The sequence below is a fragment of the Pseudomonas fluorescens genome, from assembly GCF_902497775.2.
GTDB classification, from domain to species: domain Bacteria; phylum Pseudomonadota; class Gammaproteobacteria; order Pseudomonadales; family Pseudomonadaceae; genus Aquipseudomonas; species Aquipseudomonas putida_F.
The window spans coordinates 4631129-4688799 of the sequence record NZ_OZ024668.1 but is presented as its reverse complement, the minus strand read 5'-3'; the positions used below and the strand labels follow the sequence as shown (position 1 = coordinate 4688799).

Annotated in this window: 44 protein-coding genes, 2 tRNA genes, 3 rRNA genes and 1 pseudogene (1 of these 50 cut by a window edge); 30 read left to right on the top strand and 20 right to left on the bottom strand. The window is 62.8% G+C overall.

Features of this window, described 5'->3' with window-relative positions; all coding sequences use genetic code 11:
• Positions 1 to 278 precede the first annotated feature (278 nt).
• The 11 genes from F8N82_RS21650 (at position 279) to F8N82_RS21600 (ending at position 17262) form a co-directional block, all read left to right on the top strand.
• Positions 279 to 1815: ribosomal RNA gene (locus F8N82_RS21650) — 16S ribosomal RNA — on the top strand.
• Positions 1816 to 1900: 85 nt separating this feature from the next.
• A tRNA-Ile gene (locus F8N82_RS21645) sits at positions 1901 to 1977 on the top strand.
• Between the two features lie 10 nt (positions 1978 to 1987).
• Positions 1988 to 2063: transfer RNA gene (locus tag F8N82_RS21640), tRNA-Ala, on the top strand.
• 222 nt (positions 2064 to 2285) lie between these two features.
• A 23S ribosomal RNA gene (locus F8N82_RS21635) occupies positions 2286 to 5176 on the top strand.
• A 138-nt stretch (positions 5177 to 5314) separates the two neighbouring features.
• Positions 5315 to 5430, top strand: a 5S ribosomal RNA gene (rrf, locus tag F8N82_RS21630).
• Together the 16S, 23S and 5S rRNA genes with 2 tRNA genes alongside form the textbook arrangement of a ribosomal RNA operon.
• A 127-nt stretch (positions 5431 to 5557) precedes the next feature.
• Entirely contained in the window at positions 5558 to 9037 is a 3480-nt protein-coding gene (gene recC / locus F8N82_RS21625; RefSeq protein ID WP_038997311.1) for an exodeoxyribonuclease V subunit gamma, read from the top strand.
• A complete protein-coding gene (recB, locus tag F8N82_RS21620) occupies positions 9034 to 12723 on the top strand; it encodes an exodeoxyribonuclease V subunit beta (protein ID WP_095162311.1) in 3690 nt (1229 codons plus the stop codon). Before recC ends, recB begins: the two co-directional genes overlap by 4 nt.
• Entirely contained in the window at positions 12720 to 14801 is a 2082-nt protein-coding gene (recD, locus tag F8N82_RS21615) for an exodeoxyribonuclease V subunit alpha (protein ID WP_038997309.1), read from the top strand. Before recB ends, recD begins: the two co-directional genes overlap by 4 nt.
• A 113-nt stretch (positions 14802 to 14914) precedes the next feature.
• Positions 14915 to 15490, top strand: a complete 576-nt coding sequence (locus tag F8N82_RS21610) for a YfiR family protein (protein WP_038997308.1) — start codon at positions 14915 to 14917, stop codon at positions 15488 to 15490.
• Entirely contained in the window at positions 15487 to 16758 is a 1272-nt protein-coding gene (locus F8N82_RS21605; RefSeq protein ID WP_038997307.1) for a diguanylate cyclase domain-containing protein, read from the top strand. The genes F8N82_RS21610 and F8N82_RS21605 overlap by 4 nt, the downstream gene beginning before the upstream one ends.
• A gap of 3 nt (positions 16759 to 16761) precedes the next feature.
• A complete protein-coding gene (locus F8N82_RS21600) occupies positions 16762 to 17262 on the top strand; it encodes an OmpA family protein (RefSeq protein ID WP_038997306.1) in 501 nt (166 codons plus the stop codon).
• Here F8N82_RS21600 and F8N82_RS21595 read toward each other — a convergent pair whose 3' ends face one another.
• Entirely contained in the window at positions 17263 to 18210 is a 948-nt protein-coding gene (locus F8N82_RS21595; protein WP_038997304.1) for a LysR family transcriptional regulator, read from the bottom strand. It abuts the gene before it with no gap.
• 136 nt (positions 18211 to 18346) lie between these two features.
• On the opposite strand from F8N82_RS21595, the gene F8N82_RS21590 reads away from it, so the two are divergent.
• Both F8N82_RS21590 and mmsB read left to right on the top strand, forming a co-directional pair.
• Positions 18347 to 19873, top strand: coding sequence for a CoA-acylating methylmalonate-semialdehyde dehydrogenase (locus F8N82_RS21590; protein WP_038997303.1), 1527 nt, complete (start codon positions 18347 to 18349; stop codon positions 19871 to 19873).
• A gap of 10 nt (positions 19874 to 19883) precedes the next feature.
• Positions 19884 to 20771, top strand: coding sequence for a 3-hydroxyisobutyrate dehydrogenase (gene mmsB, locus F8N82_RS21585; protein WP_038997302.1), 888 nt, complete (start codon positions 19884 to 19886; stop codon positions 20769 to 20771).
• Between the two features lie 75 nt (positions 20772 to 20846).
• Here mmsB and F8N82_RS21580 read toward each other — a convergent pair whose 3' ends face one another.
• Complete coding sequence (locus F8N82_RS21580) at positions 20847 to 21191, bottom strand: cupin domain-containing protein (protein ID WP_010226921.1); 345 nt, start codon at positions 21189 to 21191, stop codon at positions 20847 to 20849.
• A 105-nt stretch (positions 21192 to 21296) separates the two neighbouring features.
• Positions 21297 to 22205, bottom strand: coding sequence for a LysR family transcriptional regulator (locus F8N82_RS21575; protein WP_038997300.1), 909 nt, complete (start codon positions 22203 to 22205; stop codon positions 21297 to 21299).
• 101 nt (positions 22206 to 22306) lie between these two features.
• Between F8N82_RS21575 and F8N82_RS21570 the strand changes: the two genes are divergently transcribed.
• Entirely contained in the window at positions 22307 to 23065 is a 759-nt protein-coding gene (locus tag F8N82_RS21570; RefSeq protein ID WP_038997297.1) for a sulfite exporter TauE/SafE family protein, read from the top strand.
• Here the strand turns inward: F8N82_RS21570 and F8N82_RS21565 are convergent, their stop codons facing one another.
• The 7 genes from F8N82_RS21565 to F8N82_RS21535 are packed head-to-tail and all read right to left on the bottom strand — an operon-like array spanning position 23066 to position 29778.
• The gene (locus F8N82_RS21565; protein ID WP_038997296.1) at positions 23066 to 23998 is read right to left on the bottom strand and encodes a phosphatidate cytidylyltransferase; all 933 of its coding nucleotides are present in this window, start codon (positions 23996 to 23998) and stop codon (positions 23066 to 23068) included. It abuts the gene before it with no gap.
• A 1-nt stretch (position 23999) separates the two neighbouring features.
• A complete protein-coding gene (locus F8N82_RS21560; protein ID WP_038997295.1) occupies positions 24000 to 24623 on the bottom strand; it encodes a lysophospholipid acyltransferase family protein in 624 nt (207 codons plus the stop codon).
• Between the two features lie 11 nt (positions 24624 to 24634).
• Positions 24635 to 25093 (bottom strand): hypothetical protein, encoded by a 459-nt coding sequence (locus F8N82_RS21555; RefSeq protein WP_080764808.1) that lies wholly within the window; start codon positions 25091 to 25093, stop codon positions 24635 to 24637.
• The gene (locus tag F8N82_RS21550; protein WP_038997293.1) at positions 25090 to 26409 is read right to left on the bottom strand and encodes a phosphatase PAP2/dual specificity phosphatase family protein; all 1320 of its coding nucleotides are present in this window, start codon (positions 26407 to 26409) and stop codon (positions 25090 to 25092) included. The genes F8N82_RS21555 and F8N82_RS21550 overlap by 4 nt, the downstream gene beginning before the upstream one ends.
• Positions 26409 to 28163, bottom strand: coding sequence for a bifunctional alpha/beta hydrolase/class I SAM-dependent methyltransferase (locus tag F8N82_RS21545; protein WP_038997292.1), 1755 nt, complete (start codon positions 28161 to 28163; stop codon positions 26409 to 26411). The genes F8N82_RS21550 and F8N82_RS21545 overlap by 1 nt, the downstream gene beginning before the upstream one ends.
• A 30-nt stretch (positions 28164 to 28193) precedes the next feature.
• The gene (locus F8N82_RS21540) at positions 28194 to 28799 is read right to left on the bottom strand and encodes a CDP-alcohol phosphatidyltransferase family protein (RefSeq protein ID WP_038997291.1); all 606 of its coding nucleotides are present in this window, start codon (positions 28797 to 28799) and stop codon (positions 28194 to 28196) included.
• Positions 28800 to 28845: 46 nt separating this feature from the next.
• Complete coding sequence (locus F8N82_RS21535; RefSeq protein ID WP_038997290.1) at positions 28846 to 29778, bottom strand: LysR family transcriptional regulator; 933 nt, start codon at positions 29776 to 29778, stop codon at positions 28846 to 28848.
• 77 nt (positions 29779 to 29855) lie between these two features.
• On the opposite strand from F8N82_RS21535, the gene F8N82_RS21530 reads away from it, so the two are divergent.
• Positions 29856 to 30620 (top strand): sulfite exporter TauE/SafE family protein, encoded by a 765-nt coding sequence (locus F8N82_RS21530; protein WP_038997288.1) that lies wholly within the window; start codon positions 29856 to 29858, stop codon positions 30618 to 30620.
• Here F8N82_RS21530 and F8N82_RS21525 read toward each other — a convergent pair.
• Complete coding sequence (locus F8N82_RS21525; RefSeq protein WP_038997287.1) at positions 30610 to 30924, bottom strand: putative quinol monooxygenase; 315 nt, start codon at positions 30922 to 30924, stop codon at positions 30610 to 30612. The genes F8N82_RS21530 and F8N82_RS21525 overlap by 11 nt on opposite strands.
• Positions 30925 to 31114: 190 nt before the next feature.
• On the opposite strand from F8N82_RS21525, the gene F8N82_RS21520 reads away from it, so the two are divergent.
• The 3 genes from F8N82_RS21520 (at position 31115) to ggt (ending at position 34454) form a co-directional block, all read left to right on the top strand.
• On the top strand, positions 31115 to 31705 hold the full coding sequence (locus F8N82_RS21520) for an NAD(P)H-dependent oxidoreductase (RefSeq protein WP_038997285.1): 591 nt from the start codon (positions 31115 to 31117) through the stop codon (positions 31703 to 31705).
• A 67-nt stretch (positions 31706 to 31772) separates the two neighbouring features.
• The gene (locus F8N82_RS21515; RefSeq protein ID WP_038997284.1) at positions 31773 to 32669 is read left to right on the top strand and encodes a LysR family transcriptional regulator; all 897 of its coding nucleotides are present in this window, start codon (positions 31773 to 31775) and stop codon (positions 32667 to 32669) included.
• A gap of 117 nt (positions 32670 to 32786) precedes the next feature.
• A complete protein-coding gene (gene ggt / locus F8N82_RS21510; protein WP_038997282.1) occupies positions 32787 to 34454 on the top strand; it encodes a gamma-glutamyltransferase in 1668 nt (555 codons plus the stop codon).
• Positions 34455 to 34523: 69 nt separating this feature from the next.
• Here the strand turns inward: ggt and F8N82_RS27710 are convergent, their stop codons facing one another.
• From F8N82_RS27710 to ypfJ, 3 genes and pseudogenes are all read right to left on the bottom strand, one after another.
• On the bottom strand, positions 34524 to 35228 hold the full coding sequence (locus F8N82_RS27710; protein WP_414602500.1) for a methyl-accepting chemotaxis protein: 705 nt from the start codon (positions 35226 to 35228) through the stop codon (positions 34524 to 34526).
• Positions 35229 to 35426: 198 nt separating this feature from the next.
• Positions 35427 to 36308 (bottom strand): annotated as a pseudogene (locus F8N82_RS27705) (methyl-accepting chemotaxis protein); the annotation flags it as partial.
• A gap of 345 nt (positions 36309 to 36653) precedes the next feature.
• On the bottom strand, positions 36654 to 37538 hold the full coding sequence (ypfJ, locus tag F8N82_RS21500) for a KPN_02809 family neutral zinc metallopeptidase (protein WP_038997279.1): 885 nt from the start codon (positions 37536 to 37538) through the stop codon (positions 36654 to 36656).
• Positions 37539 to 37738: 200 nt separating this feature from the next.
• On the opposite strand from ypfJ, the gene pcaH reads away from it, so the two are divergent.
• Positions 37739 to 38458, top strand: a complete 720-nt coding sequence (pcaH, locus tag F8N82_RS21495) for a protocatechuate 3,4-dioxygenase subunit beta (protein WP_038997278.1) — start codon at positions 37739 to 37741, stop codon at positions 38456 to 38458.
• Between the two features lie 12 nt (positions 38459 to 38470).
• Positions 38471 to 39076 (top strand): protocatechuate 3,4-dioxygenase subunit alpha, encoded by a 606-nt coding sequence (pcaG, locus tag F8N82_RS21490; RefSeq protein ID WP_038997276.1) that lies wholly within the window; start codon positions 38471 to 38473, stop codon positions 39074 to 39076.
• Positions 39077 to 39143: 67 nt separating this feature from the next.
• Here pcaG and F8N82_RS21485 read toward each other — a convergent pair whose 3' ends face one another.
• Complete coding sequence (locus F8N82_RS21485) at positions 39144 to 40856, bottom strand: FAD-dependent oxidoreductase (RefSeq protein WP_338918865.1); 1713 nt, start codon at positions 40854 to 40856, stop codon at positions 39144 to 39146.
• Positions 40857 to 41028: 172 nt separating this feature from the next.
• Here F8N82_RS21485 and F8N82_RS21480 point away from each other — a divergent pair, with 172 nt between their 5' ends.
• From F8N82_RS21480 to F8N82_RS21470, 3 genes are all read left to right on the top strand, one after another.
• The gene (locus F8N82_RS21480) at positions 41029 to 41805 is read left to right on the top strand and encodes an IclR family transcriptional regulator (protein WP_038997275.1); all 777 of its coding nucleotides are present in this window, start codon (positions 41029 to 41031) and stop codon (positions 41803 to 41805) included.
• A 111-nt stretch (positions 41806 to 41916) separates the two neighbouring features.
• Positions 41917 to 42723, top strand: coding sequence for a sugar phosphate isomerase/epimerase family protein (locus F8N82_RS21475; RefSeq protein ID WP_038997274.1), 807 nt, complete (start codon positions 41917 to 41919; stop codon positions 42721 to 42723).
• A gap of 18 nt (positions 42724 to 42741) precedes the next feature.
• On the top strand, positions 42742 to 43620 hold the full coding sequence (locus tag F8N82_RS21470; RefSeq protein ID WP_038997272.1) for a DMT family transporter: 879 nt from the start codon (positions 42742 to 42744) through the stop codon (positions 43618 to 43620).
• Here F8N82_RS21470 and F8N82_RS21465 read toward each other — a convergent pair.
• On the bottom strand, positions 43617 to 44873 hold the full coding sequence (locus F8N82_RS21465; protein WP_224793823.1) for an MFS transporter: 1257 nt from the start codon (positions 44871 to 44873) through the stop codon (positions 43617 to 43619). The two genes, F8N82_RS21470 and F8N82_RS21465, sit on opposite strands and share 4 nt — an antisense overlap.
• Positions 44874 to 45166: 293 nt before the next feature.
• Between F8N82_RS21465 and quiC the strand changes: the two genes are divergently transcribed.
• Both quiC and F8N82_RS21455 read left to right on the top strand, forming a co-directional pair.
• Entirely contained in the window at positions 45167 to 47077 is a 1911-nt protein-coding gene (gene quiC / locus F8N82_RS21460) for a 3-dehydroshikimate dehydratase QuiC (RefSeq protein ID WP_038997270.1), read from the top strand.
• A 77-nt stretch (positions 47078 to 47154) separates the two neighbouring features.
• On the top strand, positions 47155 to 47823 hold the full coding sequence (locus F8N82_RS21455; RefSeq protein WP_038997269.1) for a TetR/AcrR family transcriptional regulator: 669 nt from the start codon (positions 47155 to 47157) through the stop codon (positions 47821 to 47823).
• A gap of 54 nt (positions 47824 to 47877) precedes the next feature.
• On the opposite strand, the gene F8N82_RS21450 is transcribed toward F8N82_RS21455, so the two are convergent.
• Entirely contained in the window at positions 47878 to 48738 is an 861-nt protein-coding gene (locus F8N82_RS21450) for a shikimate dehydrogenase (RefSeq protein ID WP_038997268.1), read from the bottom strand.
• 171 nt (positions 48739 to 48909) lie between these two features.
• Between F8N82_RS21450 and F8N82_RS21445 the strand changes: the two genes are divergently transcribed.
• Positions 48910 to 50082, top strand: a complete 1173-nt coding sequence (locus F8N82_RS21445; RefSeq protein ID WP_038997267.1) for an alkaline phosphatase family protein — start codon at positions 48910 to 48912, stop codon at positions 50080 to 50082.
• A 41-nt stretch (positions 50083 to 50123) separates the two neighbouring features.
• Here F8N82_RS21445 and trmA read toward each other — a convergent pair whose 3' ends face one another.
• Entirely contained in the window at positions 50124 to 51209 is a 1086-nt protein-coding gene (trmA, locus tag F8N82_RS21440) for a tRNA (uridine(54)-C5)-methyltransferase TrmA (RefSeq protein WP_038997266.1), read from the bottom strand.
• Positions 51206 to 52501 (bottom strand): NCS2 family permease, encoded by a 1296-nt coding sequence (locus F8N82_RS21435; RefSeq protein WP_038997265.1) that lies wholly within the window; start codon positions 52499 to 52501, stop codon positions 51206 to 51208. The genes trmA and F8N82_RS21435 overlap by 4 nt, the downstream gene beginning before the upstream one ends.
• A gap of 208 nt (positions 52502 to 52709) precedes the next feature.
• On the opposite strand from F8N82_RS21435, the gene F8N82_RS21430 reads away from it, so the two are divergent.
• Both F8N82_RS21430 and F8N82_RS21425 read left to right on the top strand, forming a co-directional pair.
• Complete coding sequence (locus F8N82_RS21430; protein WP_038997264.1) at positions 52710 to 53189, top strand: GNAT family N-acetyltransferase; 480 nt, start codon at positions 52710 to 52712, stop codon at positions 53187 to 53189.
• A 39-nt stretch (positions 53190 to 53228) separates the two neighbouring features.
• A complete protein-coding gene (locus tag F8N82_RS21425; protein WP_038997262.1) occupies positions 53229 to 53777 on the top strand; it encodes a DJ-1 family glyoxalase III in 549 nt (182 codons plus the stop codon).
• A 32-nt stretch (positions 53778 to 53809) separates the two neighbouring features.
• Here F8N82_RS21425 and F8N82_RS21420 read toward each other — a convergent pair whose 3' ends face one another.
• Positions 53810 to 55033, bottom strand: coding sequence for an MFS transporter (locus F8N82_RS21420; RefSeq protein ID WP_038997261.1), 1224 nt, complete (start codon positions 55031 to 55033; stop codon positions 53810 to 53812).
• A gap of 361 nt (positions 55034 to 55394) precedes the next feature.
• Between F8N82_RS21420 and F8N82_RS21415 the strand changes: the two genes are divergently transcribed.
• Both F8N82_RS21415 and cydB read left to right on the top strand, forming a co-directional pair.
• Positions 55395 to 56834 carry a cytochrome ubiquinol oxidase subunit I gene (locus F8N82_RS21415; RefSeq protein ID WP_038997259.1) on the top strand — a complete coding sequence of 480 codons (1440 nt, stop codon included), beginning with the start codon at positions 55395 to 55397 and terminating at the stop codon, positions 56832 to 56834.
• Between the two features lie 3 nt (positions 56835 to 56837).
• On the top strand, positions 56838 to 57671 hold the 5' portion of the coding sequence (gene cydB, locus F8N82_RS21410) for a cytochrome d ubiquinol oxidase subunit II (RefSeq protein WP_038997258.1). The gene runs 174 nt beyond the window's last position; the window shows 834 of its 1008 coding nt (coding positions 1-834); the start codon lies at positions 56838 to 56840; the stop codon falls past the right edge of the window.

Sequence of the window (57671 nt, the reverse complement as noted above, 5' to 3'; positions counted from 1 at the left end):
AAGTTGAAAGAGAAATTCTGAAAAACTTCAAAATAAACGCTTGACAGGCTCTGAGGAAAGCGTAGAATGCGCGCCTCGGTTGAGACGAAAAGCTCTTAACCAACCGCTCTTTAACAACTGAATCAAGCAATTCGTGTGGGTGCTTGTGAGCTCAGACTGATAGTCAAAAAGATTATCAGCATCACAAGTGGCTACACGAAAAATCGAAAGATTTTGAAAGTAAGTCATTTGAGATTGCTGAGCCAAGTTTAGGGTTTTCTCAAAACCCAAGCAGTATTGAACTGAAGAGTTTGATCATGGCTCAGATTGAACGCTGGCGGCAGGCCTAACACATGCAAGTCGAGCGGATGAGAAGAGCTTGCTCTTCGATTCAGCGGCGGACGGGTGAGTAATACCTAGGAATCTGCCTGGTAGTGGGGGACAACGTTTCGAAAGGAACGCTAATACCGCATACGTCCTACGGGAGAAAGCAGGGGACCTTCGGGCCTTGCGCTATCAGATGAGCCTAGGTCGGATTAGCTAGTTGGTGAGGTAATGGCTCACCAAGGCGACGATCCGTAACTGGTCTGAGAGGATGATCAGTCACACTGGAACTGAGACACGGTCCAGACTCCTACGGGAGGCAGCAGTGGGGAATATTGGACAATGGGCGAAAGCCTGATCCAGCCATGCCGCGTGTGTGAAGAAGGTCTTCGGATTGTAAAGCACTTTAAGTTGGGAGGAAGGGTACTTACCTAATACGTGAGTATTTTGACGTTACCGACAGAATAAGCACCGGCTAACTCTGTGCCAGCAGCCGCGGTAATACAGAGGGTGCAAGCGTTAATCGGAATTACTGGGCGTAAAGCGCGCGTAGGTGGTTTGTTAAGTTGAATGTGAAATCCCCGGGCTCAACCTGGGAACTGCATCCAAAACTGGCAAGCTAGAGTAGGGCAGAGGGTGGTGGAATTTCCTGTGTAGCGGTGAAATGCGTAGATATAGGAAGGAACACCAGTGGCGAAGGCGACCACCTGGGCTCATACTGACACTGAGGTGCGAAAGCGTGGGGAGCAAACAGGATTAGATACCCTGGTAGTCCACGCCGTAAACGATGTCAACTAGCCGTTGGAATCCTTGAGATTTTAGTGGCGCAGCTAACGCATTAAGTTGACCGCCTGGGGAGTACGGCCGCAAGGTTAAAACTCAAATGAATTGACGGGGGCCCGCACAAGCGGTGGAGCATGTGGTTTAATTCGAAGCAACGCGAAGAACCTTACCAGGCCTTGACATGCAGAGAACTTTCCAGAGATGGATTGGTGCCTTCGGGAACTCTGACACAGGTGCTGCATGGCTGTCGTCAGCTCGTGTCGTGAGATGTTGGGTTAAGTCCCGTAACGAGCGCAACCCTTGTCCTTAGTTACCAGCACGTTATGGTGGGCACTCTAAGGAGACTGCCGGTGACAAACCGGAGGAAGGTGGGGATGACGTCAAGTCATCATGGCCCTTACGGCCTGGGCTACACACGTGCTACAATGGTCGGTACAGAGGGTTGCCAAGCCGCGAGGTGGAGCTAATCTCACAAAACCGATCGTAGTCCGGATCGCAGTCTGCAACTCGACTGCGTGAAGTCGGAATCGCTAGTAATCGCGAATCAGAATGTCGCGGTGAATACGTTCCCGGGCCTTGTACACACCGCCCGTCACACCATGGGAGTGGGTTGCACCAGAAGTAGCTAGTCTAACCTTCGGGAGGACGGTTACCACGGTGTGATTCATGACTGGGGTGAAGTCGTAACAAGGTAGCCGTAGGGGAACCTGCGGCTGGATCACCTCCTTAATCGACAGACATCAGCTGTCTTATGAGCTCCCACACGAATTGCTTGATTCATTGAAGAAGACGATATCGGTAACAGCTCTTAACTGGGTCTGTAGCTCAGTTGGTTAGAGCGCACCCCTGATAAGGGTGAGGTCGGCAGTTCGAATCTGCCCAGACCCACCAGTTTCTTGTTGGGGCCATAGCTCAGCTGGGAGAGCGCCTGCCTTGCACGCAGGAGGTCAGCGGTTCGATCCCGCTTGGCTCCACCACCCCTTGCTACCGTGTCAAAGCTTAGAAATGAATATTCGCATCGAATATTGATTTCTGAACTTTTTCAGAATCGTTCTTTAAAAATTTGGGTATGTGATAGAAAGATAGACTGGACAGCACTTTCACTGGTGTATGTTCAGGCTAAGGTAAAATTTGTGAATCATTACAAATTTTCGGCGAATGTTGTCTTCACAGTATAACCAGATTGCTTGGGGTTATATGGTCAAGTGAAGAAGCGCATACGGTGGATGCCTTGGCAGTCAGAGGCGATGAAAGACGTGGTAGCCTGCGATAAGCTTCGGGGAGTCGGCAAACAGACTTTGATCCGGAGATCTCTGAATGGGGGAACCCACTCAGCATAAGCTGAGTATCTTGTACTGAATACATAGGTGCAAGAGGCGAACCAGGGGAACTGAAACATCTAAGTACCCTGAGGAAAAGAAATCAACCGAGATTCCCTTAGTAGTGGCGAGCGAACGGGGACTAGCCCTTAAGTGGCTTTGAGATTAGCGGAACGCTCTGGAAAGTGCGGCCATAGTGGGTGATAGCCCTGTACGCGAAAATCTCTTAGTCATGAAATCGAGTAGGACGGAGCACGAGAAACTTTGTCTGAATATGGGGGGACCATCCTCCAAGGCTAAATACTACTGACTGACCGATAGTGAACCAGTACCGTGAGGGAAAGGCGAAAAGAACCCCGGAGAGGGGAGTGAAATAGATCCTGAAACCGTATGCGTACAAGCAGTGGGAGCCTACTTTGTTAGGTGACTGCGTACCTTTTGTATAATGGGTCAGCGACTTATATTCAGTGGCGAGCTTAACCGAATAGGGGAGGCGTAGCGAAAGCGAGTGTTAATAGCGCGTTTAGTCGCTGGGTATAGACCCGAAACCGGGCGATCTATCCATGGGCAGGTTGAAGGTTAGGTAACACTGACTGGAGGACCGAACCGACTACCGTTGAAAAGTTAGCGGATGACCTGTGGATCGGAGTGAAAGGCTAATCAAGCTCGGAGATAGCTGGTTCTCCTCGAAAGCTATTTAGGTAGCGCCTCATGTATCACTGTAGGGGGTAGAGCACTGTTTCGGCTAGGGGGTCATCCCGACTTACCAAACCGATGCAAACTCCGAATACCTACAAGTGCCGAGCATGGGAGACACACGGCGGGTGCTAACGTCCGTCGTGAAAAGGGAAACAACCCAGACCGTCAGCTAAGGTCCCAAAGTTATGGTTAAGTGGGAAACGATGTGGGAAGGCTTAGACAGCTAGGAGGTTGGCTTAGAAGCAGCCACCCTTTAAAGAAAGCGTAATAGCTCACTAGTCGAGTCGGCCTGCGCGGAAGATGTAACGGGGCTCAAACCATACACCGAAGCTACGGGTGTCACTTAGGTGACGCGGTAGAGGAGCGTTCTGTAAGCCTGTGAAGGTGAGTTGAGAAGCTTGCTGGAGGTATCAGAAGTGCGAATGCTGACATGAGTAACGACAATGGGAGTGAAAAACTCCCACGCCGAAAGACCAAGGTTTCCTGCGCAACGTTAATCGACGCAGGGTTAGTCGGTCCCTAAGGCGAGGCTGAAAAGCGTAGTCGATGGAAAACAGGTTAATATTCCTGTACTTCTGGTTATTGCGATGGAGGGACGGAGAAGGCTAGGCCAGCTTGGCGTTGGTTGTCCAAGTTTAAGGTGGTAGGCTGAGATCTTAGGTAAATCCGGGATCTTAAGGCCGAGAGCTGATGACGAGTTGCCATTAGGCGACGAAGTGGTTGATGCCATGCTTCCAAGAAAAGCTTCTAAGCTTCAGGTAACCAGGAACCGTACCCCAAACCGACACAGGTGGTTGGGTAGAGAATACCAAGGCGCTTGAGAGAACTCGGGTGAAGGAACTAGGCAAAATGGCACCGTAACTTCGGGAGAAGGTGCGCCGGTGAGGGTGAAGGACTTGCTCCGTAAGCTCATGCCGGTCGAAGATACCAGGCCGCTGCGACTGTTTATTAAAAACACAGCACTCTGCAAACACGAAAGTGGACGTATAGGGTGTGACGCCTGCCCGGTGCCGGAAGGTTAATTGATGGGGTTAGCTAACGCGAAGCTCTTGATCGAAGCCCCGGTAAACGGCGGCCGTAACTATAACGGTCCTAAGGTAGCGAAATTCCTTGTCGGGTAAGTTCCGACCTGCACGAATGGCGTAACGATGGCGGCGCTGTCTCCACCCGAGACTCAGTGAAATTGAAATCGCTGTGAAGATGCAGTGTATCCGCGGCTAGACGGAAAGACCCCGTGAACCTTTACTATAGCTTTGCACTGGACTTTGAATTTGCTTGTGTAGGATAGGTGGGAGGCTTTGAAGCGTGGACGCCAGTTCGCGTGGAGCCATCCTTGAAATACCACCCTGGCAACTTTGAGGTTCTAACTCAGGTCCGTTATCCGGATCGAGGACAGTGTATGGTGGGTAGTTTGACTGGGGCGGTCTCCTCCTAAAGAGTAACGGAGGAGTACGAAGGTGCGCTCAGACCGGTCGGAAATCGGTCGTAGAGTATAAAGGCAAAAGCGCGCTTGACTGCGAGACAGACACGTCGAGCAGGTACGAAAGTAGGTCTTAGTGATCCGGTGGTTCTGTATGGAAGGGCCATCGCTCAACGGATAAAAGGTACTCCGGGGATAACAGGCTGATACCGCCCAAGAGTTCATATCGACGGCGGTGTTTGGCACCTCGATGTCGGCTCATCACATCCTGGGGCTGAAGCCGGTCCCAAGGGTATGGCTGTTCGCCATTTAAAGTGGTACGCGAGCTGGGTTTAGAACGTCGTGAGACAGTTCGGTCCCTATCTGCCGTGGACGTTTGAGATTTGAGAGGGGCTGCTCCTAGTACGAGAGGACCGGAGTGGACGAACCTCTGGTGTTCCGGTTGTCACGCCAGTGGCATTGCCGGGTAGCTATGTTCGGAAGAGATAACCGCTGAAAGCATCTAAGCGGGAAACTTGCCTCAAGATGAGATCTCACTGGAGCCTTGAGCTCCCTGAAGGGCCGTCGAAGACTACGACGTTGATAGGTTGGGTGTGTAAGCGCTGTGAGGCGTTGAGCTAACCAATACTAATTGCCCGTGAGGCTTGACCATATAACACCCAAGCAATTTGCGTCGAAAGGCCAGATTGCGGTGTTGTGAAGACTGCACAGCCGAGAATTTGTAACTCACAAACATCACATACCCGATTCGCTGGAGTGTCTTAAACAAGACCTTCTGGCAACAGAATTTCTTGACGACCATAGAGCATTGGAACCACCTGATCCCATCCCGAACTCAGCAGTGAAACGATGCATCGCCGATGGTAGTGTGGGGTTTCCCCATGTGAGAGTAGGTCATCGTCAAGATTAAATTCCGAAACCCCTATCTGCGTATGCAGGTAGGGGTTTTGTCTTTCTGGCTGTTGCACAACACAGTCAGGCTCCCCGAGCATGATAAGGTTTCCCTCTGCCCGCACAGCCTCAAGGATGCCCAATGTCGCACACAAGCCCACTCATACCAGGTTTCATGGTGGTTCACGGCAACCGCCTGGATGAACTGCGTAGCCTGGTGGTGAGCTGGATGCGGCGTTACCCGCTGGCACCCTTGGAGAACGAAATCGCCCTGGTGCAGAGCAACGGCATCGCCCAGTGGCTGAAGCTGGCCCTTGCCGAAGACCCTCAAGACGACGATCAAGGCGGCTGCGGCATCGCCGCTGCAGTCGAGGTGCAGCTGCCCGGCAGTTTCATGTGGCAGCTGTACCGCAAAGTGCTCGGCCGCGAAGAAATCCCCGAGGTGTCGCTGCTCGACAAGGCGCCGCTGACCTGGCGTTTGATGCGCCTGTTGCCGGAAGTCATCGACAAACCGCACTTCGAGCCCTTGCAGCGCTTTCTCACCGATGACAGCGACCTGCGCAAGCGCTACCAGTTGGCCGAGCGCCTGGCTGATCTGTTCGACCAGTATCAGGTGTATCGCGCCGACTGGCTCAAGGACTGGGCCGCCGGCCGGCATGTGCTCAATAGCGCCCGTGGTGAGTCAAAGCCGCTGCCGCCCGCCAACTGCTGGCAGGCCGAGCTGTGGCGCGCCTTGTTGCTGGATGTCGGCGAGGAGGGCATGGCCCAGAGCCGCGCCGGTGTGCACCAGCGCTTTATCGAACGGATCAACAGCCTGGAGCAGGCACCCCCTGGCTTGCCGTCCCGGGTAATCGTCTTCGGTATTTCGTCACTGCCTGCCCAGGCGCTGGAAGCCCTCGCCGGCCTGGCTCGTTTCAGTCAGGTACTGCTCTGCGTGCACAACCCCTGCCGTCACCATTGGGCCGACATCGTTGCCGACAAGGACCTGCTGCGCCATCAATACAAGCGCCAGCAACGCAAGCAGGGCATGCCCAGCCTGATCGACGCCGAGACCCTGCACCAGCACGCTCATCCCTTGTTGGCCGCCTGGGGCAAGCAGGGCCGTGACTACATCAACCTGCTCGACAGCTACGACGATCCGGGCAGTTACCGCGCCGCCTTCAGTGACGGGCGCATCGACCTGTTCAGTGACAGCGAACCCAAGACCCTGCTCAACCAGTTGCAGGACGACATTCTTGAGTTGCGTCCGCTGGCCGAGACCCGTGAGCTGTGGCCTGACGTCGACCCTGGCAAAGATCGCTCGGTACGTTTCCATATCGGCCACAGCCCGCAACGTGAAGTGGAAATTCTCCATGACCAGTTGCTCGCCCGCTTCAGTGCCGACCCGGCCCTGCGCCCTCGGGACATCATCGTCATGCTCCCGGACATCAACACCTATGCGCCGCACATCCGCGCCGTGTTCGGCCAGCTCGATCGCAACGACCCGCGTTTCATCCCCTTTACCCTGACCGACCAGGGCCAGCGTGGTCGCGACCCGTTGCTGATTGCCCTGGAACACCTGCTGAAGTTGCCCGACAGCCGTTTCGCGGTCAGCGAGATCCTCGACCTGCTCGACGTGCCCGCCTTGCGTGCGCGCTTCGCCATCAAGGAAAGCGACCTGCCGACCCTGCACCGCTGGATCGAAGGCGCCGGCATTCGCTGGGGTTTGAACGCCGAGCAACGTGCCGGCCTCGGCTTGCCGACGGACCTTGAACAGAACAGCTGGCGATTCGGCTTGCGGCGCATGCTGCTGGGTTACGCCGTCGGTGTCGGCGAAGGCTGCGACGGTATCGAGCCATTCGATGAAATCGGTGGCCTCGATGCGGCCTTGATCGGCCCGTTGGTGGCCCTGCTCGACGCGCTGGAAATCGCCCACGAGCAGCTCTCCCAACCGGCAACCGCTGCCGAGTGGGGCGAGCACCTGCATGCCTTGCTACAAGTGTTCTTCCTCGCCGAAACCGAACATGACGACTATCTGCTGGTACAACTGCAGACCCTGCGTGAAACCTGGCTGCAGACCTGCGAGTCGGTCGGCCTGCAAGACCTGCTGCCACTCACTGTGGTCCGTGAAGCCTGGCTGGCCGGGCTCGACCAGGGCCGCTTGTCGCAGCGCTTTCTCGCCGGCTCCGTGAACTTCTGCACCCTGATGCCCATGCGCGCGATCCCGTTCAAAGTGGTCTGCCTGCTGGGCATGAACGATGGCGACTATCCGCGCGCGCAGCCGCCGCTGGACTTCGACCTGATGGGCAGCGACTACCGTCCGGGTGATCGCTCGCGGCGCGAGGATGACCGTTATCTGTTGCTTGAGGCGCTGCTCTCGGCCCGTGACCAGCTGTACGTCAGTTGGGTCGGGCGCAGCATCCGCGACAACAGTGAGCGCCCGGCTTCGGTGCTGATCGGCCAGTTGCGCGACCATCTGGCGGCGGGTTGGCGTCTGGCCGGTGCCGAAGAGGGTGGCAAGCTCAATGCGGGTGAACAGTTGCTGCATGCGCTGAGCGTGGAGCATCCCTTGCAGCCGTTCAGCGCCCGCTACTTCCACAAGGGCAGCAGCCTGTTCAGCTACGCCCGTGAATGGCGCACCCTGCATCTGCCTGGCGAACAACAACGCAAGCCAGAGGATGAGCTGCCGCCCTACAGCAGCGATGAACCACTGAGCCTGACCCTGCTGCAGGACTTTCTCCGTCATCCGCTACGGCACTTCTTCAGCCAGCGGCTGAAAGTGTTCTTCGAGTCGGCAGAAGCGCCCTTGGCCGATGAAGAGCCGTTCGTGCTCGATGCCCTGCAGCGCTATAGCCTGAGCGAAAGCCTGCTGGCCGCAGCGCTGGCCGACCCGCAAGACAGCGAGCGGGCATTGACCACCCAGGCCCGGCGCTTGCAGGGTTACGGGCTGTTGCCGCTGGCAGGTTTCGGTGAATGCCTGCAGGCCGAACTGATCGAGCCATTGCCCGACCTGCTGCAGCGTTATCAACAGCTGCTGCAGCAATGGCCGTTGCCTGTGGATAACGCCGTGCCGATCCGCTTCGAGTACCGCCAGCTCAAGCTTGAAGGCTGGTTGGGCCGGGTCTACCAGCGCGAAGATGAGTCGCTGCTGAGTATCACCACCTTGCCCAATGGCATCAGCAGTGGCCGTACCCTCAAATGGCACCGTCTGACGCCGACCTGGGTCATGCACCTGGCTGCCTGCGCGGTCGGCCTGCAACTGCACAGCGCAGTGGTTGCCACCGACGTGACCCTGTTGCTTGCGCCGCTGGAGCCGGGCCGCGCCGCCGAGTTGCTGGGCGACCTGTTGCTGGCCCGCCAGGCGGGCATGAACGCGCCACTGCCGGTGGCGGTGAAAACGGCCTTTGCCTGGCTGGCCCAGAGCGATGCAGACAAGGCCCTGGCCGCGGCGGCCAAGGCCTACGACGGCGATGGCCAGAATACCTTTGGCGAGCGCAGCGAAAGCACCGCGCTGGCCCGGCAGTTCAGTGATTTCGCGGCACTCAGTGCCAGTGAAGAATTCGAAGGCTGGTGCGAGGCCCTGTACCGCCCGATGTTCGAAGCGCCCTGGCAGACGCTGGGCAAAGAGGAGAGTGCTCGATGAGCCTTGGTGTTGCCCCTGCCCCCCTGGCCTTGTCTTTTCCCCTGCACGGCAGCCAGTTGATCGAAGCCAGCGCCGGTACCGGCAAGACCTTCACCATCTCGGCGCTGTACCTGCGCCTGGTGCTCGGCCATGGTGGCGAGCAGGGCTTTGGCCGCGAGCTGCTGCCGCCACAGATCCTGGTGGTGACCTTCACCGACGCTGCTACCAAGGAGCTGCGCGAACGCATCCGTACCCGTCTTGCAGAAGCCGCGCGCTTTTTCCGTGGCGAGTTGAGCGAGGCGGATCCTTTGCTTCAGCAATTGCGCGATGACTACGAGCCATCGCTGTGGGCAGCTTGCGCCAACCGCCTGGACGTGGCCGCGCAGTGGATGGACGAAGCCGCAGTGTCGACCATCCACAGCTGGTGCCAACGCATGCTGCGCGAGCACGCTTTCGACAGCGGCAGCTTGTTTACCCAGACCCTGGAAACCGACCATAGCGACTTGCTTGGCCAGGTCATGCGCGACTACTGGCGGCGCTTCTGCTACAGCATGCGGGGCGATGCGCTGGCCTGGGTTCGCGCCCATTGGGTCAGCCCCGAGGCCCTGTTGCCACGGGTGCGCGCACTGTTCGGCCGCCAACGCATCGAGAGCGATGAAGAAGAACCCCAGGCACTGATCGAAGCGGTGCTGCAGCAACGTACTGAACTGCTGCGCACGCTCAAGGCGCCCTGGGCACAATGGTCCGGCGAGTTGCTGCAGGTCTGCCGGGACGGCCTGGCCGCCAAGCAGGTCGACGGGCGCAAGATGCAGGCCCGCTACTTCGAGCCCTGGTGCGAAAAACTCAAGGCCTGGGCCGAGGACGACCAGGCACTGGAGCTGGACCTGGGCACCGGCTTCAGCCGCTTTACCCGCGCCGGCATGGCCGAAGCCTGGAAGGGCGAGCCGCCGGTGCACCCGGCATTGCAGGCGATGGAAGGTCTGCGCGACCAGCTTCAGGGCTTGCCTACGCCTGATGCCTGTCTGCTCGAGCATGCTGCGGCCTGGGTTGGCGCCCGCTTTGAACAGGAAAAGCGCCGCCGCGCCGAGATGGGGTTCGACGACATGCTCCTGCGCCTCGACCATGCGCTGCACGGTGATGCCGGCGAGCGTCTCGCCGGGCTGATCCGTGAGCAGTTCCCGGTGGCGCTGATCGATGAGTTCCAGGACACCGACCCGGTGCAGTACCGGATCTTCCAGCGCATCTACCGGATTGAAGAGAACGTCCGCGAGACCGGCCTGTTCCTGATCGGCGACCCCAAGCAGGCGATCTATGCCTTCCGCGGCGCCGACATCTTTACTTACCTGGGCGCACGCCGGGCCACCGCCGGGCGCCTGCACAGCCTCGATACCAACTACCGCTCGAGCCAGGCCATGGTCACGGCGGTCAACCATGTGTTCATGCAGGCCGAAGTGCGCGAGCAGGGCCGTGGCGCCTTCCTGTTCCGCGACGGCAGCGACAACCCGGTGCCGTTTCTCGAGGTAAAGGCCAAGGGCCGCAGCGAGCAGTTGCAGGTCGATGGCGTGCCGGTGCCAGCGTTAAATCTCTGGCAACTGAGCAGTGAAGAGCCGGTTTCCGGCGCCGTTTATCGTCAGCAACTGGCCGCCAGCTGTGCCAGCCAGATCGTCGCCTTGCTCAATGGCGGGCAGCAGGGGCGCAGCGGTTTTGTGCACGCCGACCAGTCGCTGCGCGGCTGCCAACCTTCGGACATCGCCATTCTGGTACGCGATGGCCGTGAGGCGCAGCTGATTCGTGCTGAGCTGGCGGCCCGCGATGTGCGCAGTGTGTACCTGTCCGACAAGGACTCGGTGTTCGCCGCCCAGGAAGCCCATGACCTGCTGGCCTGGCTCAAGGCCTGCGCCGAGCCGGACGCCGAGCGCCTGCTCAAGGCTGCCCTGGCGAGCATCACCCTCAACCTGCCGCTCAGCGCCCTGGCGCAGTTGAACCAGGATGAGCGGGTGTGGGAACGCTGGGTCATGCAGTTCCGCCAGTACCGGCTGATCTGGCGCAGCCAGGGTGTACTGCCGATGCTGCGGCGCCTGCTGCATGACTTCGATCTGCCCCAGGTCTTGATGGCCCGCAGTGATGGCGAGCGGGTGCTGACCAACCTGCTGCACCTGGCCGAACTGTTGCAGCAGGCGGCTACCGAGCTGGACGGCGAGCAGGCGTTGATTCGCCACCTCGGCGAGCACCTGGCCAGTTCCGGCCAGGCCGGCGAAGAGCAGATCCTGCGCCTGGAAAGCGACGAACAGCTGGTCAAGGTAGTGACCATCCACAAGTCCAAGGGCCTGGAATATCCCTTGGTGTTCCTGCCCTTCATCTGTACCAGCAAACCGGTTGATGGCTCGCGCTTGCCACTGGCCTGGCACGACAGCGAAGGCCAGGCGCACCTGACCCTGACCCCGGATGCCGAACAGATCGCCCTGGCCGACGATGAGCGCCTGGCCGAAGACTTGCGCCTGCTGTACGTGGCCCTGACCCGTGCCCAGCACGCCTGCTGGCTCGGCGTGGCCGACCTCAAGCGCGGCACCGGCAAGACTTCCACCTTGCATCGCTCGGCCCTGGGTTACCTGTTGGGCGGCGGCAGCCCCTTGGCCGCGTCGACGCAACTGGTCGATTGGCTGCAGACGTTGCAGACAGGTTGCCCGGCCATCGCCAGCGTCGAGGTGCCAGCGCCTGATGAGCAGAGCTACAGCGCCCCGCGCAACCAGGCCGAACTGCTGCCTGCGCGCCAGCCCAAGCGCCGCGCTGCGGAAAACTGGTGGATCGCTTCCTATAGCGCCTTGCGCATCGGCGAAGAGGCCATGACCCTGGCGGCCGACAGCTCTCAGGCGCAACAGCTGCTCGATGATGAACGGCCGGATTTGCAGCAACTGCGTGAGGTGATGCCCGGCAGTGGCGACATTCACCGCTTCCCACGCGGGCCGAACCCCGGCACCTTCCTCCACGGCCTGCTCGAATGGGCCGGGCACGAAGGTTTTGCCCAGGTCAGCGCCGCCCCCGAGCAATTGACCCGCACCGTTGGCCAGCGCTGCAATCGCCGTGACTGGACCGGCTGGATCCCGACCCTCAGCCAGTGGTTGCAGCAATTGCTCGCGCAACCCATGGCCCTGGCGCCCGACAGTTCGCCGTTGTCCTTGAGCCAGATAGGCCAGTACCAGATCGAAATGGAATTCTGGTTCGCCAGCCACAAGGTCGATGTCGGCCGGCTCGATCAACTGGTGTGCGAATACACCCATCAGGGCGTTGCGCGCCTTGCTGCGCAACCGGCGCAGCTCAATGGCATGTTCAAGGGTTTTATCGACCTGGCGTTCGAGCACGACGGCCGCTACTACGTGGCGGACTACAAATCCAACTGGCTGGGTCCTGATGATCAGGCCTACAGCGAACTGGCCATGGAAGGGGCGATCCTCGGCCATCGCTATGACCTGCAGTACGTGCTCTACCTGCTGGCCCTGCACCGCCAGCTACGTGCGCGCCTGCCCTACTACGACTATGACCAGCATGTGGGCGGGGCGTTGTTCATCTTCATGCGCGGGGTGCATTCGGCTTCCCGCGGCTTGTATTTCGTCAAGCCACCGCGTGAACTGATCGAGCAGCTCGATGCGCTGTTCCGTGGCCTCAGTACCCCGCAACAACATGACCTGTTCCTCGGAGACGCCCCATGAGCCGTAGCCTCGACGACCTCCTGCCGACCCCGCTGGATGCCCGCCATCTGGCGGCGCTGGAGCCGCTGAGCAATGGCGCGGATCTGCTCGCGTTGCTGGACCGCTGGGTTGAGCGCGGCTGGCTGCGGGCTCTGGACCGGGCCTTTGTCAGCTTTCTCGGCGAGCGTGACCCGGATGGCGAGCCCTTGGTGCTGCTGGCCGCGGCCCTGGCCAGCCATCAACTGGGTCACGGCCATGTCTGCCTGGACCTGGGGGAAACCCTGGCCGAGCCGGATTTCGCCCTGTCGCTGCCGCCGGAGGGTGATGCCCTGGCCGGGCCATTGCTGTTGCCCTCGCAACTGCTGGAGCGCCTGACGCTCGACACCTGGCTGCAGCAACTGAGCCGTAGCCGGCTGGTGGCCCACGGCAGCACCGGCGAAGACAGCGCGCGCCCGCTGGTACTCAATGGCCAGCGCCTGTACCTGCGCCGTTACTGGGCCTACGAGCGGCGTATCGACAATGCCTTGCGCGAGCGCCTGCAGCAGGTCGAACCGACCCCGGCAGACCTCACGACGCGGCTGGCGCAACTGTTCGAGGGTGGCGCTCCCAGCGGTCAGGTGGATTGGCAAAAGCTTGCCTGCGCCCTGGCCACCCGCAGTGCCTTCAGCATCATTACCGGTGGCCCGGGTACCGGCAAAACCACCACGGTGGTGCGTTTGCTGGCCTTGCTGCAAGCGCCGGCCGTCGAGGCGGGCCGGCCACTGCGTATCCGCCTGGCAGCGCCCACCGGCAAGGCCGCAGCGCGCCTGACCGAGTCCATCGGTCAGCAGGTCGAGCGCCTGGCCGTGGCCGCAGAGGTCCGGCAGAACATTCCTACCGATGTTTCCACCGTCCACCGCCTGCTCGGCAGTCGCCCGGGCTCACGGCATTTCCGTCACCATGCCGGTAACCCGTTACCGCTGGATGTGCTGGTGGTCGATGAAGCTTCGATGATCGACCTGGAGATGATGGCCAACCTGCTTGGCGCCTTGCCGCCCCATGCGCGTCTGGTGCTGCTGGGTGACAAGGACCAACTCGCTTCGGTGGAGGCCGGTGCGGTCCTCGGTGACCTGTGCCGCGATGCCGAAGCCGGGCGCTATAGCCCCGAGACGCAGGCCTGGCTGGAGCAGGTCAGTGGGGAAACCCTGGCCGGCAGCGAGCTGTTGCCTGGTAGCGCGGCGCAATATCCCCTGGCGCAGCAAGTGGTGATGCTGCGCTATTCGCGGCGCTTCGGCGAAGGCAGCGGCATCGGCCAGCTGGCACGCCTGGTCAACCGTCAGCAGGCCGAGCAGGCGCGGGCCCTGCTCAACCAGAAACAGGACGATGTGTTTGCCCTGAGCCTGCGCGGTGAACAGGATCGCAACTTCGATCGCTTGCTGCTCGACGGCCTGGGCCGCGGCAGAGAGGGCCCCCAGGGTTATCGCAGCTACTTGCAGACCATCCGCCAGCAACGTCCGCCGCTCGGCACGCCAGTGGATGATCCGCGCTGGGAAACCTGGGCCATGCAGGTGCTGCAGGGCTTCGAGACCTTCCAGTTGCTGTGCGCCGTGCGCAAGGGCCCCTGGGGTGTCGAGGGCCTCAACCAGCGGGTCAGCCGGGTACTCGGCGCCGCCGGTCTGATCGACAGCGACCAGCCCTGGTATGAGGGCCGCCCGGTGCTGATGACCCGCAACGACTATGGCCTGGGTCTGATGAACGGCGATATCGGCATCGCCCTGCGCCTGCCCGATGAACAGCATGAAGGGCAGCAGGTGCTGCGCGTGGCCTTCGCCCGCAACGACGGGCACGGCGGCGTGCGTTTCGTCCTGCCGAGCCGGCTCAACGACGTTGAAACCGTGTTCGCCATGACCGTGCACAAGTCCCAGGGCTCGGAGTTCACCCATACTGCGCTGGTGCTGCCGGACGCCCTGAACCCGGTTTTGACCAAGGAATTGATCTACACCGGTATCACCCGGGCCAAGACCTGCTTTAGTTTGATCGAGCCGCGCCAGGGTGTGTTTGAGGAGGCGGTGCGGCGCAAGGTCAAGCGCATCTCGGGGCTGATGCTGGAGCAGGTATAAGCACGGCGATTCGGCCTTTTACCGGATCGCCGGCGGGCTGCTCCCTCGCTGGAAAATCGGGCTCTGTGCTATCGTTGCGGCATCATCCTGCGTGGTTTTAAGAGATTTCCTTCATGAATGTGGCCGCCCCGACATCGGGACGTGTGACGAGCCTGACGCGTTCGCTGCTGGCCGCGATGCTGTTGCTGTTCGCCGCGCAGGCCGGTGCCGAGGCTGAGGTCACCTCGAACCTGGCTGAGCAGCGGGCCAAGGCGGTCACCCAGGTCGTGCTGGGGATCCTCAGCTATGCACGCTGGCCGGTAGAGCCGGCGCAACTTCGCCTGTGCCTGATCGGCCCGACCGAATACGCCGACGACCTGGTCAAGGGCACCACCCAAGCCACCGGCCGACCGGTGCAGGTGCGCCGCTTGCTGGCCGACGACCCGCGCATTGCCAATGAATGCGATGCGATCTATATCGGCAAGCTCAGCCAGGACGAACGCAGCCGGCTGTTCACCGCGTTGAGCGGTCACCCGGTGCTGAGCATGAGCGAGGCCGACGACCCGTGCACGGTCGGCAGCCTGTTCTGCCTGCGGGTCAGCGACCGCCAGGTGGCTTTTGACGTCAACCTCGACTCGGTGGCGCGCAGCGGCGTGCGCATTCACCCCAGCGTGCTGCAGCTATCGCGGCGGCGGGCGGCTCAACCATGATCGGCTTTGGCAAGGGGCGCGAGCGCCCGACCCTGCGTGCCGTGCTTGGCCGTCGCCACCTGAGCGTCGCTCTGCTGGCTGTCGGCCTTGCCGGGGTCTCGCTGACCCTGCTCGGCGTATTGGCCCTGCGCGTGTATGCCAACCACAACCTGCACCTGATTGCCCGTTCGATCAATTACACCGTGGAAGCGGCGGTGGTGTTCAACGATGCCGGCGCGGCCAATGAGGCGCTGGCGCTGATCGCCGCCGCTGAAGAGGTGGCCGACGTCAAGGTGTTCGACGACAACGGTGAACTGCTGGCCCGCTGGCAGCGCAACAACAGCGGCTTGCTGGCACAGACCGAGCAACTGATCGCTCGCAGCCTGCTGGAAGAGCCGATCATTCTGCCGGTGCTGCACCAGGGCCAGCAGGTCGGGCGCATCGAGCTGGTGGGGCAGGGCGGCAGCCTGGTGCGCTTCCTGCTCAGCGGCCTGGCCGGGATCCTGCTGTGCACGGCGCTCAGTGCCTTCAGCGCGTTGTACCTGTCGCGGCGCATGTTTGGCGACATCGTCGGGCCGCTGCGCAGCCTGGCCAGTGTCGCCCATGCCGCGCGCCGCGAGCGCAGCTTCGACCGCCGCGTACCGTCGGCGCAGATCGCCGAGCTCAACGAGTTGGGCAACGACTTCAATGCCTTGCTCGACGAACTGGAGTCCTGGCAGAGCCACCTGCAGAGCGAGAACGAAAGCCTGGCCCACCAGGCCAGCCATGACAGCCTCACCGGCCTACCGAACCGGGCATTTTTCGAAGGCCGCCTAAGCCGCACCCTGCGCAATGCGCAAAAGTACAACGAGCACCTGGCGTTGCTGTTTCTCGACAGCGACAACTTCAAGGAGGTCAACGACAGTTTTGGCCACGCCGCTGGCGATGAAGTGCTGATCAGCGTGGCGGCGCGGGTGCGTGCGCAGCTTCGCGAAAATGACTTGGTGGCGCGGCTCGGCGGTGACGAGTTCGCCGTGCTGCTGGCGCCGCTGCACGCGCGCGAAGACGCCCTGCGGATCGCCGAAAAAATTGCCACCAGCATGAAACTGCCGATCCGCCTGAGCGAAGGACAGATCATCGTCACGTCGCTGAGCATCGGCATCGCCTATTTCCCCGATGACGGCCTGACGCCGTCCGACCTGCTCAACGCCGCCGACGCGGCGATGTATCAGGCCAAGCGCAATCTGCGCGGCCAGGGGCAAATGGCAGAGACGGAGCGCTCTGCCCATCCAGTAAAAAACAGGAGCTGAACCGTGATTCACCTGAGCCAACGTCTACGTTTTCATTTTCTCTGCCTGGCCTTGGCATTGTTCGCCCTGGGCGGCTGCCAGAGCGTACCGCCCAAAGGGCTGACTGCCGAGCAGATTGCCCTGCTCAAGCAAGAGGGCTTCCAGCTCACCGATGAAGGCTGGGAGTTCGGCCTGTCGAGCAAAGTGCTGTTCGGCAGCGATGTCGACACCCTCAACCCGCAGAGCCGGACGATCGTCGAGCGCATCGGCAAGTCGCTGCTGTCGGTGAACATCCAGCGCGTGCGGGTTGATGGTCACACCGATGCCTCGGGCAAGGCCGCCTACAACGAGCAATTGTCCAAGCGCCGGGCGCAGAGCGTTGCCAATGTCCTGATTGCCTCCGGCATGCGCGCCGAGAACGTCGAAACCCGCGGCCTGGGCAGCCGCGAGCCAGTGGCCAGCAACGACACCCGCGCCGGACGCCTGGAAAACCGCCGGGTGTCGATCGTGGTCGCCTCCGACTGATCAGTCGGCAAAGCTCATCGTGCGTGACGCGCCCATCAGCAGCGGGGTGTTGCGCTCGGTGACATCGCGGATGTAGTCCCACAACAGGGTGATTCGCTTCAACTTGCGCAAGTCCTCCCGGCAGTACATCCAGAACTGCCGGGTAATCTCCACTTCCTCCGGCAGAATCGCCACCAGGCGCGGATCCTGTGCCGCCAGAAAACACGGCAGGATCGCCAGGCCACGTCCCTGCTGGGCCGCCACGTATTGAGCGATCACGCTGGTGCTGCGCAGGTTGGCGCTGGCGGCCGGGATCAGGTTGGCCAGGTACAGCAGCTCGGAGCTGAAGGCCAGGTCGTCGACATAGCTGATGAACTGATGGCGAGCCAGGTCGCTGCTGCGGGTGATCGGCTCGTGGCTGTCCAGGTACGCCTGGGTGGCGTACAGGCGCAGGCGGTAGTCGCACAGCTTGCAGCACACGTAGGGCCCGTGTTCCGGGCGCTCCAGGGCGATGACGATGTCGGCCTCGCGCTTGGACAGGCTGATGAAGTGCGGCAGCGGCAGGATGTCCACCGAGATCGCCGGGTAGGCGTCGACGAAATGGCTCAGCTGCGGGGTGACGAAGAAGCTGCCAAAACCTTCGGTGCAGCCCATGCGCACATGCCCCGACAGCGCCACGCCGGAGCCTGAGACCTGCTCGCAGGCCATGTGCAGGGTGCTTTCGATGGATTCGGCATAGCTGAGCAGACGCTGGCCTTCGGCAGTGAGGACAAAGCCGTTGGTCCGCGACTTTTCGAACAGCAGGGTGCCCAGCGCCACTTCCAGCGAACTGATTCGCCGCGACACCGTGGTGTAGTCGACGCCCAGGCGTTTGGCCGCGCTGCTGGCCTTGCGGGTACGCGCCACTTCGAGAAAGAACTTCAGGTCATCCCAGTTCAACGAACCCAGGGAGGTGATGTTTTTTTGCATGTTGGTCCGGCTTTTATGTGCGTTCTTATTAGATGTTTGCACATCTATACTCCAAAAAAGCCCTGGACCCAAGCGCCCGCCGTGGCTGACCCGGTGGCGTCGATCTCTCCCTAACAACAATTTCAGGAGAACGCACATGAACGCATCCCTCACTCCCGGCCAGACCAAGGTCGAGCAGGTCAAGTTGCTGATCGACGGCCAATGGGTCGAATCGAAAACCAGCGAATGGCGCGACGTGGTCAATCCGGCCACCCAGCAAGTGCTGGCTCGCGTGCCCTTCGCCACCGCCGAGGAAGTCGATGCCGCCATCGCCGCCGGCCAGCGTGCGTTCAAGACCTGGCGCGACACCCCGATCGGCGCGCGCATGCGCATCATGCTCAAGCTGCAGGCGCTGATTCGCGAACATTCCAAGCGCATCGCCGTGGTTCTCAGCGCTGAACAGGGCAAGACCATTGCCGACGCCGAAGGCGATATCTTCCGCGGCCTGGAAGTGGTCGAGCATGCCTGCAGCATCGGCAACCTGCAGATGGGCGAGTTCGCCGAGAACGTTGCCGGTGGCGTCGACACCTACACCCTGCGCCAGCCGATCGGCGTCTGCGCGGGTATTACCCCATTCAACTTCCCGGCGATGATTCCGCTGTGGATGTTCCCGATGGCCATCGTCTGCGGCAATACCTTCGTGCTCAAGCCATCCGAGCAGGACCCGCTGTCGACCATGATGCTGGTGGAGCTGGCAGTCGAAGCCGGTGTACCAGCCGGCGTGCTCAACGTCGTGCACGGTGGCAAGCAGGTGGTCGATGCGCTGTGCACCCATACCGATATCAAGGCGATCTCCTTCGTCGGTTCCACCGAAGTCGGCACTCACGTGTACAACCTGGCCGGCCAGCACGGCAAGCGTGTGCAGTCGATGATGGGCGCCAAGAACCACGCCGTGGTGCTGCCGGATGCCAACCGCACGCAAACCCTCAATGCCCTGGTCGGTGCCGGTTTCGGCGCGGCGGGTCAGCGCTGCATGGCCACCTCGGTGGCGGTGCTGGTGGGCAAGGCCCGCGAGTGGCTGCCCGAGCTCAAGGAGCTGGCGTCCAAGCTTAAGGTCAACGCTGGCAGCGAGTCGGGCACCGATGTCGGCCCGCTGATTTCCAAACGCGCCAAGGAGCGGGTGCTCGGCCTGATCGAAAGCGGCATCAAGGAAGGTGCCAAGCTTGAGCTCGATGGCCGCGAGGTCAGCGTGCCGGGCTACGAGCAGGGCAACTTCGTCGGCCCGACCCTGTTCTCCGGGGTGACCACCGACATGCAGATCTACACCCAGGAAATCTTCGGCCCGGTGCTGGTGGTGCTGGAAGTCGACACCCTCGACGAAGCCATCGCCCTGGTCAACCGCAACCCCTTCGGCAACGGCACCGGCCTGTTCACCCAGAGCGGCGCGGCAGCGCGCAAGTTCCAGAACGAGATCGACGTCGGCCAGGTCGGCATCAACATCCCTATTCCGGTACCGGTGCCGTTCTTCAGCTTCACCGGCTCGCGCGGCTCCAAGCTCGGCGACCTGGGCCCGTACGGCAAACAAGTGGTGCAGTTCTACACTCAGACCAAGACCGTCACCAGCCGCTGGTTCGATGATGACAGCGTCAACGATGGCGTGAACACCACCATCAGCCTGCGCTAAGGAGCTCATCATGCGTATCGCATTCATCGGCCTGGGCAACATGGGCGCGCCCATGGCCCGCAACCTGATCAAGGCCGGGCATCAGTTGAACCTGTTCGACCTGAACAAGACCGTGCTGGCCGAACTTGCCGAGCTCGGCGGGCAGATCAGCAGCTCGCCGCGTGACGCCGCGCAGCAGAGCGAACTGGTGATCACCATGCTGCCGGCCGCCGCCCATGTGCGCGGCGTGTACCTCAATGAAGACGGCGTGCTGGCCGGTGTGAAAGCCGGGACCCCGGTGGTCGATTGCAGCACCATCGACCCGCAGACCGCCCGTGACGTGGCGGCAGCGGCGGCCAAGCAAGGTGTCGACCTGGCTGACGCGCCGGTGTCCGGTGGCACCGGCGGCGCTGCGGCCGGCACCCTGACCTTCATGGTTGGCGCCAGCGACACGCTGTTCGCCACCCTGCAGCCAGTGCTGGCGCAGATGGGCCGCAACATCGTCCACTGCGGCGAGGTCGGCACCGGGCAGATTGCCAAGATCTGCAACAACCTGCTGTTGGGCATCTCGATGATCGGCGTGTCCGAGGCCATGGCCCTGGGTAATGCGCTGGGGATCGACACCAAGGTCCTGGCCGGGATCATCAACAGCTCCACCGGCCGTTGCTGGAGTTCGGACACCTACAACCCGTGGCCGGGCATCATCGAGACGGCCCCGGCGTCGCGTGGCTATACCGGCGGTTTTGGTGCCGAGCTGATGCTCAAGGACCTGGGGCTGGCGACAGAAGCCGCACGCCAGGCTCATCAGCCGGTGATTCTCGGCGCAGTGGCCCAGCAGCTGTACCAGGCCATGAGTTTGCGCGGCGAGGGTGGCAAGGATTTCTCGGCGATTGTTGAAGGTTATCGCAAGCCCGAGTAACAGTTTCGCGGGGCAAGCCCGCTCCTACTTGTAACGCGCACCCTGTAGGAGCGGGCTTGTCCCGCGATTGCTTCATCAGGCAAAAACGAAATACTTGCGCACCGTCTCCACCACTTCCCAAGTGCCTTTCATCCCCGGTTCGATGACGAACACATCACCGGCTTTCAAATGCACCGGCTGCTCACCTTCCGGGGTGATCACGCAGTAGCCGTCCAGAAAGTGGCAATACTCCCACTTCTCGTAATTGACCTGGAACTTGCCTGGCGTGCAGATCCAGGTGCCCATGATCTTGCTGCCATCGGCCGACACATAGGCGTTGAGGTTGACAGTGTGCGGGTCGCCGCCGATGCGTTGCCACTTGGTCGCATCCAGCACAGGGGTAGGGCAGGTCTCGCGCAGCACAGTGATGAAATCGGACATTCCAGGCTCCAGAGGATGACTCAAAGGTCCATCACCATAGGCCCGATCGGCACCCGGTAGATGTCTGGTCTCGACCTTTGGGTGTCTGGGAGCGCAAATACGTGTCTAGCGTTCGAGGCTGTCGCCATAACTGCGGATCACTTCCAGCAGCGCCTTGACTCGCTGCGGTAAGGTGCCGGCCGGATACACCGCGTGCATTTGCGGGCTGTCGCCATTGCTGGCGGTCAGCCGGTACTCGGCGCAGACCCGCTGCAGGCGCCCGGTCAGCACTTCGGGCTCGGCCAGCCAATCGGCCAGGCGGGCAATGCCGACACCGGCCAGGGCGGCCTGGAATACCGCCACCCCGGAGCTGAAGCGAAACCTGGGATGTACCCGCAGGCTGACGGCTTGATCGGCGCTGCGAAACTTCCACTCCTTGAGAATCCGCGGCGCGGTATGCAGGATCAGCGCATGTGCTTCCAGGGCTTCGATCGATTCGGGTATGCCGTGGCGTTGCAGGTAAGCGGGGCTGGCATACAGCGAGCGCGAGTAGCGCCACAGCGGGTAGCCGATCAGTTCGCTGTCCTGGGCAAAGGCGCCACGAATCGCGAAGTCGAGTTTGCTCTTGGCCGGGTCGATCGGCTCGTCGCTGAAGATCACATCGACGTTCACCTGCGGGTAGCGCTCGCCGTACTGGGCAATCAAGCCGGGCAATACCTGAGCCAGTGATTCGGGGGCGCAAAACCTCACCCAGCCGGAGGACAGGCCGCTGAGCCCGGCCAGCTCTTCATCGGCTTCACGTTGCAGATCAAGCATTCTGTAGGCGTAAGGCAGCAAGCGCTCACCGGCTTCGGTCAAGCTTACCGCGTTGGCCGAACGATTGAGCAGCTTGGCCCCGGCGTTGTCCTCCAGGGCCTGAACCGCGCGGGTCACTGCGCTGGGCGAGCGTCCCAGGGCGCGTGCCGCAGCGACGAAGCTGCGCTTGCGGGCAACCATTGCGAAGGCTTCCAGCTCCGCGAGCATATCCAGGGCCATGCACTACCTCGTTGCAGTTTTTGCAATATGGCATTGCAACACAAAAACTGGCCGTTGGTTAACCTTGGCTCGCCCGTCCTTGACTGCCAGAGCCTGAAACCATGGTCGATATCGTTGTGCTTTGCGTGTTTGCCTTTGCCGCCGGCTTGATCGATGCGGCGGTCGGTGGCGGCGGGCTGATCCAGATTCCGGCGCTGTTCAATGTGCTGCCGGCCTCGCCACCGGCCGCCTTGCTGGGCACCAACAAGGTGGCCTCGGCCTGTGGTACGGCGTTTGCCGCACGCTCGTTCGTGCGCAAGGTGGTGATCGACTGGGGGCTGGTGGTTCCGGCGGCCTGTGCGGCCTTTGCCATGGCTTTCGTCGGCGCCGCCACGGTGTCGCTGGTGCCGCAGTCGCTGATGCGCCCGGCGGTGCTGGTGCTGATCGTGCTGATGGCGATCTACACCTTCTGGAAAAAGGACTTCGGCGCTCTGCACAAGCCGATGCGCATCGGCACCCGCGAGAAGCTGCTGGCGATTGTCATCGGCGGTGCCATCGGCTTCTACGACGGCCTGTTCGGGCCCGGTACCGGCAGCTTTCTGATCTTTCTGTTCATTCGCTGCTTCGCTTTCGACTTCCTGCATGCATCGGCGTCGGCAAAGCTGGTGAATATCGCCACCAACGTTGCCGCGTTGATGTTCTTCATCCCCACCGGCAACGTGCTTTACCTGATCGCCATCCCCATGGCCGCCTTCAACATCCTCGGCGCGCTGACCGGCACCTGGCTGGCGGTGCACAAGGGCGTGCCCTTCGTGCGCGCGCTGTTCCTGGTGTTGCTGCTGATTCTGATCGGCAAGCTGTCCTACGACCTGCTGGCCTGATCAGGCCCACCAGTAGCGGACGAAGTGGAAGAACACCGGCGCGGCGAAGCACACCGAGTCCATGCGGTCGAGCATGCCGCCGTGGCCTTCGATCATATGGCCCCAGTCCTTCACCCCGCGATCGCGCTTGATTGCCGACATCACCAGGCCGCCGGCAAAGCCCATGAGGTTGACGGTCAGGGCCATCAGCGCCGCCTGCCAGAAGCTGAACGGGGTGATCCAGCACAGCGTCGCGCCGATCAGGGTCGCCAGGGCTACGCCGCCGACCAGGCCTTCGATGGTCTTTGACGGCGACAATTTCGGCGCCACCTTGTGTTTGCCGAACAGCTTGCCGCAGACGTACTGCAGCACATCGGAGATTTGCACCACGAGGATCAGCCAGGCGATCAGCAGCAGGTTGCGGCCTTCGTATCCGGGGATATCCAGGGTCATCAAGGCCGGTACCGAAGACAGGCAGTAGACCGCGATCATCAACCCCCACTGCACCTTCGACGCACGCTCGAGAAAGCGCGTGGTGTCGCCACCGAAGCTGGCCAGGATCGGCAGCAACAGGAACAGGTAGACCGGGATGAAAATACTGAACAGCCCGTACCAGTCCATGGCGATCAACAGGTACTGCACCGGCAGGGCAACGTAGAACGCTGCGACCAGTGCCGGGTAGTCGCTGCGCCGGGTTGGCGTCAGGGTCAGGAATTCACGCAGGGCGTAGAACGACACGCAGTAGAACAGCAGGATCACCCCCAGCTTGCCGAACAGGAAAGCCAGGCCGATGACCAGGACCATCACCCACCAGGCGTTGATCCGCGCGTTGAGGTTGTCGATCACCGCATGCGGGGCGGGGCCGGCGCGCCATTTGAGCAGGCGGCCGATCAGGCTGGCGAGCAGCAGCAGGCCGCCGATGCCGGCGAACAGTGAAAGGGTGTTGTTGTCCATCTCAGGATTCCTTCGGGGCCAGGGCCAACAGGGCCTGGCGGGCCCGGTCGAGAAATGCGTGCTTGCTTTCGTCCGCTTGCAGGTGCAACGGCTCGCCAAAGCTCAGGGTGCACAGCAAGGGCAGCGGCAGGGCGCGCCCTTTGGGCATGACCCGGTTGAGGTTGGCGATCCACACCGGGATCACCTCGACCTGCGGGTGAGCGCTGGCCAGGTGAAACAGGCCGCTCTTGAACGCCAGCAACGGCTCGTCGCTGAGGTTGCGCGTGCCTTCGGGAAAGAAGATCAGCGAGTCGCCCTGGGCCAGCGCATCCTGGATCGGTTGCAAGGGGGGGCTCTGGGCATCGCTGTGCTGGCGATCGATCAATACGCCGTTGAACACCCGCTTGATCAGGAACTGGCGGATACCAGGCTTTTGCCAGTAATCGGCGCCGGCTACCGGCCGGGTGTGCTCGCGCAGGGGCTGGGGCAGCGATGCCCAGATCAGCACGAAGTCGCCGTGACTGCTGTGGTTGGCGTAGTACAGCCGTTGCACCGGTTGCGGCGTGCAGCCCAGCCACAAGGCGCGGGCGCCGGTGATCAGGCGGGCGACCGAGGTGATGGCAAAGGCGGTGAGGGCAGCAAGCATGGGCAAGGTCCTTATCCGGCGAAGTGAAGCAAGGGCAAAAGCACAATGCCGGCCAGCGCCAGCACGGCTTGTACGGCAAAGCACAGCAGTTGTTTGCGCAGCAGGCCCAGGGCCGCCAGGCCGCGGGCCTGCCAGTCACGCGGATCGACCGGGCTGGCTTTCAGGCCCAGGTCGAACAACGACTGGTCCAGCGCCTGGGTGTGTTGGGCAAGCTGATCGCTGCGGGCGGCCAGGTGCGCAAACAAATCGGCATCCAGCGCGACCCGCAGGGCGAAGAATTTCTGCAGCAAGCCGGCCAGCAACACCAGGCTGCTCAGCACCGCGCTGAAGCCAGTGGTGGGCGTGCCGATCAGCAGCGCCGTCAGGCCCAACAACACTGCCAGCAGGCTGATGCCGTCGGCCAGGCGCTCGACCTGGCGTCCGCGCTTGAGCAGGCTGGCGACCACGGCCAGGTGGATTGCGCCGCTCACAGGCAAGGCTCCGTTTGCAGGCGCTCAATTACCCGCAAGTGCTGCGGGTGCAGGACCACCCCGGGGCGTGCCTGGCTGATGCGTTGTTGCGCTTGCCCGGCATTGGCGCAGCGGCCGCTGAGCACCAGCCAGGCGGCAACGGCGCTGGCGCTGCGTGAATAACCGAGGGCGCAGCACACCAGCACCGGGCCCTGGCTGCGCAGCTGTTCGATGGCTGCCGCCGCTTCCCGGCAGCGTTCGGCAGTGGGTACCACCAGGTCGAGGCTGGGCAGGGCGCAGTAGGCCTGGCCTGGGGCCAACGAGGCTGGCAGTTCGGCGCACAGATCGACAATGGCAGCGAACTGCGCAGATTGCCCCTTGCCTGGAATACGTCCGAGGTACACGCCATCGCACACCTCATCGGCCTGTGGATGACGGCGCGTCCACCCGCGCGAGTTGAGCCAGGCGCCGATCAGGTAGGGCGCCAGCAGCCAGCGCGCGGCATACGACAGCTGGCCGTCGGCACCTTTCTGAAAACCTTCGGCGCCCAGTTGCGCGTAGTTGAGTGCCACCACCAGCAGCGCGACCGCCGGCCACAACAACCACAGGGCAACGCCTGCAAGGTACAACGCCAGACCACCCAGCAGGGCGGCGCCGGCGAAGTAACGCAAGGCCAGGCGCCAGCGCTGCGGATCACGGGCAAGTTGCATCGGGCGCAGGACCGGCTGACCCGCAACCGGCCACAGCCAGCAACACAGTACCCCCACCAGCGCGCCGCTGGGCAGGTCGATGAAGTGGTGTTGCCAGGTAGTCAGCACCGACAGGCCGATCAGTGCCATCCAGCCATGGACCAGCAAGCGCGGCAGCCTGGCGTGGATATGCCGGGCAAACATCGCCCAGATGATCACCAGCAAGGCGATGTGCAGCGACGGCGCCTGGTTGAACGGTTTGTCGAAGCCCATCAGCACATCGAACAGCCAGCCGAACAGGCCATCCAGCGCTGGCCGTTCGACGGTGAAGCGCAGCGGCCAGAGCAGAAAGCCGAGGATGCAGATGACCTGCGCGCTGAGCAGACGCAAGGCATGGCGGTCCATCTCCCGGCGGCTCAGCGGCAGCAGGAACGACAACCCGTAGAGCAGGTCGATCGACCAGTAGGGGATGATGGTCCAGGGCCACAGCGGGATGTGGCCTTCCCAGGCGAACACCAGGCTGCCGACGTCGCTGCGCCCGGCGGTGTAGGTGTTGGTCAGGCCGTAGCTGAGAAAGAACAACGGGCCGAGCAACAGCAGCCAGAGCACCCCGCGCTTGATCAAGCCTGGCTCGCGCACAGTGCTCATCAAACGACCCGCTGGGCCAGGCTGACGCTGAAGATGCCCCACTCGTCGATACGCTGGCAGACCTTGCGAAAGCCAGCCGCCTCCACCAGTTGGTCCATCTCCACCTGGCTGCGCCGGCGCATCACCCAGGCCTGGCCGGCGCGGTGGCTGGTCAGGGCGCGGGCGATCATCTCCAACTGCGGGTGCCACGGTTGGCCGGTGTATACCAGGTAACCGCCCGGCTCCACTGCCTGGGCCAGGCCGCCCAGAGAGTCGCCAACCATCTGGTTGCTGGCGAACAGTTCATACAGGCCCGAGACCACCGCCAGGGTTGGGCGCGGGTCGAGGCTGGCCAGGCTCTGGGCATCGAAGGCATCGCCCTGGACGAAGCGGGCAATGTCCGCCAGGCCCTTTTCGGCAATCAGCGCGCTGCCTCGCTGGACGTTGAGCTCGCTGTAGTCGCGCAGCAGGATCGATTCCGGCTTGCGCTCAAGGCCCTGCAACGCTTCGAGAATGTAGCGGCCATGGCCGGCGGCGATATCGACAATATCCACCGGTTTGCCCTGTTCGCGCAGGCGTTCGATGGCCACGCGCAGCAGTTCCTCGACATGCAGCTTGCGTTGGCGAATGCCGCGCCAGCCGATGGCGTTGAGGTAGTTCTGGTCGATCATGCGGCCGATCGCGCCCTTGCCGGTGGGCTGGTTGCGGTAGATGTAGTCCAGGGTGCTGCCGGAGTCGAAACCGGTGTCAAAACCCAGCTTGACCCCGTCCGCCAAGCCTTTGCCCAGCCGCAGGCCGGCACGGGTGGCGCGCCAGTACAGGTCGGCCGGCGAGTTGCGTGGCAGCGGCGCGGCCAGGCTTTCGGCTTCGGCGCAGCTGGCGCCCAGTTGGTCGGCGGCGAGCAGCGAAGGGCGCTGCGGCGCCAGGCTGAAGCAGTGCTCGATAAAACGCCGTATCCGCGCCAGGGCATGGCCGCGGTCACGCTCGCCGAGGGTGTCGTGGAAGAACCCGGGGAGGATGTGCTTCTCTTTGTGCACGCTGCCCAAGCGCTCGAAGAACTGCTCCTGGGGTTTACGCTTGACCACGAAGTCCGCGCCGGAAATCAACAGCTGGGTCGGCACCTGGATCGCCTGGGCATCGGCCACCACGCGGTCGGCGGCTTCATACAGGCCCAGCAGCATGGTCACCGAAATCGGCCGGCTGATCAGCGGATCGCTTTCATACGAGGCAATGCGCTCGGGGTCGTGGCTGAGCAGGCGCGGCTTGACGTAGCTGTTGACGAAGAAGTTGCCGCGCCAGGCGCGCATCAGCTTCAGCCCCGGGCGGGCGAAGGGTACGTACAGCTTGACCTTGAAGGCCGGCGAGGCCAGTACCAGGCAGCGCACCTTGGGTGCGTAGTCGTGGGCCCAGGTGGCGATCAGCACGGCGCCGACGCTTTGCGCCAGCACCGCCATGTCCTCTTCGGCGATGCCGTGCTCGCGGGCGATATGTTCGATGAAGGTCTGCACGTCGCGCACGCTGCAGGCGAAGCTTGGGCTGTCGCCACGGGCGCCGGGCGACTGGCCGTGGCCACGGGCGTCCCAGGCGAAGAAGTCGTGGTCGGGCAGTTGCAGCTCATCGGCCAGGTGCGCCATGCGCCCGCCGTGTTCGTGGCCGCGGTGGAACAGCACCACGGCGCGGCGTGGCTGGTCGTCAGCGACCTCGGCGGGCCAGTGGCGGTAATGCAGTTCGACGCCATCGTGGGTGGTGAAGTGCAGCGATTGCGCGTTGCGCATGGCAAATATCCTTATCTGGCACAAAGAGCTTCAGTGGGTTTGCGCCAGACCGCGGCTGACCCGGTTGTAGAGGGTATAGAGCGAGAGCAGCAAGATCACCAGCAGCACGCCGTTGATCCAGCTGGCAGGCAGTAGGCCGCTGGCAACGCCGGCGCCGAGCACGCCGAAGGCAAAGGCACGGTCGCTTTTACCCATGGGGCCATCGTAGCGGCGCTCGGCGCCGACCAGCGGGCCCATGACCCCGGCGTATTCGCTGATCAGCGCTGCCAGCACGACGATCACCACCAGTGCCGACGACACGCCCGGCAGCAGTGCGAAGGGCAGATAGAGGGCGCTGTCGGCGACCAGGTCGCAGAGTTCGTTGTAGTAGGCACCGAGCTTCGATTGCTGGCCGAATTCGCGGGCGAGCATGCCGTCGATGGCATTGAGGGCCATGCGCAGCAGCATCCATACCGGTACCAGGGCGAACAGCCAGGTCAGGTGGGGCAGCCAGGCCAGCAACAAGCCGAGCAGGACGGAAATCACGGCGGCGCTCAGGGTCACCTGGTTGGCAGTGACGCCACGTTGGTACAGACGCTCGACCGTCGGGCGCAGCAGCGCCTGAAATCGGGGTTTGAGCTGGTAGATCGACGGCACGGTGAAACTCCCTTTACGACTCGGTTGGCGATCAGTGCAGCAATAGCTAGGTCCGCGGGGGCGATTGTCGGTGGATTGCCCCTGCCGGAGCAATAGCGCCGGCACTCAGGCAGTCGAGCAAGGCCCGCGCATGCCCGGGCAGGCTGGCAAAATCCCGGCTGCACAGGTGTAGCTGACGCTTGGCCCATGGCTCGGTCAGCGAAAGGCTGTGCAATGGCAGCAGCCCCTGCCAGCGTTGCACGGCAGCCATGGGCACGATGCCCAGGCCAGCACCATGGGCGACCATGCGGATCACCCCGTCAAAACCCTCGGCGCGCACTCGTACCTGCAGGCGTTGGCCCAGATGCAGGGCCTGTTCCTCCAGGTGCAGGGCCAGGGCGCTGTCGGCCTGCAGGCCGACGTAGCCGTGGTCGAGGGTGTCGGCAAAACGCAGGTTGGGGGTGGTGGCCAGTGGGTGCGCGGGCGGCATGATCAGCATCAGCGGGTCGTCGCGAAACGCCTGGGTCTGCAGGTGTTCGCTGGCCACCGCGCTGGAGATGATGCCGATATCGGCCACGCCCTGGGTGATCGCCTGGACGATGCGCAAGCTCGGCAGTTCGTGGATATCCAGATCGATGGCCGGGTACTGCTGAAGAAACCCGGCAAGCAGCTCCGGCAGGTATTCGGTCAAGGCGGCGGTATTGCACAACAGCCGTACCTGGCCTTGCAGGCCCTGGGCGTATTGCCCGAGGTCGAACTGCAGGCGCTCGACCTGCTGGGCGATCAGCCGTGCATGTTGCAGCAGCGCCTGCCCGGCAGGCGTGGCCTGCACCCCACGGCGGTTACGTTCGAGCAGCGGCGTGCCCAGCGAACTTTCCATGGCGCGGATACGCGCGCTGGCGGCGGGAAGCGACAGGTGGCTGCGCTGGGCGCCGGCGGTGATGTTGCCGCACTCCAGGGTGTGCTGGAACAGGCGCAGGTCAATCAGATCGAAATGCATCAGCCTCTTCCTGGGCAATAGTCTGGCTGAGTATATGGCAGATTTTCAGCCAGGGTGGCGAGGTGCAGGATAGCGCCATGACTACTTTCTTTGGCTTCTATCAGGATATCGGGCCAGCGCTGTCGCTGCTGGTCATCGCTACCTTCGTGCTGGCCGGCGCGGTCAAGGGCGTGATCGGCCTTGGCCTGCCGACCATTGCCATGGGCCTGCTAGGCATGGCTATATCTCCGGCGCAGGCAGCGGCCTTGCTGATCGTGCCCTCGACCCTGACCAACCTCTGGCAGCTGGCCTTTGGCGGGCACTTGCGCGCCTTGCTGAGAAGGCTGTGGCCGATGCTGGCGATGATTTTTGTCGGCACCCTGCTGGGTAGCGCCTGGCTGGGCATCAACAGTGGCGCCTGGGCGGCGCGTGCCTTGGGTGGAGCGTTGCTGGTGTATGCGTTGTACGGCCTGTTCGGCTGCGGGATGAGCCTGGCGGCTGCGCGTGAAGCCTGGCTCGGGCCGCTGTGCGGGCTGATCACCGGGGTGATCACTGCGGCCACCGGGGTGTTTGTGATTCCTGCGGTGCCCTATTTGCAGAGCCTGGGCCTGAGCCGCGAGGAAATGGTCCAGGCCCTGGGCCTGTCGTTCAGTGTCTCGACCCTGGCCCTGGCGATCGGCCTGGCGGGCCAGGATGCGTTGGGTGCGCAGGCCCTGGGCGCGTCATTGCTGGTGCTGGCGCCGGCGCTGCTGGGCATGCTCGGCGGCCAGTGGCTACGTCAGCGCATCAGCGCCGCGCTGTTCAAGCGCTGCTTTTTTATCGGCCTGGCGCTGCTCGGTGCGCACCTGTTGCTCAACGGCTAGCCGAGGAAGGGCTGAGCATCTCGATCAACTGGATATCGAAGTCGCGTTCCAGGTAGTCCATGCGCTTGTCGAAGAAGGCCGCCATGTGCGGCAGCGCCGAGTGCACATCGAGTGCCGCCTTGCTGGCCCAGATCTCGTAGAACACGAACAGGCTTGGGTCCTGTTGGTCGCGCAACATGTGGTATTCGATGCAGCCCGGTTCCTGGCGGCTTGGCTCGACATAGGCGCGAAACAGCGTTTCGAATGCTTCGGACATTTCCGGACGGGTTTTGGCTTTAAGGATGAAACCGTACTGCTCGCTCATGAACAGGCCTCTGAAAGGAAGAAGTGAAACGATTTTAAGGCAACAATAAGCATGGGATTCGTGCTTTTTGGTCAAATGTATTTTGCCCCGGCGCGGCTTTTTCCCCGCGAGGCCGACCTCTACTCTGCCGCCATCAAATTCACTCGGTCACAGGCCCGCTGCCCCTGATCGAACACAGATGAGGCACCCCATGAAAAAAGTCCTGTTGCTCAACGGTGGCAAGAAGTTCGCTCACTCCGATGGCCGCCTGAACGAAACCCTGCACGAAGCGGCGCTGGCATTCCTTGACCGCGCCGGTTTCGATGTGAAGACCACCTACATCGACGGCGGCTACGACAACACCGAAGAGGTGCAGAAATTCCTCTGGGCCGATGTCATCATCTATCAGATGCCTGGCTGGTGGATGGGGGCGCCGTGGACCGTCAAGCAGTACCTGGACGAAGTCTTCACCGCCGGCCACGGCAGCCTCTACGCCAACGACGGCCGCACCCGCTCCGATACCTCGCAAAAATACGGCAGCGGTGGCCTGATCCAGGGCAAGCAGTACATGCTGTCGCTGACCTGGAACGCGCCGCAGCAGGCGTTTGATGACCCATCCGACTTCTTCGAAGGCAAGGGTGTGGACGCGGTGTACTTCCCGTTCCACAAAGCAAACCAGTTCCTCGGCATGACGGGTCTGCCGACCTACCTGGCCGTGGATGTGATGAAGCGCCCCAACGTCGAGGCCGCCGTGGCCGCCTACGAGCAGCACCTGGCCGAGGTTTTCCAGACGCAAGCCTGATGAAGCCTTGCGCTGGCCGCGCCAAGCGGCTATCTATCACGGCTGTTGCCAACCCCGGGGTAAAGCCGTGAAAGCCAGGTCCGATGAATTGCAGGTGTTCGTCTCGGTGATCGAGTGCGGCTCGATTTCCGCGGCCGCCGAGCAGGGTGGACAGACGCCCTCGGCGATCAGCCGGACCTTGTCGCGCCTGGAAACCAAGCTCGGCACCACCCTGATCAACCGCACCACCCGGCGCATGGACCTGACCGAAGAAGGACGGTTTTTCTTCGAGCGGGCCAAGTCGATCCTGCAGCAGATGGACGAGCTCGAAGAGCATCTGTCGGTGCACCACCAGACGCCGTCCGGGCGCCTGCGCATCAATGCCGCGCTGCCGTTCATGCTGCACGCCATCGTGCCCTGGGTCGGTGAGTTCCGCGCCTTGTACCCGCAGATCCAGCTGGAGCTCAACACCAGCGATCTGATCATCGACCTGATCGAGCAGAGCACCGACGTGGCCATTCGCATCGGCGAGCTGGCCGACTCCAGCCTGCATGCCCGGGCGCTGGGTTGCAGCCCGCTGAACGTGCTGGCCAGCCCCGAGTACCTGGCGCGCCATGGCACGCCCGAACGGGTCGAGGACCTGCAAGCGCACGCGCTGCTCGGCTTCACCCAGACCGAGACCCTCAACCACTGGCCACTGCGCCATGCCGAAGGCGATCGCCTGCTGATCCGCCCGGGGCTGTCCGCCTCCAGTGGTGAGACCCTGCGGGAACTGGCCCTGGCCGGTGAAGGCATCGTCTGCCTGTCGCACTTCATGACCCATGAAGACATCCGCAGCGGGCGCCTGCAGGTGGTCCTGCCCGAGCACAACAGTGGCTACCGCCAGCCGATCAATGCGGTGTACTACCGCAACACCCAGCTGGCGCTGCGCATTCAGTGCTTTCTCGATTTCATTCAGAACAAGCTGGCGATCTACGCCTGCTGATAAACCCATCCGCGACAGCTTCTATCTATGCGCGGCGAAATTTCCTGCGGTGTTTGATAACTCGTCTGACATCAGCCTTAATGGCTGTTCAACGAAAACAACACTAAGGAAGCTCTCATGCGCGTTGTGATGTTCCGATCCCTGGCCCTCGGCGCCGCGATCCTCGCCAGTAACGTGGCTTACGCGGTAACCCTGGAGGGCGGTGCGGTCGCCGCACCCGATCAATATGGTGCACAGGTCGCCGCCGATATCCTGAAAAAAGGTGGTAATGCGGTGGACGCGGCAGTGGCCACTGCCTTCACCCTGGCGGTCACCTACCCCGAGGCGGGCAACATCGGCGGTGGTGGTTTCATGACCCTCTATGTCGACGGCAAGGCCTACTTCCTCGACTACCGCGAAACCGCGCCGAAGGCTGCCAGCCGCAACATGTACCTGGACGACAAGGGCGAGATCATCGAGAACCTCAGCCTGGTCGGCTCCCGCGCCGCCGGCGTGCCGGGGACGGTGATGGGGCTGTGGGAGGCGCATCAGAAATTCGGCAAGCTGCCCTGGGCCGAGCTGCTGACCCCGGCGGTGGGCTACGCCAAGAACGGCTTCAAAGTCGCCTCCAAGCAGTACCAATACCGCGAAGACGCTCTGGGCCTGTTCAAGGACAGCACCAACTTCAACGACTATTTCGGTAGCATGAAAGTCGGCGAAACCTTCAAGCAGCCGGAGCTGGCGCAGACCCTGGAGCGCATCGCCGACAAGGGCGTCAGCGAGTTCTACCAGGGCAAGACCGCCGACCTGCTGGTCGCGCAGATGCAGGCCGACAAGGGCTTGATCAGCAAGGACGACCTCAAGGACTACAAAGCCGTCTGGCGTGAGCCGATGAAGATCGACTGGCGCGGCAATACGGTCTATACCGCGCCGCTGCCAAGCTCGGGCGGCATTGCCCTGGCCCAGCTGCTGGGCATCAAGGAAGCGCGCGCCGCCGACTTCAAGGGCGTCGAGCTGAACTCGGCGCGCTACATCCACCTGTTGGCCGAAATCGAAAAACGCGTGTTCGCCGACCGCGCCGACTACCTCGGCGACCCGGCGTTCTCCAAGGTGCCGGTCGAGCAGTTGATCGCCAAGGACTACATCGCCAAGCGCGCCCAAGAGGTCAATCCGACCGCCATCTCGGAAACCGAGAAGGTCCGCCCAGGCCTCGAACCACACCAGACCACGCACTTCTCCATCGTCGACAAGGCCGGTAACGCGGTCAGCAATACCTACACCCTGAACTGGGACTACGGCAGCGGGGTAGTGGTCAAGGGCGCGGGCTTCTTGCTCAACGATGAAATGGACGATTTCAGCTCCAAGCCGGGTGTGGCCAACGCCTTTGGTGTGGTCGGTGGCGATGCCAACGCGATCGAACCGGGCAAGCGCATGCTCTCGTCAATGAGCCCGAGCCTGGTGACCCGCGATGGCAAGGTCACCCTGGTGCTGGGGACCCCGGGTGGTTCGCGGATCTTCACCTCGATCTTCCAGGTGCTGAACAACCTCTATGACTACAACCTGCCGCTGGAAAAAGCCGTGGCTGCGCAGCGCGTGCATCACCAGTTGCTGCCCAAGGACACGATCTATTTCGATGCCTTTGCACCGCTTACCGGCAAGGTCGCTGAAGAGCTGAAGAAAATGGGCTACACCCTGGAAGATCAGGGCTGGGAGATGGGCGATATCCAGGCGATCCGGGTCAATGGCACGGCGCTGGAAACCGCTTCCGATCCGCGTGGGCGAGGCGTGGGGCAGATCGTTAAATAGGTGTTGAGTTGATCGCGGGTCAAGCCCGCTCCTACAAACCTGTAGGAGCGGGCTTGACCCGCGATGCTTTTAAACGCGGAAGTGGCTGACCATGGTCTGCAACTGATTACCCAGTCGCGCCAGTTCAACGCTCGACGCTGCGGTCTCATCACTGGCCGCTGCGGTCTGCTCGGACACATCGCGCACATTGAGGATGCTGCGGCTGATCTCTTCGGCCACCGCGCTCTGCTGTTCCGCTGCCGCGGCGATCTGCTGGTTCATCGACTGAATGTTCGACACCGTGCGGGTGATGCTTTCCAGCGAGGCACCGGCCTTACGGGTCAGCTCAACGCTGCTGTCGGTCAGGTTGCGGCTGCCGAGCATGACGTTGGCCACCTGCTGGGTGCCGCTCTGCAGGCCGGCAACCAGCTCTTCGATCTCTTCGGTGGATTTTTGCGTACGCTGGGCCAGGCCGCGAACCTCGTCGGCCACCACGGCAAAACCACGCCCGGCTTCACCGGCGCGGGCCGCTTCGATGGCAGCGTTGAGCGCCAGCAGGTTGGTTTGCTCGGCGACCGACTTGATCACGTCCATGACGCTACCGATCTTCTGGCTTTCCTGCTGCAGCAGGCCCATGGCCTCGGTCGAGCGGTGCACTTCTTCGGCCAGGCGTTCGATCTGGCTGATGGCTTCGGCGACGACCTGATCACCGGCACGGGCCTGACCATCGGCTTCGGTGGCAGCCTCGGAAGCATGCTCGGCGTTGCGCGCCACTTCCTGCACGGTGGCCGCCATTTCGTGCATGGCGGTGGCGACCTGGTCGGTTTCAACTTTCTGGCTGTTGACCCCGGCGCTGGTTTGTTCGGTGACAGCCGACAGTTCTTCGGCGGCGCTGGCGATCTGGGTGACGCCGTCGCGGATACCGGTGATCAGGTCACGCAGGGTCGAGCCCATGCGCTGGATGCCTTGTTGCAACACGCCCAGTTCGTCGCGGCGGGTGACGCGCATATTGTGGGTCAGGTCGCCGGCGGCGATCTTCTCGACCACGGCCAGGGTTTCCCGCAATGGGCGGGTGATCTGGCGGGTGATGATCACTGCAGCCAGTACGCCGACCAGCAGCGCCAGCAAGGTAGCAGTCAGCTGCAGGCTGCGAGCCTGGGAGCTTTCGCTGTCGCGGCGGTCAAGCTGGATCTGGTACAGGGCGTCGCTGGTCTTGACGATGTCGGCGCCTTGAACGGTCATTTCCTGACGCGCTACGGCGATATCGGCAGTGGCGTCGCGGAACTGGCGCACGGCGTCACGGTAAGCCATGACCGCTGTTTCGAACTGCTTGATGCGCGGGGCTTCGCCAGGCAGTTGGCGGTTCAGGCCGGCGATTTCGGCCAGGGCGGTATCGAGCTGACGCAAGGCCAGTTGCTCGGTCTCGCTGCTGATGTCGGCGATGTAGCTGCGCACGGCCAGGCGTACCAGCAGCAGTTGCTCCTTGGCCTGGGTGGTGGTGCGGTACTGCGCCAGGCGGCTGGCGTCACCCTCGGGCAGGGCCAGCACATCGCGGTTGATCGCTTCGATCAGCTCGATGGCGCGGGCCGCGGCCTGGTTCATCGAATCACGCGCAGCCAGGCTGGTCTTGTAACCGGCGCGCATCTTGTTGATCGACACCTGGTACTCGCTGATGGTCTGGCCCAGGTCCTGGAGCAGCTTGATGTTCTCGGGGCTCTTGAAGCTCTTCAGCAGTTTTTTCTGCTGTTCGCTGAAGGCATTGAGCTTGACCTGGACGTTTCCAGCGGCGGCGTCATCGCCGTTGGTCAGCATGTACTGCAGGCGGGTGATGCGCAGGTTGGTCAGGTCGCTGTTGAGCTGGGTGATGTCACTCATCCAGTTGCTGCGATCGATCAGGCTGCCCAGGCTGTTCCAGCCAGTCAGGGCCAGCAGGCCGGTAAGCAACAGCACCAGGCCAAAGCCCAGGCCGAGTTTCAGGTTGACGCTGATGTTGGCAAACCAGCTATTCATGCAATCCCTCCAGGAACGTTGTGCTTCTTGATCCGAATCGGTGGAAGGTTGTTGTTATTGATGGCCAGCCGATGTTCTGAGCAGGGTTTATCGGCGGCTTGCGCCGGAGCTGAAACGCTTTTTCAGCAAAAATGATCGGCGGTAGGTAACAGCACGTTTCGGCGGCCAACCTGAGGCTTCAGGTGGCCGCGAAACCGCGTGGGAGGCGGGTCAGAGCGCCCGTGCGCTGAAGGTGTCGCACTGGTTGATGTCGCCCTTGGCGAAACCGGTCTTGAACCAGCGCTGGCGCTGTTGCGAGGTGCCGTGGGTGAACGAATCCGGCACCACCCGGCCTTGGCCCTGCTGCTGCAGGCGGTCGTCGCCGATGGCATTGGCGGCGTTCAGGGCTTCTTCGATGTCGCCCGGTTCCAGCCAGTTCAGGCGCTTTTGCGCCTGGTAGGCCCAGACGCCGGCGAGGCAGTCCGCCTGCAGTTCCTGGCGCACCAGCAAGCCGTTGTCGCCTTCCATGCGTTCGCCGCGCTGGCGTGCGGCCTGAACCTTGGCCGAGACGCCGAGCAGGGTTTGCACATGGTGGCCGATTTCGTGGGCTATCACATAGGCCTGGGCAAAATCGCCGGCCGCCGAAAAGCGCTGCTCCATTTCGCTGAAGAAGCTCATGTCCAGGTAGACCTTCTGGTCGGCCGGGCAATAGAACGGGCCGACCGCCGACGAGGCGAAGCCGCAGGCCGAGTTGATCTGGCCACTGAACAGGATCAGGTTGGGGTCTTTGTACTGGCGACCGGCCTGGGCAAAGATGGCCTTCCAGGTGTCTTCAGTGTCGCCGAGCACCGAGCGGACGAATTCCGCCTGCTCGTCATTGGCCGGTGGCGCCTTGCCGGTGCCTGGGCTGACCGGTGCGCTCTGTTCCTGGCCCATCTGTCCGGCCAGTTGGCCGAGGATCTGCAGCGGGTCCTGGCCGGTGATCCAGCCTATCCCGACTATCAGCAGGATCGCGCCGATGCTCAGGCCTTTGCCACCGCCGAAGCGCATGCCGCCACCGCCCTCGCCACGGGCATCGACCACATTGTCGCTACGCCTGCCTTTTCGCCATTGCATGAGTGCTCTCCGGAGCTTGGAAACATGAGGACAAAGATTAGTTCACCGCGCGGGGCTCTGTCAGATTCCTGATTTATCCATAACCATCTGGTTATGCATGGCACTATTCTTTTCAGTATTCGCCGGGCCGCGCATATCGGAAACTGCAAGCTCGCCTGCCACGCACAGGCCCTCCAATAATTCCAAGACAGGAGAACGGCATGTCTGCGCAAGACAACAGTCGCTTCGCTATCCGTGATCGCAACTGGCACCCCAAAGCCTTGACCCCCGACTACAAGACGTCCGTCGCCCGTTCGCCGCGCCAGGCCCTGGTGAGCATCCCGCAGTCGATCAGCGAAAGCACCGGCCCGGATTTCTCGCACCTGAAATTCGGCCCCCACGACCATGACCTGCTGCTCAATTTCAACAACGGCGGCCTGCCGATCGGTGAGCGCATCGTTCTCGCCGGGCGCGTCTGCGACCAGCACGGCAAACCGATCCCGCACACCCTGGTAGAGATCTGGCAGGCCAACGCCGGTGGCCGCTACCGGCACAAGAACGACCGCTACCTGGCGCCGCTGGACCCCAACTTCGGTGGCGTCGGCCGTGCCCTGACCGACAGCGAAGGCTATTACAGCTTCCGCACCATCAAGCCGGGCCCATACCCCTGGCGCAACGGCCCCAACGACTGGCGCCCGGCGCATATCCATGTGTCGATCAGCGGCCCGTCGATTGCCACGCGCCTGATCACCCAGCTGTATTTCGAAGGCGATCCGTTGATCCCGATGTGCCCGATCGTCAAGTCGATTGCCAACCCTGACGCGGTGCAGAGCCTGATCGCGCGGCTGGACATGAGCAACGCCAACCCCATGGATTGCCTGGCCTACCGCTTTGACATCGTGTTGCGCGGGCAGCGCAAGACCCACTTCGAAAACCGCTGAGGAGGCGCCCCCATGCCTATCGAACTGCTGCCGGAAACCCCTTCGCAGACCGCCGGCCCTTACGTGCATATCGGCCTGGCCCTGGAGGCCGCCGGCAACCCGACCCGCGACCAGGAAATCTGCAACCGCATGGCGCAACCGCACGCGCCGGGCGAGCATATCCTGGTGTTCGGCAACGTCTATGACGGCAACGGCCACCTGGTGCGCGACTCGTTCCTGGAGTTCTGGCAGGCCGACCACAATGGTGATTACCAGGACGATTTCAACCTGGAAAAACCGTTCAACAGTTTTGGCCGTACCGCCACCACATTCGATGCCGGTGAGTGGACCTTGCACACCATCAAGCCGGGCGTGGCGAACAACGCCGCTGGCGTGCCGATGGCGCCGCATATCAACGTCAGCCTGTTTGCCCGTGGCATCAACATCCACCTGCAGACCCGTCTGTACTTCGATGACGAGGCTCAGGCCAATGCCAAGTGCCCGGTGCTCAACCTGATCGAGCAGCCGCAGCGGCGCGAAACGCTGGTGGCGACTCGTTGTGAAGTGGACGGCAAGCTGGCGTATCGCTTTGATATCCGCATCCAGGGTGAAGGCGAGACGGTGTTCTTCGATTTCTGATCGCGGTGTATCTATCGCGGGGCAAGCCCGCTCCCGCAGGTTGTGCAGGAGCGGGCTTGCCCCGCGATCATTCATCTTCTGTCACTCCGGCAATATGCCGCCCGGCGATATACCCGAACGTCGCCGCTGGCCCCAGGTTGATCCCGCCCGCCGGGTAGTGCCCGCCCATGATGCTGGCCATGTCAGTGCCCACCGCATACAACCCGCCAATCGCCTGGCGCTGCTCGTCCAGCACCTGCGCATGGGCGTTGGTCCTGAGCCCGGCAAAGGTGCCGAAGCAACCCGGTTCGACTTTCACCGCATAGAACGGCCCATTTTCGATCGGCGCCACACACGGATTTGGCCCGTGCAGGGCATCGCCCTGCTTGCGGTTGTAAGGCGTCGAGCCGCGGCCGAATTGCGGGTCTTCGCCGTTGCGGGCATGGTGGTTGTACTCGGCAACCGTGGCGACCAGGCCCTCTGGGTCAATCCCGCAGGCCCGTGCCAGGGCTTCGATGCTGTCGCCGGTCTTCAGGTAACCGGATTTGATCATCGGCTGCACCGGTAAAGGAAACGGCCGCGAGATGCCCAGGCCGTAACGGCGCTGGAAGGCATGACTGCAGATCAACCACGACTCGACTTTGTCACCCGGTGCTTTGGCGACCATGGCGCTGACATAGTCGTAGTAACCATCAGCCTCGTTGACGAAGCGCTTGCCGTCGGCGAGCACGCCGATGATGCCGGGCTTGGCCCGCTCGATGATGTGCGGGAAGTGCCCAACGCTGCCGTCCCGGTGCGGCACCCGCGACACCGGCGCCCAGGCCACCGGGCTGTGCAGGTCGTCAGCCACCTGGCCGCCGACGCTTTCGCCCAGACGCAGGCCGTCACCGTTGGCGCCCAGCGGCGGCAGGGCCAGGTGCTCGTGGCCGGTAGGGGTACGTGGGAACAGCGCCTTGCGCCGCTCGATGTCGTTGGCAAAGCCGCCGGCGGCCAGCACCACGGCCTTGCGTGCATTTATACGGATCGGCCCGCGCGCGGTTTCAATCAGCGCACCGCTGACCCTGCCTTGCTCCTGGAGCAACTGGCGGGCTGGTGCCGACTCCCAGAGCAACACGCCGAGGTCTTCAGCCGACTTGGCCAGCCGCGCGACCAGGGCTACGCCATTGACCAGTTGCAGGGCCCGGCCGTGGGTTGCCAGGTCAAGCAGGTGACGGCTGAAACGCTTGCTCACGTGCAGTAGCGAACGCCACGATCGGGTGAGGCTGAGGAAGGCGCCCAGGTCCTTGCCGGCCATGATCGGCATGCCCATGAACGAGGTTTCGCGCATGGTTTTGCGCAGGCGCTTGAGCAGCTTCTTACCCAGCTGGCGCCCGTCGTAAGGCGCAGCAATCACCGAGCGTCCGCCGGTGCCGGCGCCCGGGGTGTTGCCGTGGATGTCGGCAATGCCGTTGCCATCGGCAAATTGCAGTGCGGTATGGCGCTCGAAGAACGACACCATGTTGGGCGCCGCTTGCAGAAACGCATCGATCATCTGCGCATCGAAACACTCGCCCAGTTCATGTTCCAGGTAAGTGCGCGGCTGCGCGCGTTCCTCGATGATCCCGGCACGCTGCGCCAGCGGATTGCACGGCACCCACATCCAGCCGCCGGACCAGGCCGTGGCACCGCCGAACACCGGGTCTTTTTCGACCACGATGACTTTTTCACCATGCCAGGCGGCGGTCACCGCAGCGGCCAGCCCGGCGGCGCCGGAGCCGATGACCAGTACATCGCATTCGACCAGCGGGGTGTCGACGGGCATGAGCAGTGTCCTTCAGGCAGTTTTGTTATATTTTGGAACTTGATTCCATATTCTATGGTTTGATCAATCGCCCAGCCAAGGCGTACCACGACAAAGTGGGCGAAGATCGGACAGTGATTTGCGCTTTCGCCGGGGCTCTTTAGAATCGGCACAAATTTCAGGGACCATGACCATGGCCGGCAGTCAGATCGAACGTGCGTTCAGCCTTCTCGAACGCCTTACCAGCGACCCGCGCGGGCTGCCCCTGCAGACCCTGGCCGAAGAGCTGGACATCCCCAAGAGCGCCACCCACCGCATGCTCGCCGAGCTGATGCGCCTGGGGTATGTACGCCAGAATGCCGAGAGCAACCGCTATCACCTGAGTACCCGGCTAGTGGCCATGGGTTTTCGCTACCTGGCCAGCAGTGGTGCCGATATCGTCCAGCCGATCCTCGATCAACTGGCCCAGCAGACCGGCGAGCTGGTGCGCCTGGGGGTGATCGACGGCGAGCGCCAGACCTGGATCGCCAAGGCCCAGGGCGCCCGCTCCGGTTTGCGCTACGACCCGGACATGGGCCGTGATGCGCCGTTGTTCTACACCGCCTCCGGGCATGCCTGGCTGTCGAGCCTGAGCGATGCCCAGGCCTTGTTGCTGGTGGAGCGCCAGGGGATTGTCGACCCCGCAGAGTTCGGCCCCAATGCGCCGAAGTCCAATGCCGAGCTGCTCGAACGCCTGCGCATTGCCCGCGAGCACGGCTATGCCTGGGTGGTGGAGAGCTCGGCGGTAGGTACTTCGGCCCTGGCGGCGGTGGTGCGTCACCCGCTCGATGGGCATGCGGTAGGGGTGCTCAGCGTTGCCGGGCCCAGTGCGCGGATGAGCGAGGCGCGCATGCATGAGCTGGCGCCGGTGTTGCTGGCGGCGGTGGCGGAATTGTCGGCGGCGAGCCCTGCGTCTGAGTTGTTTGTTTGAAAGCATCGCGGGGCACGCCCGCTCCTGCACCCGCGATCAGTTTTTTCGCTTGCATTGAAATTGGAACTAAGTTCTAAATATTTCCATATTCAACTCGCCGAGAAAATAACAATGAGCCAACGCGTGATGTCCCTCGCCGCCCTGACGGTACTCGAGCTGTCGCCTGTGGAAATGGTCGAGGTTGCCGCCCGCGCTGGCTACAGCCATGTCGGCCTGCGCCTGGAGCCGGCCACGGCCGAGGAGCATCACTTCCCGCTGGTGGCCGACGCCGGCTTGCGCCGACAGACCGCTGCGCGCCTGCGCGATACCGGCATCAAGGTGCTGGATGTGGAGATCCTGCGGCTCAAGCCCGACACTTGCCTGGCCGACTTCGAAACCCTGCTGGCCGTCGGCGCCGAGTTTGGCGCCAGCGAGTTGCTGGTGGCCGGCAACGACCCCGACGAGCAGCGCCAGAGCGACAACTTTGCTGCCCTGTGCGACCTGGCCGGGCAATACGGCTTGCACCCGCACCTGGAGTTCATGCCCTGGACCGATGCCAAGAACCTCACCCAGGCCTGGCGCATCGTCGAGCAGGCCGGGCGCGACAATGGCGGGGTGTTGGTCGATGCCTTTCACTTCGACCGCTCGGCTTCATCGCTGGATGAACTGCGCCAGGTCCCGGCCTCGCGGCTACGCTATGCACAGCTTTGCGACGTGGCCGGGCCGCGTCCGGACGACATGGCCGAGATCTTGCGGCAGGCACGCAATGAGCGGCGTTTTCCCGGTGATGGCCATTGCGACTTGCCCGGCCTGTTGCGTAGCCTGCCGCAGAACATCGCGCTGAGCCTGGAAATCCCCGTTCGCGACCAGGGCCTGAGTGCCTTGCAGCGGGCGCAGATGGCCCTGGACAAGACCCAACAGTTGCTCCGTCAACTCTGAACCTGCGAGCTTTTATCGATGCCCCGTCCCACTGCGCTCGACGCTGTCAGCCAACCGCTCAAGGGCATTGCCCTGGTGGTGCTGGCGACCTTTCTGTTCGCCAGCCACGACGCCTTGTCCAAGTACCTGGCGGGGTTCTATCCGATTCTCTGGGTGGTGTGGGCGCGCTATCTGGTGCACACCTTGCTGATGATGGTGATCTTCCTGCCGCAGTCGGGTCTGCGCGTGCTGCGTACGCGCAGGCCTGGGCTACAGACCTTGCGCGCCTTGTGCCTGCTCGGCACCAGCCTGTTGTTCACCACCGCCTTGCAGTACATACCGCTGGCTGAGGCGACGGCGGTGAACTTCCTGGCGCCGTTGCTGGTGACGGCATTGTCGCTGCCACTGCTGGGCGAGAAGGTCACGCGCGGGCAATGGGTGGCGGTGCTGGTGAGTTTTGTCGGGGTGACGGTGATCATCCATCCGGGCGGTGCGCTGTTCACCCCGGCGGTGTTGCTGCCATTCGGCTCGGCCTTGTGCTTTTGCTTCTACCAGTTGCTGACGCGCAAGCTCAGCGGTACCGACAGCCCGACCACCAGCAACTTCTTCACCGGCTTGCTCAACACTCTGGTGATGAGCGCCGTGGTGCCGATGTTCTGGCAAACCCCGAGCTTCGTTCATGGCCTGATGGCCGTGGCCCTGGGCACCTGCGGGATGACTGCGCACCTGTTCCTGACCCAGGCTTTTCGGCATGCGCCGCCGGCCATGCTGGCGCCGTTCAGTTACTGTCAGATCGTGTTCGCCGGGATCCTCGGCCTGGTGCTGTTCGGACACAGCCCGGACATGGCCGGGCTGGTCGGGATTGCCTTGATCTGTCTCAGCGGCCTGGGCGCCGCCTGGTTGCAGCGGCGCCGTTAAGCCTCGACCTTCGGCACCTTGCGCGGAGCCATAAAGTACATCCAGGTCAGGGCGATGAAGTACATGGCCGGGATCATGGTGAACAGCAGGGTGTAATTGTTGTGGGTGGTGGTGAGGATGTAACCGACCAACTGGGTCATGAACATGCCGCCAATGGCCGCGCACATGCCGCCGAAACCGAACACCGTGCTCATCATGTGCTTGGGCGTGTAGTCCATCACCAGGCTCCAGATGTTGGCGGTCCAGGCCTGGTGCGCGGCGATGGCCAGGGAGATCGCCAGCACCGCGACCCACAGGTTGCTGGCGCCAGCGGCGAAGATCACGCCAATGATGGTGGTGGCGAACAACAGCATCGACAGCAGCCGTGCCTTGACCGGGGCCATGCCGCGACCGATCAGGAACGACGAGAGAATGCCGCCGCCGACACTGCCGAAATCCGCACTCAGGTAGATGACGATCAGTGGGATGCCCATCTGCGTCACGCTGATGCCCAGGCTGTATTGCTGATTGAGAAACGGCGGCAGCCAATACAGGTAGAACCAGAACACCGGTGCGGTCAACGAGTAGGCCAGGGCGAAGGCCCAGGTGCCGCGCATGCGCAGGATCCGTGAGAACGGCACGCGCGCCTGTTCCGGTTCCACTTCGCTTTGCACGTAGGCGAGTTCTTCCTTGCTGACGCTCGGGTGATCTTCCGGGTTGAAGTATTTCAGGCCCCAGAACACCACCCAGACCAGGCCCAGTGCGCCCATGCCGATGAACGCCGCTTGCCAGCCCCAGACGGTGAGAATCAGCGGCAGCAGCATTGGCGTGAACATGGCGCCGACGTTGGTACCGGCGTTGAAGATGCCCGTGGCTACCGCCCGCTCACCGGCCGGGAACCACAGGCGGGTGGTCTTGACGCAGGCCGGGTAGTTGGCCGCTTCGGTCAGGCCCAGAATGAACCTGCAGACCATGAAGCCCACCGCCGAGGTGGCCAGGCCGTGGGCGCCGGTGGCCAGGCTCCAGAGCAGCACGGCGCAGAAGAACACGCGCTTGACCCCGACCCGGTCGATCAAGCGGCCCTGGAGCACGAAGCCGATGGCGTAACCGACCTGGAACCAGAAGTTGATATTGGCGTAATCCATCGCCGTCCAGCTCATTTCCTTGGCCAGGATCGGCTGCATCACCCCGAGGGCGGCGCGGTCGATGTAGTTCAAGGTGGTGGCGAAGAACACCAGGGCGAGCATGACCCAGCGGGTCTTGCCGACGGCCATGGCGCCACGCAGCTTGTCGCCGATGCCGGCATGCGCAGTAGTGCCCAGGGGTTGGGCTATGCGGGTGGATTGAGTGTGGATCATCGCGGGTTACCCGTATTTTTATGTTTATGGGTCAAGCCTTGGTGTCGAAATGGTGCGCCCGTGGTCAAAAAAGGGTCAATTCACTGAACGCTATATTGGGCGATAATCGAACACAAAACTAACTAGTTCGTACCTTTTGCATTGAGCAAAAATTGCTCAACACCAATAATTCCTCCACCGGTTTTTGCCTGCCCATCGGAGCCAGAATAATGCAGCGTTCGATCGCCACCGTATCCTTGAGCGGTACTTTGCCAGAAAAACTCGAAGCCATCGCCGCCGCAGGCTTTGACGGCGTCGAGATCTTCGAAAATGACCTGCTGTACTACGCCGGCAGCCCGCGCGAAATTCGCCAGCGCTGCGCCGACCTGGGCCTGGCCATTACCCTGTTCCAGCCGTTTCGCGATTTCGAGGGCTGCCGCCGTGATCGCCTGGCGCGCAACCTGGAACGTGCCGAGCGCAAATTCGATCTGATGCAGGAGCTGGGCACCGATCTGGTGCTGGTGTGCAGCACCGTCGCCGCCGACTCCCTCGGTGAGCCCCAGCTGCTGGTGGATGACCTGCGCCTGCTGGCCGAGCGTGCTGGCGCCCGTGGCCTGCGCATCGGTTACGAAGCCCTGGCCTGGGGCCGCCATGTGAACACCTGGGAGCAGGTCTGGGACATCGTCAAAGCCGCCGACCATGCAAATCTTGGGATGATCCTCGACAGTTTCCACACCCTGTCGCTCAAGGGGGACCCACGGGCAATTGCCCAGGTGCCGGGGGACAAGATCTTCTTCGTGCAGATGGCCGATGCGCCGATCCTGGCCATGGACGTGCTGGAGTGGAGCCGGCATTTTCGCTGCTTCCCGGGGCAGGGCGAGTTTGACTTGCCGGGCTTTCTGGCACCGATCCTGGCCAGCGGTTACAGCGGCCCGCTGTCGCTGGAAATCTTCAACGATGGCTTTCGCGCCGCGCCGCCGCGGGCCAATGCCGCCGATGGCCTGCGCTCGCTGTTGTACCTGGAAGAGAAGACCCGCCAGCGCCTTGAGCAAGACCGCGTAGCGCCCGCCAGCGACGACCTGCTGTTCGCGCCACCGCCTGCCAGTGCTTACGAGGGTATCGAATTCCTTGAGTTTGCCGTCGACGACGCCCTGGGCGCCAAGCTGGGCAACTGGCTGGAGCGTCTGGGCTTTACCCGCGCCGGTGTGCACCGGTCGAAGAATGTCAGCCTGCTGCGCCAGGGCGACATCAATCTGATCCTCAACGCCGAACCTTATTCGTTCGCCCACAACTTCTTCGAAAGCCATGGCCCGTCGCTGTGCGCCACGGCGATCCGGGTCAAGGACAGCGCCCAGGCCCTGGCCCGTGCCGTGGCCTACCATGGCCAGCCCTATCGCGGCCTGGTCGGCCCCAACGAGCGCGAACTGGCGGCAGTACGCGCCCCGGACGGCAGCTTGATCTACCTGGTTGACCAGGACGCCCAGGGCCGGACCATCTACGACACCGACTTCAGTGTGCAGCAGCAAGCGGGCAACAGCCTCGGCCTGACCCGCATCGATCACATGGCCCTGGCCTTGCCGGCCGACGGCCTGGACAGCTGGGCGCTGTTCTACAAGAGCGTGCTGGACTTCAGTGCCGACGACGAAGTGGTGTTGCCCGACCCTTACGGCCTGGTCAAAAGCCGCGCCTTGCGCAGCCGCTGCAGCACCATCCGCCTGCCGCTGAACATTTCGGAAAACCGCAACACGGCGATTGCCCATGCCTTGTCGCATTACCGTGGTTCGGGTGTGCACCACATTGCGTTTGACTGCGAGGATATTTTTACCGCCGTCAAACAGGCCAAGGAAGCTGGCGTGGCCTTGCTCGACATCCCGCTCAACTACTACGACGACCTTGCCGCGCGCTTTGATTTTGACGAAGAGTTCCTCAGCGAGCTGGCCTACTACAACGTGCTCTATGACCGCGATGCCCAGGGCGGTGAGCTGTTTCATGTGTACACCGAGCCGTTCGAGGAGCGCTTCTTCTTCGAGGTGCTGCAGCGGCGTAACGGCTACAGTGGTTATGGCGCGGCCAATGTCGCCGTGCGCCTGGCCGCCATGGCCAAGGCCCGCGCCGGAGCGCCGGCACAAGCCAAGTTGTAGGGCGCAGGCCGCAAGGCTTCCTTACTCAGCACCCGGGGCTCATAATTGCCGGGTTAACCGATGGCCATGAGTCCCGTATGACGACTACTCCAGCACTTTGCGCAGCCCCTGAACCAGCGCCGCGCAAGGGTCGCAAGAACAATCCGGAAAAGACCCGCGAGAACATTCTTCAGGCGGCAATCAGCGAGTTCGTCCAGCAGGGGCTGGCCGGCGCCCGGGTCGATGCGATCGCCGAGCGCACGCACACCTCCAAGCGCATGATCTACTACTACTTCAACAGCAAGGAGCAGTTGTATGTCGAGGTGCTGGAGAAGCTCTACGGCGATATCCGCAGCACCGAAAGCAACCTGCACCTGGCCGAGCTTGAGCCGCGCCTGGGCATCCGCCGGCTGGTGGAGTTCACCTTCGATCACCATGATCGCAATGTCGACTTCGTGCGCATCGTCTGCAACGAGAACATGCACCACGGCGAGTACGTGAAGCGCTCCTCGGCGATCCGTTCGATGAACAAGACCGTGCTCACGGCGCTGGATGAAGTGCTCAAGCGCGGGGCTGGCGAAGGGGTGTTCCGCCAGGGCCTGGATGCGCTGGATGTGCACCTGTTGATCAGCTCGTTCTGCTTCTACCGGGTGTCGAACCGGCATACCTTTGGCGAGATCTTCCAGGTGGATTTCGACGAGGCGGCGGTCAAGGACCGGCATCGGGAAATGATTTGCGAGTCGGTGTTGAGGTTCTTGCAGGCCTGAGAGTTTTCGCGGGGCAAGCCCGCTCCTACAGGAGCGGTTGCCCCGCGATGTTGTTCAGTTACCCAGACTGTTGAAGTGCTCGATCATCCGCGCCGCATCCGGCTTCACTGCGCTGAACAGTTCAAACGCCGTCACCGCCTGGAACACCGCCATGTTCGCCCCGCTCAGGGTGCGGCAGCCCAGGGCCCGGGCTTCGCGCAGCAGCTCGGTTTCCAGTGGAAAGTAAACGATCTCCGCCACCCACAGTTGCGTGCGCAGCAGCGCTTTGGGCACCGGCATGCCCGGCAGCTTGGCCATGCCCATGGGCGTGGTGTTGACCAGGCCGTCGGCGCTGGCCATGGCGCTTTGCAGGTCATGGCCGACCTTGGCCCGGCTGCCGGAAAAGTGCTGGTTGAGGTTATCCACAAGGGCCTGGGCGCGGGCCAGTTCGACATCGAACACGGTCAATTGCCCGATCCCTTCTTCCAGCAGCGCATGGGCCACCGCAGCTCCGGCGCCACCGGCCCCCATCTGCACCACTTGGCCGCGCGGCGCATCGCTCAGGCCGCGGCGAAAGCCTTCGGCAAAACCCAGGCAATCAGTGTTGTGGCCGATGCGCTTGCCGTCCTTGAGCACCACGGTGTTCACCGCGCCGATGCCGCGGGCTTGCGGCGACAGTTCATTGAGCAGCGGCAGGATCGCCTGCTTGCACGGGAAGGTGATGTTCAGGCCGGTAAAGCCCATGTACTCAGCCGCTGTCAGCAGCGCTTCGAGGGCGTTGCTGTCGAGCTTGAGCTGGTCCAGGTCGATCAGCCGGTACAGGTAGTTGAGGCCTTGCGCGGCGCCTTCGTGCTCGTGCAGCGCGGGGGTGCGCGACGCCTGGATGCCAGCGCCGATAAGGCCGGCGAGAACGCCGGAAGAAGAGGCTAAAGCCATGCTGAAAACTCCGTTGTTGTTCTTGGTAATGAAGCGGGAGCGCGTCAGCTAGAAAATGTACCGAATGGTTAATTTGGTCAATCGGGCGCAGCACCGCAGGCGTGTTTTCTGTGCGCTGATCGCACAGCCTGTGCTACACCTGTTGCTTTGTACCTGACCACGGAGGGAGACATGGCAACGCCGATCAACGACCTGCAGTCACTGGGGGAAACCTGGCCGGGCCTGGCCAACCTGACCCAGTCGATCTTCGCCGCCCTGGGTGGCCATGGTTTTCGCAATGCCTTTCGCCTCGATCATTCGCGCAGCACCTGCCTGCTGCTGATCGACGGCCTGGGCTGGGACCTGCTGCAGGCCCACGCCCGGCATGCGCCGTTTCTCGCCTCGCTGATGCAGCCAGACAGCCACTTCAAGGTGGGGTTTCCGGCTACCACCGCGACCAGCCTGGCCTCGGTGGCTTCCGGGCTGGGCAGCGGCGCTCACGGTATCGTTGGCTGCGGTTTTGCCCTGGACGAACGGACTGAACTGTCGCCCCTGACCTGGACCACCTCGCCCTTGCAAGTCGAGGCACAGCCCAGTGTCGCGCCACTGCCGGAGACCTTTATCGTGCCCGCCGATGCCTGGAGCCAGGCTGCCGCCCAAGGCATCGCCATCAGCACGGTGATGCTCGGGCGCTATGCCAACTCTGACTTCACCCGGGCGATCTACCGGGCCGGCAAGATCCTCCCGGCGCCGGCCTATGACGCCTATCCGCAGCTGGTCAATGCCGCCCTGGCAGTACCGGAGCCGGCATTCTGCTTTGCCTATTTCGGTGACCTGGACTTTGCCGGGCACCTGTTCGGCCCAGGCTCCGAGGGTTGGCTCAAGCAATTGCAGATCGCCGACCAACTGGCCCAGGCCATCGCCCAGCAGCTACCTGCGCAGGCCCGGCTGATGGTGATTGCCGATCACGGCATGCTGGCGCTGGACAGCGAGCAGGTGCGTGATTTTGATCTGGACCCGGTACTGCAAGAGGGGGTGCGGGCGATGGCCGGAGATATCCGCGCGCGCTACCTGTACACCCACGAGCACCAGCAGGACCGTGTGCACGAGCGTTGGCAGAATCGCCTGGGGGATGGCTACCGGGTATTGAGCAAGGCCCAGGCGATTGCCAAGGGGCTGTTCGGTGATGTGCTGCTGAGCCAGGCCGAAGCGCGGATTGGCGATCTGATCGTGATCCCGAGCGGCGCCGGGGGGATCATTCGCAGCGAGGTGGAGAAGCACGCCAGCCAGTGGCGAGGGCACCATGGAGCGTTGACCGATGAGGATCAGGTGGTGCCATTGTTGATGTGTTCGGGGCTCGGCTGACGAGCCCGCTCCTGTAGGAGCGGGCTTGTCCCGCGATAGCTTCAACGCCGAACCAGCAACACCCCACTTTCCATGTGATGGGTATACGGAAACTGGTCAAACAACGCACAACGCTCGATGCGATGGGTGTCGTGCAACTGGGCGATGTTGGCCGCCAGGGTTTCCGGGTTGCAGGAGATGTACAGGATGTTGTCAAAGCGCCGGGTCAGCTCGCAGGTGTCCGGGTCCATGCCGGCGCGCGGTGGGTCGACGAACACGCTGGCGAACTGGTAGCTCTTCAGGTCAATGCCTTCCAGGCGGCGGAACGGGCGAACTTCGTTCAGTGCTTGGGTCAGCTCTTCAGCCGACAGACGCACCAGGCGCACGTTGTCCACAGCGTTGTCGTCGAGGTTGTGCAGGGCGGCATTCACCGAGGTCTTGCTGATCTCGGTCGCCAGTACCTTGCGCACCCGGGTGGCCAGCGGCAGGGTGAAGTTGCCGTTGCCGCAGTACAGCTCGAGCAGGTCGTCCTGGCGCTCGCCCAGGGCTTCATAGGCCCAGTTGAGCATCTTCTGGTTGACCGCGCCGTTGGGCTGGGTGAAGGCGCCCTCGGGCTGGCGGTAGCGGAAGGTGCGTCCGGCAATCTGCAGCTCTTCGACCGCGTAATCGCGGCCGATCACCACACGCTTGCCCTTGGAGCGGCCGATGATGCTCACGCCCAGGTCGCTGGCCAGTTGCTGCGCGGCGCTCTCCCAGTGCTCATCCAGCGGACGGTGGTAGCACAGGGTGATCATCGCATCGCCTGCCAGGGTGGTGAGGAACTCCACCTGGAACAGCTTGAAGCTCAGCGCCGAACTGGCCTGCCAGGCGGCCTTGAGCCGCGGCATCAGGTCGTTGATCTGCTGGCTGGCAATCGGAAAGTCTTCGATCAGGATCGGCGTGTATTTCTCGCCCGGGGCGAACATCGCATAGAAGCGCTGCTCGTTCTCGCGCCACAGGCGGAACTCGGCGCGCAGGCGATAGTGCTCGCGGGGTGAATCGAACACCGCAGGCTCAGGGGCCGCGAACGGCGCCAGCAACTCGCGCAGGCGCGCGACCTTGGCGTCGAGCTGCTGGGTGTAGGTCGAAGGGTCGAAGACAGCACTCATGCGTTGAACCAGCCCAACTTGATGACGAACAGGATCGAGAGGATCACCAGCGCCGCGTTGAGGTCACGGGCCCGGCCGGAGAGCAGCTTGATCGCGGTCCAGGCAATGAAACCGAAGGCGATGCCGTTGGCGATCGAGTAGGTCAGCGGCATGGCCAGTGCAGTGACCACCACCGGTGCGGCTTCGGTAATGTCGTCCCAGTTTATTTCAGCCAGGCCCGAAGCCATCAACACGGCGACGAACAACAGCGCAGGGGCGGTGGCGAAGGCTGGCACGCTACCGGCCAGCGGCGCGAAGAACAGCGCCAGCAGGAACAGGATGGCCACCACGATGGCGGTCAGGCCGGTGCGGCCACCGGCGCTCACGCCAGCGGCGGATTCGATGTAGCTGGTGGTGGTCGAGGTGCCCAGCAGGGAACCGGCCATGGCCGCGGTGCTGTCGGCGATCAGTGCCCGGCCCATTTTCGGCATGTGGCCGTCCTTGCGCATCAGGCCGGCGCGCTTGGCGACGCCGATCAGGGTGCCGGAGTTGTCGAACAGGTCGACGAACAGGAAGGCGAAGATCACGCTGATCAGGCCGACGTCCAGCGCGCCCTTGATGTCCAGCTGCAGGAAGGTCGGCGCCAGCGACGGCGGCATCGACACCACGCCATTGAACGGGGTCACGCCCAGGGCGATCGAGGCCACGGTCACCACCAGGATACCGATCAGCACCGCGCCACGGACCTTCAATGCCTCCAGTGCGACGATCAGGAAGAAGCCCAGGGTAGCGAGGATTGGCGCTGGCTTCTTGAGATCACCCAGGCCCACCAGAGTGGCCTCATTATCGACGACGATACCGGCGTTGTGCAGGGCGATCAGCGCCAGGAACAGGCCGATACCGGCCGCAATCGCCGAACGCAGCGGCAACGGGATGCTGTTGACGATCCATTCACGGATGCGAAAGATCGACAGCAGGAAGAAGCACACCGCCGAGATGAACACCGCGCCCAGGGCCACCTGCCAGGTGTGGCCCATGTGCAGGACCACGGTGTAGGTGAAGAAGGCGTTCAGGCCCATGCCCGGTGCCAGGGCGATCGGGTAGTTGGCGATCAGGCCCATGGTGGTCGAGCCGATGGCCGCTGCCAGGCAGGTGGCGACGAACAGCGCGCCCTTGTCCATGCCGGTCTCGCCGAGGATGCTCGGGTTGACGAACAGGATGTAGGCCATGGCCAGGAAGGTGGTCACGCCCGCGAGAATCTCGGTGCGGACATTGGTGTCGTGTGCTTTTAGTTGAAACAGCCTTTCCAGCATGCCTGCTCCCCGTGGCGCTCCCGGCGCCGTGAATGTATCGACCCAGTTAGCAAAGCACAGACTGTACCGGGAGACTGTGGTTTTTCCCTGGGTCGGAAAAAAGCCGCGCATCATACCAGCATGCTCGGGCAGCGGTAATTAATGTCGCGATACACTGCAGATATCTGCAGGTTCTGCGCCGTTCACCCCATCCCGAGATAACCACGCTGTGCACCTGATCGACTACCGCGACCTCACCCCGGCCCAGCGCGAGCAACTGCTCGACATCCAGGTGCGGCCCGAGCAACAGCGCTTTGCCGGCGATATGGCCGGCGCCTTGTACACCCTGCAAAGTACCGACAGCCCTGACCTGCGCGGCGTAGCGCTGCTGGTAGACAGCGTGCCGCGTGCTTTCCTGCTGCTTCAGCGCGGGGCGTTCCTGGCGCCTTGGGCCCGGGCCGATGCGGCGACGATCAACGCCTTGCAGGTGGATCGGCGACAGCAGGGCCACGGCTTGGGACGATTTTGTATGCGCGCGTTACCCGATCGGGTCCGCGCCTTGTGGCCGGATGTGCGCTGCCTGCAGCTGTCGGTGGACCCGGACAACCACGCGGCCCTGGCGCTGTACCGGGCCACCGGCTGGGTCGACAGTGGCGACGGCTACCGCGCGCGCAAGGGCCATGAGTGTCAACTGACCCTGTTGCTGTGAGCGGCTAAGCTTGTGGAATACCCCGGCGGAGAGCAGTTGATGACCCACAGAGCCCTGATCGTAGTCGCCGAAGGCGTGGATGACCTGCAAAGCGTGACCCTGATCGACGTGCTGCGCCGCGCCGAGATCGAGGTGGTGGTGGCCAGTATCGAAGGCCGGCGGATGCTCACCTGTGCCCGCGGCACGCGCTTGACCGCCGATGGCATGCTGGTTGATCTGCTGGCCCAGCCGTTTGACCTGATGGTCTTGCCCGGGGGCGAGAAAGGCGCACAGCACATGGCGGCGCACCCACCGCTGGCGCAGCAGGTCAAGGACCAGGCCAGGGCCGGCAAGTTCTTTGCTGCGATCGGCGAAGCGCCGTTGGCCTTGCAGGCCTATGGCGTCTTGCGTCAGCGACGCATGACTTGCGATCCGGGTGTCAGCCAGGGGTTGTCCGGGTGCAGCTTTGTCGATCAGCCGGTGGTGGTGGATGGCAATTGCATCACCGCGCAGGGCTCGGCGGCGGCGCTGGAGTTTGCCTTGGTATTGGTCGAGCAACTGGCGGGCAGGGTGGTGCGCAAGCGGGTGGCAACTGAGCTGCGGGTGTGACTATCGCGGGGCAAGCCCGCTCCCACAGGCCCTTATTGCCTATGCATATGATCGCGCCCAGCCAGGGTCGGAAACAGCTTGATCCACACCCCGGTCACCACCAGCGTCCCGACCCCGCCCAGTACCACCGCCGGCACCGTGCCGAACCAGTGCGCGGTCACCCCTGACTCGAACTCACCGAGCTGGTTCGACGCGCCGATGAACAGCCCGTTCACCGCACTGACCCGGCCGCGCATCTCATCCGGTGTTTCCAGCTGCACGAAGGCGCCGCGGATCACCATGCTGATCATGTCGGCGGCGCCCAACACTGCCAGTACCGCCAGGGAAAACCAGAACGAAGTGGACAGGCCAAAGGCAATGGTCGCCACCCCGAACACGCCCACGGCGGTGAACATTACCCGCCCGACCTTGCGCTCCACCGGGAAGCGCGCCAGCCACAGTGACATCAGCAAAGCGCCCACCGCCGGCGCCGAGCGCAGCAGGCCCAGGCCCCACGGGCCGGTCAGCAGGATGTCCTTGGCAAACACCGGCAACAGCGCGGTGGCGCCGCCCAGCAGCACGGCAAACAGGTCCAGGGAGATCGCCCCGAGGATGTCCGGGCGGCTGCGAATGAAACGAATCCCGGCCATCAGCGATTCGAGGCTGGCGCGGCCCTGGTTGCCAGGTTGCTGGCGCGAGACCAGGCCCAGGGTCAGCACGCAGGCAATCAGGTACAGCACCACTGTCGGCCCATAGACCCAGACGCTGCCAAAAGCATAGAGAAAGCCGCCCACCGCCGGCGCGACGATAGTTGCTGCCTGCATGGCCGAAGCCGACGCCGCCACTGCACGGGGAAATAGCTCGGAAGGCACCACGTTGGGCAACAACGCTTGCGTCGCCGGCATCTCGAAGGAGCGTGCGCTGCCGAGCAGAAACGCCAGCAGAAAGATCAGTTCGCGGCTGACGCTGTTGGTGCTGCTGGCCACTACCAGCACCAGGGCAATCATGGCCTGGGCGCTCTGGCACAGGGCCGCTACCCGGCGCCGGTCATAGCGGTCGGCGACGTGCCCGGTGTGCAGCATGAACAGCACCCGCGGAGCAAACTCCACCAGGCCCACCAGGCCCAGGTCGAGGACATTGCCGGTCAACTGATAGAGGTGCCAGCCGATCGCCACGGTGAGCATCTGGAAGCCACTGGCGGTAAATACCCGGGCCAGCCAGAAGGCCAGGAAGGGACGGTGATGACGCAGCAGCAGAACAGGGACAGGGTCTGACATCGGCGAAACAGAGCCTCGGCGAAGGGATCGGCGGTGCAGATTAGCATCACTTTGTAACAACAGGTTGCGAGAAATACCGCCTGCGTGCGGTAAGCGCACCGTTTTGGGGCGCGGTAAAGGGGGTGAGACAACCGGTCACGCGGCAATCAACCACACAAGCGCGCAGCCCGTTCAGGACTATCCTTTCAGGCAACCGTTGATCTGGATCAATTGTTTCATTTGCAACGGTAGGGCCAGACGGCCGAATTCCCTGCGATGTGATGTTTACAGAACAATTCCAACTTGCCGCACTCAACTACCGTGGGGGCAGTTGGCGCCAAGGCCACCGCCTGACGCCGGATTACCTGACAGAGGAAGCACTATGTTCGGATTAGAGGCTCTAGATCTCGCCCGAATTCAGTTCGCGTTTACCGTGTCCTTTCACATCCTGTTCCCGGCCATCACCATCGGCCTGGCGAGCTACCTGGCAGTTCTCGAAGGGCTGTGGCTCAAGACCAACAACAGCGTCTACCGTGACCTTTACCATTTCTGGTCGAAAATCTTTGCCGTCAACTTCGGCATGGGGGTGGTCTCCGGCCTGGTCATGGCTTACCAGTTCGGCACCAACTGGAGCAAGTTCTCCGATTTCGCCGGCTCCGTCACCGGGCCGCTGCTCACCTATGAAGTACTCACGGCCTTCTTCCTCGAGGCCGGTTTCCTTGGCGTCATGCTCTTTGGCTGGAACCGCGTAGGCCGTGGCCTGCACTTCTTCGCCACGGTCATGGTGGCCATTGGCACCTTGATCTCGACCTTCTGGATCCTCGCCTCCAACAGCTGGATGCAGACCCCACAGGGCTACGAAATCGTCAATGGCGTGGTGATCCCTGTCGACTGGTTCGCCGTGATCTTCAACCCATCGTTCCCTTACCGCCTGGCGCACATGGCGACTGCTGCGTTTGTGGCCACGGCGTTCTTCGTCGGCGCTTCGGCGGCCTGGCACTTGCTGCGCGGACGCGATAACCCGGCGATCCGCAAGATGCTGTCGATGGCCATGTGGATGGCTCTGATCGTGGCGCCGGTGCAGGCTGTGATCGGCGATTTCCATGGTTTGAACACCCTCAAACACCAGCCGGTGAAAATCGCCGCAATCGAAGGCCACTGGGAAAACAAGCCCGGCGAACCGACCCCGCTGATCCTTTTCGGCATCCCCGACATGCAAGCCGAGACCACTCGCTTCAAAGTGGAAATCCCGGCGCTGGGCAGCCTGATCCTGACCCACAGCCTGGACAAGCAAGTGCCGGCGATGAAGGAGTTCCCCAAAGAAGACCGACCTAACTCGACCATCGTGTTCTGGTCGTTCCGGGTCATGGTTGGCTTAGGGATGCTGATGATCTTCGTCGGCCTCTGGAGCCTGTGGCTGCGCAAGAGCGACAAACTCTACAGCTCGCGGCCGTTCCTGTACCTGACCCTGTGGATGGGCCCGTCCGGCCTGATCGCGATCCTCGCCGGCTGGTTCACCACCGAGATCGGTCGCCAGCCCTGGGTGGTCTACGGTCTGATGCGTACTGCCGATGGCGCCTCGAACCACAGCTATGGCCAGCTCGGTCTGACCCTGGTGATGTTCGTGGTGGTCTACTTCGCGCTGTTCGGCACCGGCCTTGGCTACATGATGCGCCTGGTGCGCAAAGGGCCGAAAACCGGTGAAGGTGACGAGACCAACCCAGGTGGCCCCGGCCAGCAACGTACCCCGGCACGGCCGCTGTCTGCCGCCGATGACGATCATGAACATGGCGAGCACGCCAGCCTGAACAAGGGGAACTGAGTCATGGGTATTGATCTTCCGCTTATCTGGGCCGTGATCATCATCTTCGGCATCATGATGTATGTGGTCATGGATGGCTTTGACCTGGGGATTGGCATTCTCTTCCCCTTCGTCAAGGCCGAGCAGGACCGCGACGTGATGATGAACACCGTCGCCCCGGTCTGGGACGGTAACGAAACCTGGCTGGTGCTCGGTGGTGCGGCGCTGTTCGGCGCCTTCCCGCTGGCCTACGCCGTGGTGCTTTCAGCGCTGTACCTGCCATTGATGCTGATGCTGATCGGCCTGATCTTCCGCGGCGTGGCCTTCGAGTTCCGCTTCAAGGCCACTGCAGCCAAGCGCCACCTGTGGGACAAGGCGTTCATCGGCGGCTCGCTGGCGGCAACCTTCTTCCAGGGCGTGGCCCTGGGCGCCTTCATCGAAGGCTTCAAGGTGGTCGATCGCAACTACGCGGGCGGCAGCCTCGACTGGCTGACCCCGTTCAGCCTGTTCTGCGGCCTGGGCCTGATCGTTGCCTACGCCTTGCTCGGCTGCACCTGGTTGATCATGAAGACCGAAGGCAAGCTGCAGCTGCAGATGCACGACCTGGCGCGCCCGCTGGCCCTGGTGCTGCTGGCCGTGACCGGCGTCGTCAGCATCTGGACGCCGCTGGCCCATCCGGACATCGCCACTCGCTGGTTCAGCCTGCCCAACCTGTTCTGGTTCCTGCCGGTACCGATCCTGGTACTGGTGACCCTCTACGGTCTGCTCCGGGCGGTGGCGCGTAACGCGCACTACACCCCGTTCCTGCTGACCCTGGTGTTGATCTTCCTCGGCTACAGCGGCCTGGGCATCAGCCTG

Coding starts and splice junctions, on each gene's coding strand:
- recC (WP_038997311.1), top strand. CDS start 5,558: ATGTCGCACACAAGCCCACTCATACCAGGTTTCATGGTGGTTCACGGC.
- recB (WP_095162311.1), top strand. CDS start 9,034: ATGAGCCTTGGTGTTGCCCCTGCCCCCCTGGCCTTGTCTTTTCCCCTG.
- recD (WP_038997309.1), top strand. CDS start 12,720: ATGAGCCGTAGCCTCGACGACCTCCTGCCGACCCCGCTGGATGCCCGC.
- F8N82_RS21610 (WP_038997308.1), top strand. CDS start 14,915: ATGAATGTGGCCGCCCCGACATCGGGACGTGTGACGAGCCTGACGCGT.
- F8N82_RS21605 (WP_038997307.1), top strand. CDS start 15,487: ATGATCGGCTTTGGCAAGGGGCGCGAGCGCCCGACCCTGCGTGCCGTG.
- F8N82_RS21595 (WP_038997304.1), bottom strand. CDS start 18,210: ATGCAAAAAAACATCACCTCCCTGGGTTCGTTGAACTGGGATGACCTG.
- F8N82_RS21590 (WP_038997303.1), top strand. CDS start 18,347: ATGAACGCATCCCTCACTCCCGGCCAGACCAAGGTCGAGCAGGTCAAG.
- mmsB (WP_038997302.1), top strand. CDS start 19,884: ATGCGTATCGCATTCATCGGCCTGGGCAACATGGGCGCGCCCATGGCC.
- F8N82_RS21580 (WP_010226921.1), bottom strand. CDS start 21,191: ATGTCCGATTTCATCACTGTGCTGCGCGAGACCTGCCCTACCCCTGTG.
- F8N82_RS21575 (WP_038997300.1), bottom strand. CDS start 22,205: ATGGCCCTGGATATGCTCGCGGAGCTGGAAGCCTTCGCAATGGTTGCC.
- F8N82_RS21570 (WP_038997297.1), top strand. CDS start 22,307: ATGGTCGATATCGTTGTGCTTTGCGTGTTTGCCTTTGCCGCCGGCTTG.
- F8N82_RS21565 (WP_038997296.1), bottom strand. CDS start 23,998: ATGGACAACAACACCCTTTCACTGTTCGCCGGCATCGGCGGCCTGCTG.
- F8N82_RS21560 (WP_038997295.1), bottom strand. CDS start 24,623: ATGCTTGCTGCCCTCACCGCCTTTGCCATCACCTCGGTCGCCCGCCTG.
- F8N82_RS21550 (WP_038997293.1), bottom strand. CDS start 26,409: ATGAGCACTGTGCGCGAGCCAGGCTTGATCAAGCGCGGGGTGCTCTGG.
- F8N82_RS21545 (WP_038997292.1), bottom strand. CDS start 28,163: ATGCGCAACGCGCAATCGCTGCACTTCACCACCCACGATGGCGTCGAA.
- F8N82_RS21535 (WP_038997290.1), bottom strand. CDS start 29,778: ATGCATTTCGATCTGATTGACCTGCGCCTGTTCCAGCACACCCTGGAG.
- F8N82_RS21530 (WP_038997288.1), top strand. CDS start 29,856: ATGACTACTTTCTTTGGCTTCTATCAGGATATCGGGCCAGCGCTGTCG.
- F8N82_RS21525 (WP_038997287.1), bottom strand. CDS start 30,924: ATGAGCGAGCAGTACGGTTTCATCCTTAAAGCCAAAACCCGTCCGGAA.
- F8N82_RS21520 (WP_038997285.1), top strand. CDS start 31,115: ATGAAAAAAGTCCTGTTGCTCAACGGTGGCAAGAAGTTCGCTCACTCC.
- ggt (WP_038997282.1), top strand. CDS start 32,787: ATGCGCGTTGTGATGTTCCGATCCCTGGCCCTCGGCGCCGCGATCCTC.
- F8N82_RS27710 (WP_414602500.1), bottom strand. CDS start 35,228: ATGGCGGCCACCGTGCAGGAAGTGGCGCGCAACGCCGAGCATGCTTCC.
- ypfJ (WP_038997279.1), bottom strand. CDS start 37,538: ATGCAATGGCGAAAAGGCAGGCGTAGCGACAATGTGGTCGATGCCCGT.
- pcaH (WP_038997278.1), top strand. CDS start 37,739: ATGTCTGCGCAAGACAACAGTCGCTTCGCTATCCGTGATCGCAACTGG.
- pcaG (WP_038997276.1), top strand. CDS start 38,471: ATGCCTATCGAACTGCTGCCGGAAACCCCTTCGCAGACCGCCGGCCCT.
- F8N82_RS21485 (WP_338918865.1), bottom strand. CDS start 40,856: ATGCCCGTCGACACCCCGCTGGTCGAATGCGATGTACTGGTCATCGGC.
- F8N82_RS21480 (WP_038997275.1), top strand. CDS start 41,029: ATGGCCGGCAGTCAGATCGAACGTGCGTTCAGCCTTCTCGAACGCCTT.
- F8N82_RS21475 (WP_038997274.1), top strand. CDS start 41,917: ATGAGCCAACGCGTGATGTCCCTCGCCGCCCTGACGGTACTCGAGCTG.
- F8N82_RS21470 (WP_038997272.1), top strand. CDS start 42,742: ATGCCCCGTCCCACTGCGCTCGACGCTGTCAGCCAACCGCTCAAGGGC.
- F8N82_RS21465 (WP_224793823.1), bottom strand. CDS start 44,873: ATGGCCGTCGGCAAGACCCGCTGGGTCATGCTCGCCCTGGTGTTCTTC.
- quiC (WP_038997270.1), top strand. CDS start 45,167: ATGCAGCGTTCGATCGCCACCGTATCCTTGAGCGGTACTTTGCCAGAA.
- F8N82_RS21455 (WP_038997269.1), top strand. CDS start 47,155: ATGACGACTACTCCAGCACTTTGCGCAGCCCCTGAACCAGCGCCGCGC.
- F8N82_RS21450 (WP_038997268.1), bottom strand. CDS start 48,738: ATGGCTTTAGCCTCTTCTTCCGGCGTTCTCGCCGGCCTTATCGGCGCT.
- F8N82_RS21445 (WP_038997267.1), top strand. CDS start 48,910: ATGGCAACGCCGATCAACGACCTGCAGTCACTGGGGGAAACCTGGCCG.
- trmA (WP_038997266.1), bottom strand. CDS start 51,209: ATGAGTGCTGTCTTCGACCCTTCGACCTACACCCAGCAGCTCGACGCC.
- F8N82_RS21435 (WP_038997265.1), bottom strand. CDS start 52,501: ATGCTGGAAAGGCTGTTTCAACTAAAAGCACACGACACCAATGTCCGC.
- F8N82_RS21425 (WP_038997262.1), top strand. CDS start 53,229: ATGACCCACAGAGCCCTGATCGTAGTCGCCGAAGGCGTGGATGACCTG.
- F8N82_RS21420 (WP_038997261.1), bottom strand. CDS start 55,033: ATGTCAGACCCTGTCCCTGTTCTGCTGCTGCGTCATCACCGTCCCTTC.
- F8N82_RS21415 (WP_038997259.1), top strand. CDS start 55,395: ATGTTCGGATTAGAGGCTCTAGATCTCGCCCGAATTCAGTTCGCGTTT.